The following is a 57,671-nucleotide window of genomic DNA, read 5'->3' as shown; positions in this document are numbered from 1 at the left end:
TCACGGTGGCGCGGTCGGGCCAGGGGGCCTGGGGGCGCAGGAAGGGGCGGGTCGGGTCGAGCGCCCCGGTGGGGGCTCCGGAGCCGCGGTGGGGCAGCAGCGGCACGAGGGCCGCGTACACCTCCTGCGCGGAACCGGGCCGGTCCTGCGGGTCCTTGGCCAGGAGCCGCAGGAGGAGCGCCTCCAGCGGCTGCGGGATGTCGGGGCGGGACGGGCGGACCGGGAGCGGGGGCTCGTAGAGGTGGCGGTGGAGGACGCCGAGGGCGGTGGACCCGGCGAAGGGCACGTTGCCGGAGAGTAGTTCGTAGAGCACCACGCCGAGCGCGTAGAGGTCGGTGTGCGGGCCGACGGCGCCGCCCATGGCCTGCTCGGGGGCCATGTACGCGGGACTGCCGATCGGGGTACCGGTGCTGGTGAGGCGGGTGGTGTCGGTGTCCATCACCGAGGCGACGCCGAGGTCCAGGACCAGTACGGTCCCGTCGGGGCGGACCATCACGTTGCGCGGCTTGAGGTCCCGGTGCACGATCGGCACCGCGTGCACGGCCGACAGCACCGAGCACAGCTGCGCGATCACCGAGACCGCCCAGGTCCACGGGTAGGGATCGTGGCGCGCGAGGTGGTCGGCGAGGTCGGTGCCCTCGACGTACTGCATGACGAGGTACAGCTCGTCGCCGTCGTTGCCCGCATCGTGCACGGTGACCAGCCCGGGGTGGTCCACCTGGGCCGTGACCCGGCATTCGCGCACGAAGCGGCGGCGCAGTTCGTCGGCCACGGAGCCCGGTCCGGCCACCTTGTCGGGGCGCAGCAGCTTGACCGCGACACGGCGGTCCAGGCGCTGGTCGTACGCCGTCCAGACCTGGCCCATGCCGCCCTGGCCGAGGACGGCCGCGAGCCGGTAGCGGTCTCCGATGAGCCGGTCCGTCACTGGCGGGGGCCCTCGTGGTGGGGAGGCTGCTGCTTGCGCAGGAGCTCGCTGAGCTCGTCGAGCTCGGCGCGGACCTGCCCGATGCGCGGCGGCTGCGGCGGGGCGGGCGTGGGCTCGGGGGTCCGCGGGGGCGCCGGCTGCGGGCCGGTCTGCGGGTAGCCGTAGGAGGGGCGCGTCTCACGGCTCGGCTGCTGGGGCGGCAGGTAGGGGGAGGCGGGCTGCGGGTACCACCCTGCGACGGCCGCGGCCCTGCGCGCCTCGTGGTGGCGGATGTCGGCGACGAGGTAGTACACGCACACCCCGAGGCCGGTCAGGATCGTGCCGATCGCGCCGGTGTTGGCCTGCCAGCCGGAGTTGTCGGGGGTCGTGTCGGCCGCGGACAGCGTCGTCCAGAGCACCGCGCCCGCGCCGGACGCCGCCGTCAGCCACCAGTCCCGGGGTGTGCGGGTGACCAGCGCGAGCCGCAGCATCGTTCCCCAGGCGAGCAGGCCGCAGCTCAGGACGGGCAGCAGCGTGAACAGCACACGAAGCGCCATCACGCCCCCGGAATCGGGCTGGTGACCGTGGGGCGGCGGGGTGCCGGGGCCGTGCATCGCTGCTCCTGACGGGCCGTGCGGAGGAAGTTCTCGGGTCTGAGCGTATACAGCGTTTCCGGCCGGGAGTGAGGGGATGCGCTCAACCGTTGTACGGTCGCGGCCCGGTCGTACGCAAGGCCCGGGGAGCTCCGGTGAGCGAATGCCGCGAAAGGCGCGGAGCGCCGTAAACGGATCGCGGAACGAGCCGGCCCGACGGGACGGTCCCGGCGGACACGCGAAGGGCCGCGGCCGGGGACCGGACGGGTCCCCGGCCGCGGCCGTCGCCGTGTCCGGCGGGACCGGGCCGGCCGCGGCCGTGTCCCGCGGACCTACGAGCCGAGGATGGTGGCGAGGAACTCCCCCGTCCACCCCAGCAGTTCCCGTCCGACCAGCGGCTTCCCGCCCACCCGGGCCGTCTTCGGCCGGGGGACGAGCACCTGCGAGGCGGCCGGCTTGAGCACCGAGCCCGGGTAGAGCCGCTTCAGGCGCAGCTCCTGCGACTCACGCAACTCCACCGGACCGAAACGGATGTTGGGCCCCTGGAGGGTGATGTCGCCGACCCCGCAGGCACGGGCGAGCATCCGCAGTCCGGCCACCAGCAGCAGGTTCTCCACCGGCTCCGGCAGCTTGCCGTAGCGGTCGGTGAGTTCCTCGCGCACCGCCTTGACGTCGTCCTCGGAGTTGGCCGCGGCGATGGACCGGTACGCCTGCAGGCGCAGCCTCTCGCCCGGCGCGTAGTCGTGCGGGACGTGCGCGTCGACCGGCAGCTCGATCTTCACCTCCAGCGGCGGCTCCTCCTCCGGGCCGCCCTCGATCGCCGCCCGGTAGTCGGCCACGGCCTCGCCGACCATGCGGATGTACAGGTCGAAGCCGACACCCGCGATGTGGCCGGACTGCTCGCCGCCGAGCAGGTTGCCCGCGCCGCGGATCTCCAGGTCCTTCATCGCCACGTACATGCCGGCGCCCATCTCGGTGTGCTGGGCGATCGTCGCGAGCCGCTCGTGCGCGGTCTCGGTCAGCGGCTTCTCCGGCGGGTAGAGGAAGTACGCGTACCCGCGCTCGCGGCCCCGGCCCACGCGGCCGCGCAGCTGGTGGAGCTGGGAGAGCCCGAAGTTGTCGCCGCGCTCGACGATGAGGGTGTTGGCGTTGGAGATGTCGATGCCGGACTCGACGATCGTCGTGGAGACCAGGACGTCGAACTTCTTCTCCCAGAAGTCCACCACGACCTGTTCCAGGGCCTGCTCGGACATCTGGCCGTGCGCGGTCGCGATGCGTGCCTCCGGCACGATCTCGCGCAGCCTGGCGGCCGCCCGGTCGATGGACTCGACGCGGTTGTGGATGTAGAAGCACTGGCCCTCGCGGAGCAGTTCGCGGCGCACGGCAGCGCCGATCTGCTTCTCCTCGTACGGGCCGACGAAGGTCAGGACCGGGTGGCGCTCCTCGGGCGGGGTCGTGATCGTGGACATCTCGCGGATGCCGGTGACCGCCATCTCCAGGGTGCGCGGGATCGGGGTCGCGGACATCGTCAGCACGTCGACGTTGGCGCGCAGCTTCTTCAGCTGCTCCTTGTGCTCGACGCCGAACCGCTGCTCCTCGTCGACGATGACCAGGCCCAGGTCCTTGAACCTGGTCTCCTGCGAGAAGAGCCGGTGCGTGCCGATCACGATGTCCACGGAGCCCTCGCGCAGGCCCTCCAGCGTGGCCTTGGACTCGCTTTCGCTCTGGAACCGGGACAGCGCCCTGACCTTGACGGGGAATTGCGCGTACCGCTCGGAGAAGGTCCCGAAGTGCTGCTGCACGAGCAGGGTGGTCGGGACGAGGACGGCGACCTGCTTGCCGTCCTGGACCGCCTTGAAGGCGGCGCGCACCGCGATCTCGGTCTTTCCGTAGCCGACGTCTCCGCAGATCAGGCGGTCCATGGGGACCGATTTCTCCATGTCCTCCTTGACCTCGGCGATGGTGGTGAGCTGGTCGGGCGTCTCCGCGTACGGGAAGGCGTCCTCGAGCTCGCGCTGCCAGGGGGTGTCCGGGCCGAAGGTGTGGCCGGGGGCGGCCATCCGGGCGCTGTAGAGCTTGATCAGGTCGGCGGCGATCTCCTTGACGGCCTTCTTCGCGCGCGCCTTGGTCTTGGTCCAGTCGGCGCCGCCGAGCCGGTGCAGGGTCGGGGCCTCGCCGCCGACGTACTTGGTGACCTGCTCGAGCTGGTCGGTGGGGATGTAGAGCCGGTCGCCGGGCTGCCCGCGCTTGGCGGGCGCGTACTCGACGAGGAGGTACTCGCGCGTGGCGCCCTGCACGGTGCGCTGCACCATCTCCACGTAGCGGCCGACGCCGTGCTGCTCGTGCACGATGTAGTCGCCGACCCCCAGGGTGAGCGGGTCGATCGCCTTGCGCCGCCGGGTGGGCATCCGGCCCAGGTCCTTGCTGGCGGTGCGCTGCCCGGTCAGGTCGGTCTCCGTGAGGACGGCGAGCTTGAGGGCCGGGTCCACGAAGCCGTTGCCGAGGGAGCCGCACGTGACGTGGACGAGGGAGGGCTCCAGAGCGGCGAGGTCCGCGTCCAGGCGGGCCGCGATGCCCTCGCCGCCGAGCACCTCCACGGTGCGGGCGGCCGGGCCGTGGCCCTCGGTGAGGTAGACGGTGTGCCAGCCGTCGGCGATCCACGCCTTGGTGTCGGCGAGCGCCCGGGCGGTGTCGCCGCGGTAGGCCTCGGGGGCGTGCATGCCCAGGGTGAGGCTGTCGCTGCCGGCCGCCGCGTCCTCGTCGGCGGCGAACGGGGACACCGACCACCACATCATGCCGAGCTCGCGCGCGTGCTCGCGGACGTCCGCGATCCCCCGCAGCGAGGCCGCGCCCACGTCGATGGGGGCCTCGCCGCCGCCGGCGGTGGCCGCCCAGGAGGCCATCAGGAACTCCTGGGAGGTCGCCACGAGGTCGGAGGCGCGCGTGCGGACCCGCTCCGGATCACAGACGACGGCCATGGAGCCCGCGGGCATGACGTCGATCAGCAGCTCCATGTCGTCGACCAGGACCGGGGCGAGGGACTCCATGCCCTCCACCGCGATCCCCTCGGCGATCTTGTGCAGGAGTTCGCCGAGCTCGGGGTGCAGTTCGGCGAGGGCCGCGGCGCGCTCCCGCACCTGGTCGGTGAGGAGCAGTTCCCGGCAGGGCGGGGCCCACAGGCCGTGCTCGGCGATCTCCAGCGACCGCTGGTCGGCGACCTTGAAGTAGCGGATCTCCTCGACCTCGTCACCCCAGAACTCCACGCGCAGCGGGTGTTCCTCGGTGGGCGGGAACACGTCGAGGATGCCGCCGCGCACGGCGAACTCCCCGCGCTTCTCGACGAGCTCGACGCGCGCGTACGCGGCGGCCGCGAGCGCCTCGGTGACCTCGCCCAGATCGACGCTCTCTCCGTGCCGCAGATTCACCGGTACCAGGTCCCCGAGCCCCTTGACCTGCGGCTGGAGCACGGAGCGGATGGGGGCGACCACGATGGAGACGGGGCCCGCGGCGGGATCGTCCTTGCTCGGGTGGGCGAGTCGGCGCAGCACGGCGATCCGCCGGCCCACGGTGTCGCTGCGCGGCGAGAGCCGCTCGTGCGGCAGCGTCTCCCAGGACGGGAACTCGGCCACCTCGTCCTCGCGCCCCGGGGGCATCATCGACCGCAGCGCGGCGGCCAGGTCCTCGGCCTCCCGGCCGGTGGCCGTGACCGCGAGCACCGTCCGCTCGGTGCGGGTGGCCAGCGCGGCGATGGCGAAGGGCCGCGCGGCGGCCGGGCCGACCAGGTCCACGTGCATGCGGTTGCCGTCCCCGGCCGCGGTGACCGCCTCGGCGAGAGCGGGGTCCCGGGTGACGGCGTCGAGCAGTCCGTGCAGGCTCATGAAGCGGCTTTCCGTCCGGTGAGGTGCCGTGGGGCGGCAACGCGAAGGACCCGACACGTCGAACGGGCCGGGGGTTCCCACCCTACGACGCGGGACCGTCAGTCGCGCGAGGATCGTCGCCGCGCCCGGGCCCGGACCGCGGAACCGGCGCTCCCCGCGCGGGACGCGTTGCGTCACGCTCCGCGCCGCCGTCGTCCGGGGCGTGGGGACGACCGCAGCCCCGCCCCACCCGTTCGGGTGGAGCGGGGCCGGGTCTTCCCCCGTACGACCGCGCTGGCGACTACTCGCTGGCGATCGCGTTCAGGATGTTCATCCGGCCCGCCCGGAAGGCCGGGAAGAGCGCGGCGAGCAGGCCGACCAGGGCGGAGCCGGCGAAGACTCCGAGGATCGTCGGCCACGGGATCTCCAGCACCTTCATGCCGGCCAGGGCCAGGAGCTGGTGGGTGGTGGCGCCCCACACCATGCCCAGACCGAGGCCCAGCAGGGCTCCGAAGAGGGCGATGACCACCGACTCCAGGCGGATCATGCGGCGCAGCTGGCGGCGGGAGAGGCCGATGGCGCGCATCAGGCCGATCTCGCGGGTCCGCTCGACCACCGAGAGGGCCAGGGTGTTCACGACGCCCAGGATCGCGACGATGATCGCGAGCGCGAGGAGTGCGTAGACCACGTTCAGCAGCTGGCCGACCTGGTCCTTCAGGGCCTGCTTGTAGTCGGTCTGGTTGAGCACCTGGTACTGCGGGTACTCCGCCAGCGCCGCCTTGACCGCCTTGTACGCGGTGGTCTCCTGGCCGTCCTTCGCCGAGGCCAGCAGCATGAAGGGCCTGGGCAGCTTGTCGGCCGGCACGTTCGCCTCGGCGACGGCGGTGCTGGTGTACTTCATGCCCCGGTCGAGGCCGCCCCCGTCGCTGGTGATCGCCGCGACCTTGAGCTTGACGGTGTTGCCGCCGGTGAAGGCGACCGTCAGTTCGTCACCCAGCTTCACGTGGTGCTTGTCCGCGTACTCCGAGCCGACCGACATCGCGTTCGGGCCGTAGGCCGCCGCGTGCTCGCCGGCGGTCATCTTGCGCCGGACGTCCTTGGCGTACGTGGGGTCCTGGGCGCCGAGGCCGTCCTTCTCGGTGGTGCCGTCGGGGGCGGTGATCTTGACGTCCAGTTCCCGGTACGCCGTGACGTGGTCCAGGCCCTGGGTCTTGCGCAGCGCCTCTTCGGCCTGCGGTACGACCGGCTGGGTCTGGGACTGAACGATGTAGTCCGCGCCGACCGTCTTGTCGAGCTCGTCGGTGGCGGAGGCCACCATCGAGGAGCCGACCACCGACAGACAGGCGACCAGCGCGAGGCCGATCATCAGCGCGGCGGCGGTGGCGCCGGTGCGGCGCGGGTTGCGCAGCGCGTTGCGCTCGGCGAGCCGGCCGACGGACCCGAAGGGCCGGAGCACCGGGGCGGACAGCGCCTTCACCACGACTCCGGCGAGCATGGGGCCGATCACGATGAAGCCGATCAAGGTGAACAGGACGCCCATGGCCAGCCACAGGGATCCGGTGCCCGCCTTGTCGGCCGTCGCGGCGAGGTAGAGGCCCGCGCCGCCGATGCCCGTGAGGACCAGGCCGACGGCGGCACGGATCCGCCCGGCCTTCTTGTCGCCGGGGGTACCGACCTCGCGCAGGGCCGCCATCGGCGAGACCTTGCCGGCCCGACGGGCCGGTATGTAGGCGGAGACGACCGTGACGACGACGCCGAGGACGATGCCGGCGACCGGGGTGGTCCAGGCGATCGTCAGATCGTCCGTGGACAGGCTCATGCCCATCTGGCCCATGAGCTTCATCAGGCCGACGGCCAGTCCGATCCCCGCGCCGACCCCGAGGGCCGATCCGACGGCACCGAGCAGGAAGGCCTCGACCACGACGGACTTGAGCACCTGGCCGCTCTCGGCCCCGATGGCGCGCATCAGGCCGATCTCACGGGTGCGCTGGGCGACCAGCATCGAGAAGGTGTTGAAGATCAGGAAGATGCCCACGAGGAAGGCGATCGCGGCGAAGCCGAGCATCACCCACTTCATGATGTCCAGGAAGGACATGTCCTTGCGGTTGGCGTCCGCGGCTTCCTTCGCGGTCTGCAGCTTGTAGGTGTCCGCGCCGACGGCGGAGGCGACGTTCTGCTTGAGCTGCGCGTCGCTCACCCCGTCCTTGGCGGTGACGTTGAGGTGCGTGAAGACGTCCGGGGCGCCGAGCAGCTTCTGCTGCGCGGTGGCCGTGTCGAAGTAGACGACGGTGGCGCCCGGGTTGGTGACGGTGAAGGCGGCGATACCGGTGATCTTGGAGCGGATGTCACCGGTGACCGCGATGGTGCGCAGGTCGTCGCCGAGCTTGAGGTGGTGCTTCTTCGCGGTGTCGCCGTCGATCATCACCTCGGTGGGGCCGCGTGGGGCCTGACCCTCGATGATCTTCATCGACTTCAGTTCGTTCTCGGTCCAGTTGCCGGCGAAGGTCGGTGCGCCGGTGGTCGATCCGAGGTTCTCGTTCTTGGAGTTGACGACCGTCACGGCCATCGAGGCGACGCCGCCCTCGACGGCCTTGACGCCCTCGGCCTTCTTCACCTGCTCGACGACCGAACCGGCCAGCGACTCGGGCTTGCCGGTGTCGGAGCCCTCCTCGCCGCCCTCGGCCTTCTTCGGGCTGAGCGTCACATCGGAGTTCGTGACCGCGAACAGCTTGTCGAACGTCGTGTTCATGGTGTCGGTGAACACCAGGGTGCCGCAGACGAACGCGACGGACAGCATGACGGCGACGGCGGACAGCGCCATCCGCCCCTTGTGCGCGACGAAGTTGCGCCGCGCGGTCTTCATGACGGTCATGAGGTCCGCCCGCGCGCGTCGAAGTCCTTCATGCGGTCGAGCACGCCGTCCGCGGTCGGGTTCAGCATCTCGTCGACGATGCGGCCGTCGGCCAGGAAGATGACGCGGTCCGCGTAGGAGGCGGCGACCGGGTCGTGGGTGACCATGACGATGGTCTGGCCGAGGTCGTCCACCGAGCGGCGCAGGAAGCCCAGTACCTCGGCGCCGGCCCGGGAATCGAGGTTTCCGGTCGGCTCGTCACCGAAGATGATCTGCGGGCGGGAGGCCAGGGCGCGGGCGACGGCCACGCGCTGCTGCTGACCGCCCGAGAGCTCCGTCGGCCGGTGCTTGAGGCGGCCCGCCAGGCCCACCGTCTCCACGACCTGGTTCAGCCACTGCGTATCGGGCTTGCGGCCCGCGATGTCCATGGGGAGCGTGATGTTCTCCAGGGCGTTGAGCGTCGGCAGCAGGTTGAAGGCCTGGAAGATGAAGCCGATCCGGTCCCGGCGCAGCTGCGTCAGCTTCTTGTCCTTCAGGCCGGTGATCTCCGTCTCGTCCAGGAAGATCTGGCCGCTGGTCACCGTGTCCAGTCCGGCCAGGCAGTGCATCAGCGTGGACTTGCCGGAGCCGGAGGGCCCCATGATCGCGGTGAACTGGCCTCGCTGGATGTCCACGTCCACCGAGTCGAGGGCGGTGACGCGCGTCTCGCCGGAGCCGTAGGCCTTGACGACCTGCCGCGCCCGCGCCGCGACGGCTGCATGCCCTCCAGTGCCCCCGTGCCTGGTTTCGGTCATAGCCGTTGTCACGGTGTTTCCCCTCGTTCGTTCCGTACGGGCCGCGTGGTCCGCAGGGTGTGCTTCTCGAAGTCTTCCGGCCGGGGGGCTCTGGCGCGCTGGTGCCAGGCGCCGTATCCATAAGGGTGCTAGCCCTACCCCCGAACTCCCCGTCCTGTAGTAACCAGTTAAGGACCCCGGGCGCCGGACTTCCTCCTCCGCCGGGACGAAGCGTCCCTGGATCCTTGTGAGGAGCAACCCCTAGGGGATCTCAGCCGTGGGGACGAGGCGCTCTGGGGGGACACCACCCCGGCGCGCACCGGTGAGAAGGTGTCCGCGCAGGTACGCAGGGGTGGAAGGGACATTTCATGAGCTCAGGGGAAAGCACGGGCGCGAGTACCGAAGGCGAGGCCGGAGGCACACCCTCCGCCGCAGCGGGGACCGGAGCCGAGGCCGGGACGGGAGCCGGGGCCAGGACGGGAGCCGGGGCCAGGGCGGGAGCCGGGGCGAAGGGCCCCGGCGCCCGGACGCCCGCGCGGCCCCGTACCGCCGTCGTCGCCGCGCTCATGCTGACGATGGGACTCGTCGCCCTCGACGGCGCCATCGTCTCCACGGCGGTCCCGCAGATCGTCGGCGACCTCGGCGGCTTCGCCGTCTTCTCCTGGATCTTCTCCGGCTACATCCTCGCCGGAACCGTCACCCTGCCCGTCTACGGCAAGCTCTCCGACACCTACGGCCGCAAGCCCGTCCTGCTCCTCGGCATCAGCCTCTTCCTCCTCGGCTCCCTGCTCTGCGCGGCCGCCTGGAACATGGCCGCCCTCGTCGCCTTCCGGATCCTCCAGGGCCTGGGCGGCGGCGCACTGCAAGGCACCGTCCAGACGCTGGCCGCCGACCTCTACCCGCTGGGTGAACGCCCCCGCATCCAGGCCCGGATGTCCGCGGTGTGGGCCACCTCCGCACTGGCGGGCCCCGCGCTCGGCGGCCTGATCGCCTCGTACACCGACTGGCGCTGGATCTTCCTGCTCAACCTGCCGCTGGCCGCCGCCGCCCTGTGGATCATCACGCGCCACCTGGTCGAGCCCGTCCGGCCGCCGGCCCGCCGCCGGGGCCCCGTCGACTGGGCGGGCGCGCTCGGCGTCTTCGCCTGCGGCGGGCTGCTGCTCTTCGCGCTCGTCCAGGGCGGGGTCGCCTGGCCCTGGCTGTCCGCGCCCTCGCTCGGGCTGCTGGGCGCGAGCGCCGCGCTCGGGGCCCTGGTCGTCCGCATCGAACGCCGGGCGGCGGACCCGATCCTCCCGGGCTGGGTGTGGCGCCGGCGCACCATCGCCGCCGTCAACCTCGCCATGGCCGGGCTCGGCCTGCTGATGGTCGCCCCGATGGTCTTCATGCCGACGTACGCCCAGACCGTGCTCGGCCTCGGCCCCACCAGCGCCGGGCTGGTCACCTCCGCGATGACCCTGAGCTGGCCCGTCAGCGCCGCCCTCGCCCAGCACGTCTACCGGCGCGTCGGCTTCCGCAACACCGCCGCCACCGGGGTCGCGCTGGCCGCCGTGATCCTCTTCTCCTTCACCCTGCTCCCCTACCCCGCCTCCCCCTGGCAGCCCGCACTGATCATGTTCCTGCTCGGCGGGGCCCTCGGCCTCTTCCAGCTCCCGCTGATCGTCGGCGTCCAGTCCACGGTGGGATGGGCGGAGCGCGGGACCACGACGGCCTCGGTCCTGTTCTGCCGCCAGGTCGGCCAGAGCATCGGAGCGGCGCTGCTGGGGGCCGTCGCCAACGCCACCCTCGCCGGACGGCTGGCCGACGCCCCCGTGCCGGGGCTCCCGGAGCACCTGGGGGACGTGTCCGAGGCCCTGGCCGCGCCGGGGCTCCTCCCGGCCGCCGCCGCCGAGTACCTGCGGCGCGCGGTGGCCGCTGCCGGGGACCACATCTTCCTCGGCGCGACGGTCGCGGCGGCCGCCTCGGCGCTGGTGCTGCTCCTGATGGCCCCCCGGAGGTTCCCGGTGCTGCCGGAGCAGCGCGGGGAGTAGGGACGACGGGACGACGGGACGACGGGAGCACGAAGACGGTTGTCATGATCCGGCTGGGTGCGTCACGCTCTACGGAGACCGACTTCCCGGGGGACCCATGCTTTCCGCGCTCTTCGCACTCGCCTTACTCGCCGCCCTGGCCGGCCCGATCGTCCTGCGGCTCGTCCGCCATCCCGGCTTCGTCACCGGCCGCGACGGCCGCCTGTCCACCTCCATCACCCTGGCCCTGGCCTGGACCGTGATCCTGCTCTGGCTCCTCTGCGCCACGCTCGTCTACGGGCTCACCGCGGGCGGCGGAGCCGACTGGTTCCAGCGCTCCGACGGCCCGCTGTCCTCCCTGACGACCGTCTACCTGCCCCTGCTCGGCGGCCCGTACGCCGCCCTCATCGCCGCGAAGGCGGTGGTCGGCCTGCGGGTGGAGCACGGTTCCATGGCCAAACCCGCGCCGAAGGGCACGCGTCGGCGTCCGCTGCACGACCTGATCTCCAACGACAGCGGGCGCACCGACCTGGTCGACCTCCAGTACGTCGCCCTCAGCGCGGTCACCATGCTGTACGTGGTGGCGTTCTTCGTCTCCGACGTGGGCGGCGGACTCCCCAGGCTGCCCTCGGAGATGTGGGCGCTGACAGGGGCCCCGGCGGGCGCGTACCTCGTGAACAAGATGGCGACGCGGGCGAATCCCGTGATCACGCAGGTGTCCGCGACGGCGGACGGCGTACTGACGGTGGAGGGCGGGGGGTTCGGGGACGATCCCCGGATCGAGGTGGACGGGACGGTGCTGCCGACCGAGGCCACGGTGGCGGGGACGCTCGTGGCCGCGCTCCCGGCTCCGCGGGCGGCCGCGGTGCCCCCGGTACCCGCGGCGGCCCCGGCGAAGCCCGCGACGGCCGGGTTCACCGTGGTCGTCACCAACCGGGGGCTGCGCAGCGACCCGTCCCGGTGCGCGCCCCCGTCCTGACCCACCGCTGCGCGGGGCGGGTCAGCCCTCCGCGGGGGCGCGGCCCGTCAGGGACGCCAGGCTGGAGCGGACGTGGTTCATGTGCGCCCGCATCTCTTCCTGCGCCTCCTCGTGCTCCCGCAGGATCCGCTCCGTCTCCCGGCCGACCCGCTCCTCCAGCACCCGCGCCTGCGCGATCAGCTCCCCGCCCCTGGCCTCCGCGTCCTCCTGCCCGTGGCGCGCGGCCTCCTCCGCCTCCGCGAGCCCCCGCTTCGCCTCGGCCAGGCGCGAAGCCGCGTGCCGCTCCTGTTCCGCGTGCCAGGTCTCCAGCTCCGCCTCCCGCGCCGCCAGCTCCCGCTCGGACGCGTCCCAGCGCTCCGCGTGTTCCTGCTCGCGCTCCGCGAGCAGCGCGTCCGCCCGGCGCCGCGTCTCCGCCAGCACCGCCTGCGCGTCCGCCCGCCACGCCGCGGCGTCGTCCCGTGCCTCCGCCCGCGCCTCGTCCGCCTCGCGGGCCGCCCGCGCCAGGCCCTGCCGGGCCCGCACCTCGGTCTGGTCGCGGACCGCGTCCGCGTCCGTGCGCGCCAGGTCCGCCACCCGTTCGGCGTGCGCCTCGGCCGCGCCCGCCGCCGCCAGCGCGTCCGCGTGCGCGTCGAGCGCCACGCTCCGTGCTTCCTCCTCGGCGAGCCGCAGGATCCGCCGGGCCCGCTCGCCGAGGTCCTCGTACGTCTGCGGCACCAGCCCGGAGACCGCCACCCGCAGCCGCTCCGCCTCCGCGTCCATCTGCTTGGCCAGCACGGTCAGCCTGGCCACCCGCTCCCAGGCCTCGTCCCGGCTCCCCGACAGCCGGGCGAGGTACCGGTCCACCTCTTCCATCCGGTAGCCGCGGCCGCGCACGGTCGTAAAGGGTGCACTCATCCTGAAGCGCCTCTCTCGCGGGGATTCCCGTCAAGGATGCGTCATTTGCTCCCAGAAGCCCGAATGGCCGGGCCGTGACCCTGTTCGAGGGTCACGACCCGGCCATCCATATCCGCCGGGAACCGGTCGGGCCGGTTCACGGAACGGTCAGAGCAGACCGTCCCACATCTGCTCGAGCAGCACCGACCACCAGTTCTCCGCGGACGCGAGCGCCGCGCTGTCCAGCCCCGCCAGATTCGTCTGGAAATCGGTGGTCCAGCGGCCCGCCTGTTCCGGCGTCAGGTGCTGGCGCAGCCGCCACATGTGACCCAGCATCGCCAGCGACCGCACGAACTGCGGCAGCGAGGAGTTCACGAACTGCGGCGGCACCGGCCCGCCGTCCGGACCGGCCTCCACCGGCACCGCCACTATGTGCGCGGTCCCGTACTGCACGCACAGCGCCTTGCCGAAGTCGCTGCCCACCACCAGGTAGGAACCCGCGTCCGACGCCGGCTGCACCTGCCGCTGAGCCGCCAGCTCGGCGAGCGTCGGCAGCGGGGCACCCGGTACGGCCTGCGCCCAGAAGAACGGCCCGAAGTCGACCGGGAGGCCCGACCACATCAGCGTCTGCGCCACGATCTCCGGCACGCCCTGCCGGGACACCGCGCGCTGGTCGAAGCGGAACACGCCCTGCGGCCCGAACGCCCCCGCCAGTTCCTGCGCGATCGCGTCCAGCGGGATCGCCGGCTGCAACGGCACCTGCGGCAGCGGCGCGCGGACCGGCGCGGGGCGCGCCGGGCCGTCCGCCACCTGGTGCAGCTCGCCCTGATGGGTCAGCAGGTGTCGCATGCCCTGCTGCCGGCCCGCGTGGTCCGTCCCGTACGGAGCCACGCTCGTGATCCGGACCTGGGGCCAGGTCTCCCGGATCATGCGGGCGCAGTAGCCGCCGGGCAGCTCGCAGGAGGCCAGTTCGGTGTGCAGCTCCAGCACCTGCTGCGGAGGCACGTTCATCGCGCGCAGCTCGTACAGGATCTGCCACTCCGGGTGCGGGGTGCCGGGCGCGGAGCGGCGGATGAGCTGCTGCTCGGAACCGTCGGGCGCGCGGTAGCGCAGCACGGCCTGGTAGCCGGGGCCGACCGTGGGCAGCCCCGACGGGGGCGCGGCCTGCTGCGGCGCGGGCGGCATCGGGGCCTGCGGCGCGGGACCGGGAGGGCCGGGGGGCTGGGGTACGCCGGGACCCGCGAGCATCGTCGCGGCATGGTGCGCACCGGCTCCGGGTACACCAGGAGCGCCAGGAGCCCCGGGCGGGCCGGGGGCGGCGGGCGGCTGACCGGTCACGGCCGGACCCGCCAGCATCGTCGCGGCATGGTCCAGCCCACCGCCGGGCACCCCGGGAGCACGAGGAGCACCGGGAGCACCGGGAGGGCCGGGAGGCTGGGGTACGCCGGGACTCGCCAGCATCGTCGCGGCATGGTGCGCACCGGCTCCGGGTACACCAGGAGCGCCGGGAGCGCCGGGAGCGCCGGGAGCGCCGGGAGCCCCGGGAGCCCCGGGAGCGCCAGGAGCCCCGGGCGGGCCGGGAGCCGCGGGCGGCTGACCGGTCACGGCCGGACCCGCCAGCATCGTCGCGGCATGGTCCAGCCCACCGCCGGGCACCCCGGGAGCGCCCGGCGCACCAGGAGCACCGGGAGGACCCGGAGGCGCCGGCTGCTGCGGGCCACCGGGGCTCGCCAGCATCGTCGCGGCGTACGAGGGCTGCTCGGCCCCGCCGCCGGGCGCACCGGGCGGCCCCGGAGGCGTCACGGGCGCGGCGGCCCGGTTGATCCGGGCCTTGCTCGTGGGTGCGTCGGCGATGTCACCGGAAGCAGGGGCCCCACCGGGAACCGAAGCGGAAGGGGAAGGGGAAGGGGAAGGGGAAGGGGAAGGGGAAGCAGCCCCCGCCGCAGGCCGCGGTCCGGGCCCGCCCGGCCCCGCGTTCACGTCCAGTGCGGGCGCGACGGCCGTCTTCGGCAGCTCGCTGCCCCTCGGCATCAGCGTCGTCCTGGCCTCCGGGCCCGTCCCGGAGGACGACGGGGCGTCCTCCGCGTCCGAGCCGGACAGCGGCGGCGCGAACACCGTCGCCGGCAGCGGCACGGACACGGAGTCCGCACCGTTCACGTCCGTCCCGGCCCAGGGCGTGGCGCCGGCCGGCACCCCGTCGTTGGCGGTCGGTTCGTACGGAACCTCGCCCCCGCGCCGCAGCGGCACCGGCACGGGCTCCGCCTCCGCAGCGGCCGGCGCGCCGGAGGCGGCCGGCACCGCCGGAGCGGCGGGAGCCGCGGGAGGAGCGGGAGCAGCGGAAGCGGCCGGGGCCGGCGGGATCCCCGCCCGGTCCGCCGCCTCCTGCAGCCACTCCGGCGGGCTGAGCATGAAAGAGGTCTGCTCCGAGTCGATCCTCGGCACCGGAACCGAGGCCTCGGCCTGCGCGGCCGACGCCCCGTACTCCTCCTCGTAGCGGCGGATCACCTCACCCACCGGCAGACCGGGCCAGAGCGTCACCTCCCCGCTGTCCCGCGCGATGACCAGCCGCTGCCGGCCGCCGCCCGACACGGGTCCCGCCGGGCGGTCCTCCGCCCACAGCACGAAGCCGAGCCCGAACTCCCGTACGCGCACCTCGCGGTGCTGGTACCCGGGCACGTCCCCGTTGATCCATTCCTCGGCGCGCTCCTGCGCCTGCGCAAACGTCACCATCGTGCCGTCACCCCTCCACCGGCGCGGAGGAATCCGCCGCCGAAGCCGGACCCGCCACGGGAACCGAGCGTGCGAATCCGCCGTCCACCATCAGACCGGCAACCGTTTCCAACTCCGGGGGATTGCCCGCCAGTCGCTCCAGGAAGGCGTCGAAATCCGTACCGCACGGCAGCAGCAACCGCTCCACCCGCTCCTGCACCGACCAGCCGTCGCGGTCGCGCGCATCGTCGTAGGGGGAGAACCACACCGAACCGGCCGCCTCGCCCCGCACCTTCACCGCGAGGAGCCCGCCCTGCACGAAGGCCACGCACAGGTAGTCCTTCGTCAGGTGGTCCCGCAGGCACTTGTTGGCGTAGACGAGGTCGTTGACCGCCGCCTCCTCGCGCACGGTGAAGAACGGCTGGTCCACCAGCAGGCCGAGCTCGACGTCCAGCCCGGCGCCGATGGGCGCGCAGCCGCCCGCCGCCTTCAGGAACGAGCGGTACGCCTCCGGAAGCCGGTAGCCGAGGTCCTCCTCGACGCCCTGCACCTGCTGCTCGGACACCGAGACCAGCGTCTTGGGCAGCCCCAGGTGTACCGGGCGCACCTCCTGCAGGGGCCTGGTCCCGCGCTTCTCGTGGTCCACCGCCACCGTCGTCAGCCCCGCGTGGTGCCGGAGCAGCGCCTTCACCTCGACCGGAACCAGCTCCATCCGGCGCGAACCGGACACGTGGTGCCAGGTCCAGCCGTGCGGCGTCGCCACCGGGCCGACCGTGTCCCACAGTTCGTGGCCGGTCGCCCGCATCGCGGCGTTGGCGGACACGAAGTCCGTCAGACGCAGCTCGTCCACGCCGAAGCCCTCCGGGGGCTCGGCGATGTCCACCGCAGCGCGCGCGTACGGAGCGAAGTCGGGATGCCCGTTCGCGCCGATGCGGACCCCGTGGGGATGGCGCGCGGCCCGGACGGGGTCCGGGAAATGCACGACCTGCCCCGAGTAAGCGGCGTTGGGTGGCGCGGCCTGCTGCCCGAGCCGACCTGTCGTCATGGCGGTAGCCCCCTGCTGGATCTGGCTGGTTCACCACAGCCTAAGTGCTGCGGCAAGGGCCTCACCCGCACGCGGGCGGGCCGCCCGCACGACAGCCGGGAAGATCCGAATTGATACGAATATTCGACCCCGCTTCCACATCGCAGAGGACATTTGACAGGCTGTCCCCACAGCACGGGGGCGTGCGCGACAGCGGTCACCGCCGCGGCCACGGGAGGGAAAGCGCAACCATGCAGAACACGGCAACACGCACGGAACCGGCGGACGCCGGCTCAGAACGCCCGGGATTCCCGGGGCCCCCGGGGCCTCCGGGGCCCCCGGTACTCCCGCGAACCGACGCCGCGGCGGCCACGGCCGCCCACCCGGGAACCGCCGCGCACCCCGGAACCGGCGCCCCGGCGCAAGCGGGCGACCCGCAGACCGTCCCGGGCCAGAGCCACGCCGCGGGACCCGGCGACCCCCGCCTGCGCTGGAGCAGCGACGACGGCCGTCCCGCCGTCCCCACGCTCCGCTTCCGCCGCGACGGCATCCTCCCCACCGTGGCCGCCGCCCTCTCCGTCCGCGGCGAGACCCTCACCGGCACCGCGGGCAAGGCCGACCTGCCCCCCGTCCTGCACGCCCTCGTCCAGGACTTCCTGGACACCCTCACCAGCGGCCAGCGCGAACGCTTCACCGGGCGTTGTCCCGAGGCGATCCTGCTCTCCCGCCACCTGACCACCGTCGAGGGGGCCCGCAGCAAGCGCGCCTCGCGCAAACCGCTCACGCCGAGCGAGGCCCGCCGCTCCCTCAAGCACGCCAAGATCACCGCCCGTCGCATCCGCGAGGACGGCGACCCGCTCCACGGCAGCTACGCACCCCCCTGCCGCTCCTGCGAGGCCCTCCTCGCCCACTTCGGCGTACGCCCCGTCGACCTCACCCACCCCGAGTAGTCACCATGACCGCCACCTCCGCTTCCTACGACCGCTCCTCGGCCACCCGGTTCCCCGTCGCCGTGGACTCCGCGCTGCGCACCGCCGGCTGGGAACCGGGCCGCTGGGACATCAAGCAGGCCGAGTACTGGGCCGACGCCCTGCGCGACCACACCACTCCGGCCGGACACCGCCACACCGTCTTCCCCGCCGCCGTCGAGGCCTGGGCCGAATTCGGCAACCTCACCGTCACCGCCCCGGGCCCCGGCCGCCAGATCGCCCCCACCCCCGTACGGCTGGACCCCCTGACCGGGCTCCACCTCGCGCGGACCTTCGCCGACCTCGGCCGCGCCCTCTCCACCCAGCTCTGCCCCCTCGGCATCGAGGCCGACGGGACCTCCCACCTCGCCCTGGACCGCGAAGGCCGCGTCTATTGCGTGGACCACACCGGCGACTGGTACCTCGGTGCCACCCTCGACGAGGCCCTCACCCTCCTGCTGACCGGCCTCCAGCCCACCCGCCTGACGACGGCTTAGGAGCCGTCCCCGGCAACGGGCGCCCGGGGTGGCGCCCCGGGCGTCAGTGGTCCGTCATCCCCGTGCAGAACGGCCCGGGGACGTTCAGCCACAACCGCGCGGCGCCCGCCCCGCCCCGTCCCCGCCGCGCGAAGCTCTTCCGCTCCTCGTCCGTCAGCTCCGCCGCCGGGTCCCGGCCGTCCCGCTACCGACGCCCGCCACCCGGCAGCACCGCCGAGACCTTGAAACCGCCGTCGTCCGTCGGCCCCGACACGAACACCCCGCCCAGGCCGAGCACCCGCTCCCGCATGCCGATGAGCCCGTTCCCCCCGCTCGGCAGCCCCGGCTCGGCGGCCTCTTTGTCCGACGGCCCGTTCTCCACCTGCATCGCCACCTCCCCGTCCCGGTGCGCCATCCGTACGACGACCCGCGCGCCCGGGGCGTGCTTGTGGCAGTTGGTCAGCGCCTCCTGCACCACCCGGTACGCCGTCTGCTCCACCTCCGCCCCGTACGTCGGGTACGCCCCCCGGACATCGAGCTCCACGACCATCCCGGCCGCCCGCGACTGCCCGACGAGATCCTCCAGCTCCCCCAGCGACGGCCCGTCCTCGAAGCTCCCCACGAGGGCCACCGCGGCCACCGGGGCCGTCGGGGCCACCGGTTTCGGGGCCTCCGCCCGCAGCACGCCGAGCATCTCCCGCAGCTCCGTCAGCGCCTGGCGCCCCATGTCCCCCACCAGAGCGGCGTTCCTCACGGCCTTCGCGGGATCCTTCATCGCGATCGCCTGGAGCGCCGCCGCGTGCACCACCATCAGGGAGACCCGGTGCGCCACGACGTCGTGCATCTCCCGCGCGATCCGCGTCCGTTCCTCCGTACGGGCCCATTCGGCCCGCTCCTCCGCCCGGTCCGCGAGCAGCGACAGCTCCCGCTCCAGCGAGGCCGCGCGTTCCTGGAGGCTCTCCATGAGCCGCCTGCGGGCCGCCGTGTACAGGCCGAGCAGCACCGGCGGCACGGTCAGCGCCACCGCCACGAACACGGACAGCACGATGACGAGGGTGCCGTCGGCCTCCACGTCCCCGCGGGTCCGCATGTACATCGTGACGAAGGTCGCGGCCAGCGACATCGACGTCAGCGTCGCCGTGATCCGCCGGGGCACCTCGGAGGTGGCGAGCGTGTACAGCCCCACCACGCCGAGCAGGAAGCCGATCGCGGCCGGCGACACGGCGATCCCGACCAGCACCACGGCGATCGGCCAGCGCCGCCGCAGCACGAGTACGGATCCGGTCACGAGTCCGAACAGCACTCCGGCGAAGACCGGGATCCCCGCCTCGTGGGCGAAGTCGACGCCCTCCACCCCGCACTCGACGGCGGACACCCCGGCGAGCCCCACGTCCAGCAGCGCCGACCTGCGGCGGTCCCACCACAACGGCCCGTCCCGGCCGGCCCCGGCAATTTCCCGCTGTTCCCCCGTGCTGGTCATGCCGTCCAGCCTACGCAGGGGCCCCAGCACACCGGCGAGCGATATTCCTGCACACCAGCAGTAATCACCGGCGACAGCCATCACGGCCGCCTCGCGGTGCGTGTGCTCCAAGGCGCCGGTCCGTACCGTCGCATCGAAGGCTGGTGGTGCGGCATAGTAGGGGCTGCATCGCAGTTCGATCAGCCAAATCGGACATAAATGGCGAACCATCCCGGATCGTCTAAGGGCAGGACAAATGGTTTTGGTCCATTGAATGAGGGTTCGAATCCTTCTCCGGGAGCTCACACCGCACGAACGCTGAACTTCGGGTCCTGACCGTTCCGGTCGGGACCCGGCCTCGTTTCCGGACCATGACCCCCCGGTATCCTTCACGGGTCCACCACCCGAAGCCGAAGGGCACACCCGTGAGCGCCAACCGCCCGGCAGCCGTCGTCGTACTCGCAGCGGGTGAAGGCACCCGCATGAAGTCGGCCACCCCCAAGGTCCTGCACGAGATCAGCGGGCGTTCGCTCGTCGGTCACGTGGTCGCCGCTTCCCGCGAGCTGGACCCCGCACACCTCGTCGTAGTCGTCGGACACGCGCGCGAGCAGGTCACCGCGCACCTCGCCGCGATCGACGCCGGCGTCCGCACCGCGGTCCAGTACGAGCAGAACGGCACGGGCCACGCGGTCCGGATGGCCCTCGAAGAGCTCGGCGCCGCGCCGTCCGGCACCGTGGTCGTCGTCTGCGGCGACACCCCGCTGCTGACCGGCGAGACCCTGGCCGCACTGACGGCCGCGCACGAGGCCGACGGCAACGCCGTCACCGTGCTGACCGCCGAGGTGCCGGACTCCACCGGGTACGGGCGCATCGTCCGCGGCGCGGACGGGGCGGTCACCGCCATCGTCGAACACAAGGACGCCACCGACGCCCAGCGTGCGATCCGCGAGATCAACTCCGGGGTCTTCGCCTTCGACGGCACCCTCCTCGCGGACGCCCTCGGCAAGGTCCGTACCGACAACAGTCAGGGCGAGGAGTACCTCACCGACGTGCTCGGCATCCTGCGCGAGGCCGGCCACCGCGTCGGCGCGGCCGTGGGCGCGGACCACCGTCAGATCCTCGGGATCAACAACCGGGTCCAGCTCGCCGAGGCCCGCGCGCTGCTCAACGCCCGCCTGCTGGAGCGCGCGATGCTCGCCGGCGTGACGGTCGTGGACCCCGCCAGCACGCTCATCGACGTGAACGTGACCTTCGGCCGGGACGCGATCGTCCACCCGGGCACCCAGCTCCTCGGCACCACCCACATCGCCGAAGAGGCGGAGGTCGGCCCGAACAGCCGCCTGACGGACACGCACGTCGGTCCGCGCGCCCGCGTGGACAACACGGTGGCGGACACCGCCGTCGTCGGCGAGGCGGCGACCGTCGGCCCGTTCGCGTACCTGCGTCCGGGGACGAACCTGGGTGCGAAGGCGAAGGCCGGCACGTACGTGGAGATGAAGAACGCCACGATCGGCGAGGGCACCAAGGTCCCGCACCTCTCCTACGTCGGCGACGCGACGATCGGCGAGTACACGAACATCGGCGCCGCCAGCGTGTTCGTGAACTACGACGGTGAGCACAAGCACCACACCACCGTCGGCTCACACTGCAAGACGGGCTCCGACAACATGTTTGTGGCTCCCGTCACCATCGGGGACGGCGCCTACACGGCCGCCGGCTCCGTGATCACCAAGGATGTGCCGCCCGGCGCACTGGCCGTGGCCCGTGGCCAGCAGCGGAATATCGAGGGCTGGGTGGCCCGCAAGCGTCCGGGAAGTGCCGCCGCGACAGCGGCTCAGTCGGTGGTCCGCGAGGACTCCGGCGAACGCTGAGGTGAACTGACCGGAAACGGGTGCGTCGGTTACGGCGTACCGTGATAGTGCACGCAATCGGCTGGCTCACCGTGTGCGGGACGGACGCACATGGGGGCGAGCAGCTTTCCCACGTCTGAGGAGACAGTGCTGTGACCGGGATCAAGACGACCGGCGAGAAGAAGCTGATGCTCTTCTCCGGCCGCGCCCACCCCGAGCTGGCCGAGGAGGTCGCGCACCAGCTGGGTGTCGGCCTCGTGCCGACCAAGGCTTTCGACTTCGCGAACGGTGAGATCTACGTCCGCTTCCAGGAGTCGGCGCGTGGCGCGGACTGCTTCCTGATCCAGAGCCACACGGCTCCGATCAACAAGTGGATCATGGAGCAGCTCATCATGATCGACGCGCTCAAGCGCGCGTCGGCCCGCTCCATCACCGTGATCGTCCCGTCCTACGGGTACGCCCGCCAGGACAAGAAGCACAAGGGCCGCGAGCCGATCTCGGCCCGCCTGGTCGCGGACCTGCTGAAGACGGCGGGAGCGGACCGCATCCTGACGGTCGATCTGCACACGGACCAGATCCAGGGCTTCTTCGACGGCCCGGTCGACCACCTTTCGGCCCTGTCGGTCCTCGCGGACTACGTCGGCGCCAAGGTGGACCGTTCCAAGCTGACGATCGTCTCCCCCGACGCCGGCCGCGTGCGCGTCGCCGACCGCTGGTGCGACCGCCTGGACGCGCCGCTGGCGATCGTCCACAAGCGCCGCGACAAGGACGTCGCCAACCAGGTGACCGTCCACGAGGTCGTGGGTGAGGTCAAGGGCCGCGTCTGCGTCCTGGTCGACGACATGATCGACACGGGTGGCACCATCTGCGCCGCGGCCGACGCGCTCTTCGCGCACGGCGCGGAGGACGTCATCGTGACGGCCACGCACGGCATCCTGTCGGGCCCGGCCGCCGACCGCCTGAAGAACTCCAAGGTCAGCGAGTTCGTGTTCACGAACACCCTGCCGGACCCGTCCGACCTGGAGCTCGACAAGATCACGGTGCTCTCCATCGCCCCGATGATCGCGCGCGCGGTGCGCGAGGTCTTCGAGGACGGCTCGGTCACCAGCCTGTTCGAAGAGCAGCAGTAGCACGTCCGCCGTGCGCTAGATCCTTTTTGGGTACGGCCTCCCCGCCGGGTACACTCCTCGAGTTGCTCGGCGAGGGAGGCCGTACCTGTTTCGACAGGTAGGGACGCTCCGTTATCGACGCGCTCTTCGTAGCAGGCCGTGTTCCGGCCGGGTGACTGTCGTCCATTTCCGTCACCCCACGAGGAGTGAGCATGTCCGAGATCAAGCTTGCCGCGAAGGTCCGCGAAAACTTCGGCAAGGGCTCTGCCCGCCAGGCCCGTCGTGACGCCCTGACCCCCGCGGTCATCTACGGCCACGGCACCGACCCGAAGCACGTCAACGTCGACGCCCACGCCCTGCAGCTGGCGCTCCGCACCCCGAACGTCCTGCTCTCCCTGGAGATCGAGGGCGCCGGCACCGAGCTGGTCATCCCGAAGGCCGTGCAGAAGCACCCCCTGAAGCGCTCGGTCTCCCACGTCGACTTCCTGATCGTCAAGAAGGGCGAGAAGGTCACCGTCGACGTCGCGATCGTCACCGAGGGCGACCTGGCCGCCGGCGGCAACATGCTGGAGACCCTCCAGAACACCATCTCCGTCGAGGCCGAGGCCACGCACATCCCGACCGAGGTCACCGTCTCGATCGCGGGCCTCGAGGCCGGTGCCACCATCCACGCGAAGGACCTGGTCCTCCCGAAGGGCACCACCCTGGCCGTCGACGGCGACATCGCCGTCCTGCAGGTCATCGGCGCGCAGGCCGAGGAGCCGGCCGCCGAGGGTGCGGGCACCGAGGCCTGAGCCTCACCTTCCCCCAGCACTTGCTGAACGACCGCCGTCCGGCTCCACTGGAGCGGGACGGCGGTCGTCTTCGTATAAGGAGCTCTTGATGTCGGACGACGCGGCCCCCTGGCTGATCGTGGGCCTGGGGAACCCGGGTGAGGAGTACGCGGGCAACCGCCACAACATCGGCTTCATGGTGGCCGATCTGCTGGCGGAGCGGATGCGCGCCAAGTTCAAGGCGCACAAGGCCCGCGCGCAGGTCGTCGAGGGCCGCATGGGCCCGCCGGGACCCGCGAACCGGCGCGTGGTGCTGGCCAAGCCCATGTCGTTCATGAACCTGTCCGGCGGCCCGGTGACGGCGCTGCGGGACTTCTACAAGGTGCCGCTGGAGCGGATCGTCGCGGTCCACGACGAGCTGGACATCGACTACCCGACGCTGCGGCTGAAGCTGGGCGGCGGGGACAACGGGCACAACGGCCTGAAGTCGATGACCAAGTCGATGGGGCCCGACTACCACCGGGTCCGCTGCGGCATCGGCCGGCCGCCGGGCCGCATGCAGGTCGCGGACTTCGTGCTGAAGGACTTCTCCTCCACGGAGCGCAAGGAGCTGGACTGGTTCGTGGACCGGTCGGCCGATGCCGTGGAGTGCCTGATCCAGGAGGGCCTGGAGCGGGCGCAGTCCACGTACAACAGCTGACCCGGCCCGGCCGGCCGTACGAAGGAGCCCCCGCCACCGGAACGTTCCGGTGGCGGGGGCTCCTTCGTACGCGCTGTGCCGTGCGGGAGCCGTCAGCCGGTGTTGCGCAGGCCCGCCGCGACGCCGTTCACGGTGAGGAGCAGGGCCCGCGAGAGGATCGGGTCGGCTTCCTCGCCGCGTTCGGCGGCGGCGCGCTGGCGGGCCAGCAGGGAGACCTGGAGGTAGGAGATCGGGTCCAGGTAGGCGTCGCGGACCGCGAAGGTCTGCTGGAGGACCGGGTGGGAGTCGAGGAGCTTCTCGCCGCCGGTGATCCGCAGGACCTCGCGGACGGTGAGCTCGTGCTCGGCCTCGATGCGGGCGAAGACGTGCTTGAGCTCGTCGGGCACGAGGGTGTCGACGTAGTGGCGGGCGATCCGCAGGTCGGTCTTGGCCAGCGTCATCTCGACGTTGGACAGGAAGTTGCGGAAGAAGTGCCAGCGCTCGCCCATCTCGGCGAGGGCGCCGTCCTGGCCCGCCTCGCGCAGCGCCTTGAGGCCCGAGCCGACCCCGTACCAGCCGGGAACGATCTGGCGGGACTGGGTCCAGCCGAAGACCCACGGGATGGCGCGCAGGCCGTCGAGGCCCGCGCCCGAGTCGGGGCGGCGCGAGGGCCGGGAGCCGAGGTGCAGGTCGGCGAGCTGGTCGACGGGGGTGGCCGCGAAGAAGTACGCGGGCAGGTCCGGGTCCTCGACGAGCGCGCGGTACGCGTCGTGCGCGGCGTCGGAGACGGTGTCCATGGCCTCGTCCCAGCGGGCGAGGTCCTCGTCGGACTGGCGGGGGGCGGTGTGCAGGGCGGAGGCCTGGAGGGTGGCCGCGACGGTCAGCTCCAGGTTCTCGCGGGCCAGGGAGGGGACGAGGTACTTGTCGGAGATGACCTCGCCCTGCTCGGTGACCTTGATCTCGCCCTCGAGGGTGCCCCAGGGCTGCGCGAGGATCGCGTCGTGCGAGGGGCCGCCGCCGCGGCCGACGGTGCCGCCGCGGCCGTGGAAGAGGCGCAGGCGCACGCCGTAGCGGTGGGCGACGTCGCGCAGCCGGCGCTGGGCGCGGTGGATCTCCCACTGGGAGGTGGTGATGCCGCCGAACTTGGAGGAGTCGGAGTAGCCGAGCATGACCTCCTGGACGTCGCCGCGCAGGGAGACGAGGCGCCGGTAGGAAGGGTCGGCGAGCATCGCGTCGAGGATGACGTCGGCGGCCTTGAGCTCGTCCGTGGTCTCCAGGAGCGGGACGATGCCGATCTTGGCCCAGCCCGCGTGGAGGTCGATGAGGCCGGCCTCGCGGGCGAGGACGGCGGCCGCGAAGACGTCGTCGGCGCCCTGGCACATCGAGATGATGTAGGACTCGATGACTTCGGGGCCGAACTTCTCGAAGGCGTCCTTGATGGCGCCGAAGACGCCGAGGGTCTTCTGTCCGGCGGCGTCCAGGGGTGCCGGGGTGGGCGCCAGCGGGCGCCGCGAGCGCAGTTCCTTGGCGAGCAGCTTGCCGCGGTAGTCGCGGGGCATGTCGGCGTAGCGCCAGGACTCCTCGCCGAGCCGGTCGAAGAGCTGGCCCAGCGCGTGGTGGTGGGCGTCCGCGTGTTCGCGTACGTCCATGGTGGCGAGCTGGAGGCCGAAGGCGGCCAGGGTGCGGATGGTGCGGTCCATGCGGCCGTCGGCGAAGAGCGCGCCGCGGTGCTCGCGCAGGGACGTCTGGATGAGGGTGAGGTCGGTGAGGAGCTCGGCGGTGCCGAGGTAGTCGCGGCCTTCCTCGTGGGGGGTGCCCTTGGCGAGGCGCTCGCGGGTGTTGACGAGCTTCTGGCGGACGCAGGTGGCCTTGAGGCGGTACGGCTCCTCCGCGTTCAGCCGCTTGTAGCGGGGGCTGATCTCGGGGAGGCGCTCGAGGTCGGCCTGGAGGGAGGTGAGGAGTTCCTCGGTGGCGCCCGTGTAGCGGATGGAGTTCGACAGCAGTCCGCGCAGGAAGTCGATCAGTTCCAGGGCGTCGGTGATGCCGTGCTCGTGCTGGAGGATCAGCACGTCGCGGGTGACGTCCGGGGTGACGTTCGGGTTGCCGTCGCGGTCGCCGCCGATCCAGGTGCCGAAGGTGAGCGGGCGGGTGCCGGCGGGGATCTCGATGCCGACGCGCTGGAGCTCGGCGGCGAGGTCCTCGAGCACGTCGCCGACGGCGCCGGCGTGCAGCTCGTCGAGGTAGTAGATGGCGTTGCGGGCCTCGTCGGCGGGCTCGGGGCGGACCACGCGCAGTTCGTCGGTCTGCCAGACGAGGTCGATGTTCTCGGCGAGGCGCAGGTCGTGGCGGCGGCGTTCGCCGGCGCCCGAGACGGGCTCCTCGAGGAGGGCGGCGATCCGGCGGAGCTTGTTGAGGACGCTGCGGCGGGCCGCTTCCGTGGGGTGCGCCGTGAAGACGGGGCGGACGTTGAGGTTCTTGACCGTCTCGCGCAGGTGTTCGGGGTCGGCGTCCTTGAGCATGTCGGCCGTGCGGGCCAGGAGGCCGCCCTCGGCGGCACGGTGGGCGCGCAGTTCCTTGCCGCGGTGCACCTGTTCGGTGACGTTGGCGAGGTGGAAGTAGGTGGAGAAGGCCCGCACGAGCTTGGCGGCGGTCTCCAGGTCGGTGTCGCCGAGCAGCTCGGCTGCCGCGACGCCGTCGGTACGGGTGAGTGCCCGGACGCGTTCGACGAGGTCGAGGAGGTCTTGGCCCTCCTGGCGGACGAGGGTCTCACCGAGGAGGTCTCCGAGGCGGCGGATGTCCGCGCGCAGTTCGGCGTTGGCCGTGGCGACGGCGGTGGTCGAGGGGGCCTGGTCGGCACTGCTCACAGGTGCGGCTCCTTGCAGTGTTTCGAGCGCTACGGGGAGGTGGGCCCCGGGGTGCGCGCGGCGGGTCGCCTCCCCCGGACTCCGTCCGGGGGACCCCGCTGATGCGCAGCTCGGGCTGCCCGTGCGGACCGCGCTGTCCGACGACACCAGGATAGGTGTCCCGTCCTCGTGTCCTGCCCGGTGTGTCACCAGGCGGACGGCCGAGGGGGCAGGGCGGGGCACGGGGCGGGGGCTCGGGAGCGGGCCGGGCGGACCGTCGGGCTCCTTCGCGCGGGGCCCGGGGCGGGGCGGCGGGCGCGCTCCCCTTGCCGCCGGCAGGTCCTTTGCCATACTTACGTTGCCGTAGGTTACGCGTCCGTAGGAAGCGTGGCCGGGTGGCGCGCCTGCCGACTCTCTCCTCACCCCCAGGGGACACCCATGACCCTCAGTCCCGACGTGATCGAGGGCGCCTCGCCGTCCGGCGACGCGTCCGTGCCGTCCGCGACCCTGGGCGGTGAGAACAAGCGGTCCGTCGAGCAGCTGGCGCTCCTGCTGTTCATCACGGTCCCCTTCCTCGCCCTGCTGGCCGCGCTTCCGCTGGCGTGGGGCTGGGGGGTGAGCTGGCTGGACGTGGGCCTGATGGTCTTCATGTACTTCCTGGCCTGCCACGGGATCACGATCGGTTTCCACCGCTACTTCACGCACGGTTCCTTCAAGGCGAAGCGGCCGCTGCGCATCGCGCTGGCGGTCATGGGGTCGATGGCGGTGGAGGGGCCGCTGGTGCGCTGGGTGGCGGACCACCGCAAGCACCACAAGTACTCCGACCACGAGGGTGACCCGCATTCGCCGTGGCGGTTCGGCGAGACGCTCCCGGCGCTGATGAAGGGCCTGTGGTGGGCGCACATCGGCTGGCTGTTCGACGAGGAGCAGACCGATCAGCAGAAGTACGCCCCGGACCTGATCAAGGATCCGGCGATCCGGCGGATCTCGCGCGACTTCATCTTCTGGACGATGTTCTCGCTGGCGATCCCGCCGCTGGTGGGCGGTCTGGTGACGATGTCCTGGTGGGGCGCGTTCACGGCCTTCTTCTGGGGCTCCCTGGTGCGGGTCGCGCTGCTGCACCACGTGACGTGGTCGATCAATTCGATCTGCCACGCGGTCGGCAAGCGTCCGTTCAAGTCGCGGGACCGCTCCGGCAACGTGTGGTGGCTCGCGGTGCTCTCGTGCGGGGAGTCCTGGCACAACCTGCACCACGCCGACCCGACGTCGGCGCGGCACGGTGTGCTGCGCGGCCAGGTCGACTCCAGCGCGCGGCTGATCCGCTGGTTCGAACAGCTGGGATGGGCGTCGGACGTGCGGTGGCCTTCCGCGGACCGGGTCGACGCCCGACGCAAGGAAGCGGCGTCGAACGCGGCATGATGGGGGGCGTGGCGATCGACGGCAGCAGTTCCAGCAGCGAAAAGCCCAGGCGTGGCCGCCGGGTCCGGATGACGGGCGCCGAGCGGCGCCAGCAACTGCTGGACATCGGCCGCATCCTGTTCGCCGAGAAGGGCTTCGAGGGCACGTCGGTGGAGGAGATCGCGGCGAAGGCCGGGGTGTCCAAGCCGGTGGTGTACGAGCACTTCGGCGGCAAGGAGGGCCTCTACGCGGTCGTCGTGGACCGTGAGATGCGGCAGTTGCTGGACGGGGTGACGGGCGCGCTGACGGCCGGGCATCCGCGGGAGCTGCTGGAGCAGGCGGCGTTCGCGCTGCTGGACTACATCGAGAACTACACGGACGGTTTCCGGATCCTGGTCCGTGATTCCCCGGTGGCCCAGTCGACGGGCACGTTCGCCTCGCTGATCAGCGACATCGCCACGCAGGTCGAGGACATCCTGGGGCTGGAGTTCAAGGCCCGCGGCTTCGATCCGAAACTGGCCCCGCTGTACGCGCAGGCCCTGGTGGGCATGGTGGCGCTGACCGGCCAGTGGTGGCTGGAGACGCGCCGGCCGAAGAAGGCGGAGGTGGCGGCGCACCTGGTGAACCTGGCCTGGCACGGTCTGGAGAACCTGGAGGCCAAGCCCCGGCTGGTGGGCCACCGCAGGAGCTGAGGCAGGTGGAGGCGTGGACGCGTGACCGCGTCCGCCGCCGCGGCGCCCCGTCACCGGAGTTCCGGTGACGGGGCGCCGCCGTGTGTGCGCGGCCTCAGCCGGTGAGCGGCTCCCCGCGGTGCGGCTCCAGGAACTCCAGCCGGTTCCCGACCGGGTCCTCGGCGTAGAAGCGGCGGTGTCCCGGCAGGTTGTCGTCCCAGACGACCTCGGTTCCGCGCTCCCGCAGCCGGCGCGCGTAGGCCTCGATACCGGTGACCCTGAGCCCCGGGTGCGCCTTGCGGGCGGGCCGGAAGTCCAGCTCCACCCCCAGGTGGAGCTGGACGGGTCCGGCGGCGAACCAGCAGCCCCCGCGCGCGGCGAGCACCGGCGGCTTGGGGATCTCGGTCATGCCGAGGACTTCCGTGTAGAAGGCGCGGAGCCGGTCCTCCGAGCCGGGCGGCGCCGCGAGCTGTACGTGGTCGACTGCGGTGAGCACGGTCAGGCCTCCTTGCGGGCCACGGCGAAGATGCGCCGGAACGGGAAGACGGTGCCGCGGGGCCCCGGCGGATAGGCCTCGCGCAGTTGGGCGCGGTACGCCCCCACGAAGGCGGCCACCGCGTCCTCGTCGTCCCCCAGGGCCGTGAGGACGGGGCGCAGGGCGGTGCCCTTGACCCAGTCGAGTACGGGGTCGGGTCCTTCGAGCAGCTGGTGGTAGGTGGTCTCCCAGACGTCGGCCCCGCAGCCGAGCTCGGTGAGCCGCTCCAGGTATCCGCCGGGTTCGAGGATGTGGACGTAGCGGGCCCCGTGGCCGGCGAGCCGGGCCCGCCAGCGCGGGGTGTCGCACAGGGCGGCGAGGATCCGGTGGCTGGGGGCGTCGAAGTTCCCGGGGATCTGGAAGGCGAAGGTTCCTCCGGGCCGCAGTCCGTTGATCCAGGCGGCGAAGGAGCCGGCATGGCCAGGGACCCACTGGAGGGCGGCGTTGGAGACGATCAGGTCGTAGGGCTCTTCGGGGAGCCAGTCGGCGAGGTCCGCGCGGTGGAAGTCGAGGAGTCCGCCGCCGGCGGTGGGGCCGGCGTGCTCGGCGTCCGCGCGGTGGAGCATCTCCGGGGAGAGGTCGTATCCGGTGATGTGGGCCTCGGGCCAGCGGTCGGCGATGAGCGCGGTGACGTTGCCGGGGCCGCAGCCGAGGTCGGCGATGCGCGCGGGCCGGGTGGGGAGCTCGGTTATGCGGGTCAGCAGGTCGAGGAAGGGGCGGGCCCGGTGGCCGGCGTGCCGGAGGTACTGCTGCGGGTCCCAGGCGGGGGTGGGGGGCGCGGTGTGCACGGGGGGCACGGCGGACTCGGAATGCATGTTCGATCCTCCTGGCTGGCATGGCGATCAGAAGCGGAAGGCCGCTCCGGACCCCTCCATGCCCCATGCTCACCCCGGCTATATCTTGATGTCAAGATACATGAGATCGAGATACTCGACCTGAAGAGACTTCATGTCGACAGACCCCCTACAATGATCGGCATGGAGGACGAGGTCGACCGACTGGTCGCGGCATGGCGGCGGGAACGCCCTGACCTCGACGTGGAACCACTCGAGGTGCTCAGCCGCGTCAGCAGGCTCGCGCGCCACCTCGACCGCGCCCGCAGACTGGCCTTCTCCGAGCACGGCCTGGAGCCGTGGGAGTTCGACGTCCTGACCTCGCTGCGCCGCGCGGGAGCGCCGTACCAGCTGTCCCCGGGCCAGCTGTTGACGCAGACGCTGGTCACGTCCGGCACCATGACCAACCGCATCGACCGGCTCGCCAAGAAGGGCCTCGTCGAGCGGCTGCCCGACCCGAACGACCGGCGCGGGGTCCTGGTCCGCCTGACGCCGGAGGGCCGCGACCGCGCCGACCAGGCGCTCGCCGGACTGCTTGCCCAGGAGCGGGCGATCCTGGGCAAGCTCTCGCGTACTCAGCGCGGCGATCTCGCCGCGCTGCTACGCCAGTTGACCGCTCCGTTCGACAACCTCCCCGGCTAGGCCGGCCCCCGGCAGCCCGGGCAGGTCCGCGGGGCGGACACCCGCCCGCCGGGCCAGGGCGACCGCCGCGAGCGTGGAGTGCACGCCGAGTTTGCCCAGCACGTTCTGCATGTGGGTACGGACGGTGTGCGGGGAGAGGAACAGCCGCGCGGCCACGTCCTTGCGGCCCAGCCCCGCCACCATGCAGCGCAGCACCTCGTGCTCCCGGGGCGTCAGCGACTCCACGAGCCGCTCGCTGTCCGTGCGGTGCTTGCGCGCGGCGGTCAGTTCACGGAGCACTCCGGTGAGCAGCGCGGGCGGAAGGTGCGTCTCCTCGCGCAGGACGCCCCGGATGACGGCGAGGAGCCGCGAGAGCGAGCAGTCCTTCGCCACCCACCCGCAGGCCCCCGCCTGGAGCGCCAGGGCGGCCCGGCGGGGGTCGTCGCGCTCGGCGAGGACGATGGTGCGGACTCCCGGATGGGACACCCGTACGCCCGCCACCAGGGCGATCCCGTCGGTGCCGGGCGGGGGGCCGGAGCCGTACTCGCGCTGGGCGGGTACGGCGGCGCCCGCGGCGGCGAGGTCGGCGTCGACGAGGAGCACGTCGAAGCGGCGGCCCTCGGCGACGGCGCGTTCGAGGCAGCGCAGTGCTGCCGGGCCGCTGCCGGCCGCGGACACGTCCACGTCGGGTTCGGCCGCGAGTGCGGCGGCGAGAGATTCGGCGAAGATGCGGTGATCGTCGACCACGAGTACCCGGATACGGACCACGAAACCCCCAAGGGTCGGGGAACGGACGGCTGCGGGTACGGCGCCCGGACCGGGTGATCCGCAGTCGCCTCGGCCGCCGCCGTGACATCTCTGCACTACCCCGGACCGGACGTCGTACCCGACTTGTCTCGACCCCTGAATCAACACCGGCCCCCACCGGTGTCACGCATCAGCGTAGGCCCGGGGGCGGCTCGTGGTTGGCCGAATTCCAGAAGTTTTCCCAGCGATTTTCCGGCGGGAAGCGCGCGGGGGGCCTTTGCGGTGGCTTGAAATCGACTGCCCCTAAGGCCCGGAAGGACCGTTACGGCCCGGCGTGTGCCGCGGGCAGTTGCACGGGGTCGTTTTCACCCGGCGTGTGCACGCCGGGCGCCCGCGCAAAGCGCCCCCAGACGGCGCACTCCGGACAGGTGCACGCCCCTGATGCGGGCGGGCGGGGAAAACCGAAGGCCCCCGCACCACCAGGGGTGCGGGGGCCCGTGGTCGCGAACGGGTCAGCCGGTAGCGGCGCGCAGCGCGCGCGTGAAGTTCCAGGCGTCCGTGACGATGCCCGTGAGGTCCGAGCGGGTCGGGGTCCAGCCGAGGCGGTCGTGGGCCCTGCGGGCGGAGGCGACGAGCACCGCGGGGTCGCCGGCCCGGCGCGGGGCGAGGGTCTCGGGAATCTGCCGGCCCGTGACCTTGCGGACGGTCTCGATGACCTCGCGGACCGAGAACCCGTTGCCGTTGCCGAGGTTGCATACGAGGTGCTCGCCCGCGGCGGCTTCCCGCAGCGCGTCCAGGTGGGCCTGCGCCAGATCGGCGACGTGGATGTAGTCGCGCACGCAGGTGCCGTCGGGGGTCGGGTAGTCGTCGCCGAACACCGAGATGGCCTCCCGCTCACCCAGGGCCACTTGCAGGACCAGCGGGATCAGGTGCGTCTCGGGGTCGTGACGCTCGCCGAACGTCCCGTACGCACCCGCGACGTTGAAGTACCGCAGCGACACCGCCGCGAGGCCGTGCGCCGCGCACTCCCCCGCGATCATGTGGTCGACGGCCAGCTTCGTGGCCCCGTAGGGGTTGGTCGGCGCGGTCGCCGAGGTCTCGGTCAGCGGTCCGTCGCCCGGCTCCCCGTAGGTGGCGGCGGTGGAGGAGAACACCAGCGTGCCCACGCCCGCCTCGCGCATCGCGGCCAGCAGGGCCATGGTGCCGCCGACGTTGTTGGCCCAGTACTTGCCCGGGTTCGCCACCGACTCGCCGACCTGCGAGGAGGCCGCGAAGTGCAGCACCGCGTCGTAGGAGGGGTCGAGGTACTCGGCGGCGTCCTGGATGCGGCCCTCGATGAACGCGGCCCCGGCCGGCACCCCGTCGCGGAAGCCGGTGGAGAGGTCGTCGAGGACCGTGACCTCGTGGCCCGCTTCCAGCAGGTGCGCCGCGACGACACCGCCCACGTATCCCGCGCCGCCGGTGACCAGGTATTTGGAAGACGCCGTCTCGCTCACGTGCCTACTGCCTCTCGCGTGGGAACGCACGCGCAATCCACGTGCTGGGCACCGGCTTACCCGATTCCGCGCCGTCGGGGAAATCAGCGGCCGGAATCAGAACGCGGCGGGTCCGGACGGCGGCGGCCCGGCCCGCTCCAGCAGCCCGGTGCGGGCGGCCAGCGCGGCCGCCTCCAGCCGCGAGCCCACGCCCAGTTTCATCAGCACCCGCTGTACGTGCGTGCGCGCGGTGCTCGGTGCGATGGCCATGCCGGCGGCGATGAGCCGGGTGTCCTCGCCGTCGGCGACGCGGACCAGTACCTCCACCTCGCGCGGCGTGAGCAGCCGCAGCAGCCGGCCGCCCTCGTCGTCGGGCTGCGCGGCGGGATTGAGGAGCTCCGCGAAGGCCCCCTGCAGCAGCTGCGGCGCGATCGCGACCTCACCGGACCGCGCCTTGGCGAGGGCCCGCTCCACGCCCTCGATGCGCTCGTCGTGCCGTACGTAGCCCGAGGCGCCGGCGGCGAAGGCCGCCGCGATGCCGCGCGGGCTCGGCACCGGCCCGAGGACGACCACGGCGATCTGCGGGCGCTCCCGCTTGATCCGGACGATCGGCTCGAAGACCCCCGGCTCGGCCGGCGTCGCGGTGCCGAGCAGGCAGACCTCCGGAGCCCGGCTGATGACCAGTTCGGCGGCGCCCGCGGCCGGTGCGGCGGCGGCGAGGACCCGGTGGCCACGCAGTTTCAGGGCCGAGGCGAGCGCCTCGGCCAGCAGCCGGTGCTCGTCGACCACCATGACCCGTACGCCCATTGCGGCACCCCACCCCCGACCCTTCTGACCCGGCAAGCTACACGCTTGTTCGACGGCGCGGTGCGGTTACGGCGCAGAAGCCCCCGGAAGGACGGACCTTCCGGGGGCTCGCGGCGCTTCTTCGGGGGTGCGGACCGGAGGTCAGCTCACCGTGAAGGAGACGAAGAGGTAGTACGGGTCGGTCGACGAGGTGGACTTGCTCATCACGGCCGTACGGGCGATGAAGAGCTTGCCGTTGCCGAAGCGGTACTCGGCGCTGTCCGGGACGTACTGGGTCTCGGCGCGCTGCGACTCCTTGGTCGCCGGGTTCTCCATGAGGAGGGTCTCCTTCATCGACTTGGGGTCGATGGAGACGATCTGGCCGCCGCCGTCGTAGGGCGGGATCTTGTAGGCGATGAGGTTCGAGCCGTCCATGCGCAGCGGGATCGTCGTGAAGCGCTCGCCGGCGTCGGCGCGGTCGGCGGTCTGCTTGCCCGTCTCCAGGTCGAAGGAGACGATCTCGTTGGTGCGGCCGTAGTCGGCCTTGCCCTTGTGCTCCTCGGTCGGCATGTAGAGCTTGCCGTTGCCGACGATCATGTGGGTGCAGGTCTCGACCTCGGTGGCGCCGCACCGGGGCGCGTAGTTGCCCGAGGTGAGCGGGATGTGCGCCTTGAGCTGGGCCGCGTCGTCGAGGACGAAGAGGTCGCTGACGCCCGTGGCGTTCTTTGCGGTGCGGTTGATGTTCGCCGCGACGATCAGCGGCTTCGTGGAGACGATCTGGGCGAAGTCGATGCCCGCGGAGAGCTTGTACGAGCCCTTCGGCGCGCCCGTGGTCGCGTCGAGGGGCTGGGCGTAGATGACGTAGTTCGGGCTCTGGCCGCACCTGCGGATCACGGCGAGCGCCGGTCCGCCGGCGTAGCCGATGTCCTCGCAGTTGTCGGTGTCGGTCTTGGGCGCCCACAGCGACTTGCCGTCGGCGAGGTTCCAGGCGGCGCCGCCGTCGAGGCCGCCCGCGGCGACGGTCTGGCCGCTGACGGTGATCTCGCTGAAGGTGACGGGCTTGTCGCCGCCGGTCTGGGACTTGGCGGAGGCGGACCACAGGAGCTTGCCGGTGTTCAGGTCGATGACGCCGACCTGGTTGCACGGCTGGTACTTCTTCTCGGCCGTCGGCAGGGCCGCGTCGAAGAGGATGGCGGTCTTGTTGTCCGAGACCCAGCGGCTCGCGCCGCAGACGTTGGCGTTGAGCGGGATCTCCCACTTCTTGGAGCCGTCGGTGAGGTTGTAGCCGACGACCTTGCCCATGTCGGACTTGGCGTAGGTGGTGTCGGTGAGCCAGGAGCCGTCGGTCTGGACGATCTCGTCGGAGACCGGCATCGGGACGTTGACGAGGGTCTTCGACTTCGTCTTGCCGGGCGCCTTCTCGGTGCCGCCCCCGCCCGCCTCGCCCTTGTCGCCGCCGGGGCTCGCGCTGCCTCCGGCGACGGGCTTGTCGTCCGTGCCCTTGTCGTCGCCGGAGACGTACCAGAAGCCGCCGCCGATGATGAGGACGATGGCCAGGAGGGCCGCGCCGACGATCATCAGCTGGGTGCGCACGTCGCTGCCGCCGCCCGGGCCGGCGCCGGCCGGCGCCTGGGCCGCGTACAGGGGAGTGGTGGCGGGCTGCTGCGGGTAGCCGTAGCCGCCGTCCTGCGGGTATCCGTACGCGGGCTGGGCGGCGGGCGCCGGTGCGGGCGCGGCGGGCGCCGGGGCGGCGGGCTGACCGGTCGGAACCGTCGGCGGCTGGGCGGGCTGCGCCGGGGGCGCGGACGGCATGGCCGGCGCTGCGGGCGGCACCGGCGGAGGTCCGCCGAAGCCGCCCGGCGGGGGGTCCTGCGGCGCGCCGAAGCCGCCGGACGGCGGCTGACTGGGGGGCGGCGGGGTACTCATCTGTGCTGACTGCCTCTCGGTGGGCTGCTCGGCGGACTCGTTCACGACGGACTCGTTCGGGGGATCGTTCACGGCGGGGTCGCCGGCACCGCTCACTTGCCGAAGACCATCAGGAACTTCTCGTCCTTGTTCTGGGCGAGCAGGTGCGAGGCCGAGACGAAGAGCCGGCCGTCCGCGTAGTCGACGGTCGGGGAGTAGAAGGAGCTCTCGACGGGGGCCGCCGGGCCGGACGGGTTGCGCAGGACCGCCGTGGGCGTGCCGCCGCCGGCCGGGATCGTGAGGACCTCGCCGCCCTTGTCGTACTCCGCCTTGCGGTAGACGACGACCTGGCCGCCGGCCGCCTTGAGCGGGGTGAGGGTACGGCCCTCGCCCGCCGGGGTGCGCCACTTCTCCTTGCCGGTGGTCAGGTCGAAGGCGACGATCTCGTTGGCCTTGCCCGCGTCGGCCACGGTGGGCAGGTAGAGGGTGTTCGCGTCCACGTACGAGGTCCCGCAGCTCTGCAGGGACCGGTCGAAGGTGCCTCCGCAGCCGACCCGGAAGCTGCCGTTGCCGGCGACGGTGGCGCGCTGCTGGCCGTCGGGGCCGAGGACCACGATGGAGCGTTCCTTGCTCTCGGAGTTGCCGAGGTCGAGGACGATCGGGTCCAGCGAGTAGACGGTCTTCACCGCGAAGCCCTTGGGGAGCTTGTACGTCCAGGTGTTCTTGCCGGTGGCCGGGTCGGCGTCCATGACCTGGACGGTGCGGTCGGCGTCCTGGCAGGTGGCGATGGCGAGCATCTTGCCGTTGCCGGCGGCGAAGTCGCCGGGCTGGCAGCCCTCGGTCCGCTTGTTGTCGAAGAGCTTGTCGCCGGTGCTGACCTTGAAGGCGCTGGTCGTGCCCATCCGGTTCACGACGAGGGCGTCGCCGGTGAGGGCGAGGTCGGGGGTGCTGAAGATGTCGAAGAGTCCTTCCTTCGGCACCTCGTGCGACCACCCCTCCTTGCCGTTCTTGAGGTCGATCATCCGCATCTGGTTGCAGTTGGCGCTGTCGGACTCGCCGTCCTTGTACATGACGACGGTCTTGCCGTCCGCGCTCTGGTCGGTGACCCCGCAGATCACGGTGGGGAGGGTGAGGGTCCACTTCTCCTTGCCGTCCGCGACCGCGTAGCCGGTGACCGACTTCCAGAGGGTCTTGACGACGGTGTCGCCGACGATCCACTGGCCCTTGGAGTCGACTCCGGAGCCGGGACCGTCGACCTTGCTGGTCTTGAACCAGAGGACCTTGTCCTCACCCTGCGCGCGCCCGGCGTTGAGGTCTTCCTTGTCGCCGCTGCCGTTGCCGCTGCCGTCGCCCTTGTCCACGGACGCGGACGGGGAGGCCTTGTCGTCGGTCGGGGCCGTGGAGTCCTGCGCGACGGGGACGTCGTCACCCTTGCCCCCGTCCTTGACGAACAGGAAGTAGCCGCCGGTGCCGAGCAGGAGCACGCCGGCGACGGCGGCCGCGATCACCACGGCCGCCTTCTTCTTCGGCGGGGCGGGCGGGCCGGACTGCGGCATCGGCGGCATGCCGGGGGGCGGCGGCGGGAAGCCGTAGCCGCCGGGCGGCTGCTGGCCGTACGGCCCCTGCGGGGGCTGCTGCGGGTACGGGCCCTGCGGCTGGGGCGCGCCCTGGGGCTGCTGGGCGTACGGGTTCTCGCCCTGCGGCGGATTTCCGTACCCGGACGGCGGAGGGCCGGGCAGGTGGCCGTAACCGGAAGGTGTCGGCGGCTGGTTCGGCGGCTGGGGCGGCTCGGTCATCAGCGCATACCTTCGGCTTCGGGGTGGTGGGAGGATGCCCTTTCTATCACTGCCCACGCCCGTGCGCCGGGCCGGTCCTCCCCCTGTTCCCAAGGGAGGACCGGCCCGTGATGCCGCCGTTATCCAGCCAGTTGGGGCCTGGGGCCCGCGGAACTCACGCCTCCTCGGCGAGCTCCAGCCAGCGCATCTCCAACTCGTCCCGGTTCGAGATGAGTTCCCGCAGCTCCGCGTCGAGCTTGGCGACCTTGTCGAAGTCGGTGGAGTGTTCGGCGATCTGCGCGTGCAGGCTGCCCTCGCGGTCCGACATCTTGTTGAGCTGCCGCTCGATCTTCTGGAGCTCCTTCTTCGCGGCGCGCGCGTCCCCGGAGGCCGAGGACTTCGCGGCGGACGGGGCGGGCGCCGGAGCGGCCGCGTCGATCATCTTCCGCCGGCGCTCGAGGTACTCGTCGAGGCCGCGCGGCAGCATCCGCAGGCTCGCGTCGCCGAGCAGCGCCATCACCGTGTCGGTGGTGCGCTCGATGAAGAACCGGTCGTGCGAGATCACGATCAGCGAGCCGGGCCAGCCGTCGAGGAGGTCCTCCAGCTGGGTCAGGGTCTCGATGTCGAGGTCGTTGGTGGGCTCGTCGAGGAACAGGACGTTGGGCTCGTCCATCAGCAGGCGCAGGATCTGCAGCCGGCGCCGCTCACCGCCGGAGAGGTCGCCGACGGGCGTCCACTGCTTCTCCTTGGTGAAGCCGAACTGCTCGCACAGCTGGCCCGCCGTCATCTCGCGGCCCTGACCGAGGTCGACCCGGTCGCGCACGCGCTGCACGGCCTCCAGGACCCGCAGGGACGGGTCGAGTTCGCCGACCTCCTGCGAGAGGTAGGCCAGCTTGACGGTCTTGCCGACGGTCACGGACCCGGCGGCCGGCTGGACCTCGCCCTGGGTGCGGGCGGCCTCGGCGAGGGAGCGCAGCAGGGAGGTCTTGCCGGCGCCGTTGACGCCGACGAGACCGACGCGGTCACCGGGGCCCAGGTGCCAGGTGAGGTGCTTGAGGAGGGTCTTGGGGCCTGCCTGGACGGTGACGTCCTCGAGGTCGAAGACCGTCTTGCCGAGCCGGGCGTTGGCGAACTTCATCAGCGCGGACTTGTCGCGCGGCGGCGGCACGTCGGCGATCAGCTCGTTGGCGGCCTCGATGCGGTAGCGCGGCTTGGAGGTCCGGGCGGGAGCGCCGCGGCGCAGCCAGGCCAGCTCCTTGCGCATCAGGTTCTGCCGCTTGGACTCCTCCGTCGCGGCGATGCGGTCGCGCTCGGCGCGGGCGAAGACGTAGTCGCTGTAGCCGCCCTCGTACTCGTGGACGTCACCGCGCTGGACGTCCCACATGCGGGTGCAGACCTGGTCGAGGAACCACCGGTCGTGGGTGACGCAGACGAGCGCGGAGCGGCGCTCCTGGAGGTGCCCGGCCAGCCAGGAGATGCCCTCGACGTCGAGGTGGTTGGTGGGCTCGTCGAGTACGAGGAGTTCGTGGTCGGCGATGAGGAGCTGGGCGAGCGCGATGCGGCGGCGCTCGCCGCCGGAGAGCGGGCCGATGACGGTGTCGAGGCCCTGCCCGAAGCCGGGCAGGTCGAGGCCGCCGAAGAGTCCGGTGAGGACGTCGCGGATCTTGGCGTTGCCGGCCCACTCGTGGTCGGCCATGTCCCCGATGATCTCGTGGCGGACGGTGGCCTTGGGGTCGAGCGAGTCGTGCTGGGTGAGCACGCCCATGCGCAGGCCGCTGTTCTGGGTGACCCGGCCGGTGTCGGGTTCCTCCAGTTTCGCGAGCATCCGGATGAGGGTGGTCTTGCCGTCGCCGTTGCGGCCGACGACACCGATCCGGTCCCCCTCGGACACGCCGAGGGAAATGCCGTCGAGCAGGGTACGGGTTCCGTACACCTTGCTGACTGCCTCGACATTGACCAGATTGACGGCCATCAGGAGCGCTCCAGGGAAGGGGTGTGGATCAGCCCCCCAGCCTAACCCTCCGCGGAGTGCCGAACCGTTCCACCGGCAGCCGCCCGGCGAGCGCCCGCCGGGACCCGCCCGTCCCGGCCCGCTCGGCCGGGGTGCGCCCGCCGCGGCCCGCCCGTCGGGTCCCCTCGGCCCGGAACCCGGGTCAGGCCCCGGGAAGGACCGTCGCGCCGGGGGCCGGACTCGTGGCCGTGTGGGTGCTGCGGCACGTCCCCGAGGCTTCGAGGGCGGCCGCCACCTTCGCCGCGGATTCCGCGTCGCGGACCAGGAAGGCCGTCGTCGGACCCGAGCCGGAGACCAGGGCGGCCAGGGCTCCGGCGTCCGTGCCCGCGGCGAGGGTGCCCGCCAGCGAGGGCCGCAGCGACAGGGCCGCGGGCTGGAGGTCGTTGGCCAGGTGCGCGGCGAGGGCGTCCGGGTCGCCGGAGGCGAGGGCCGCCAGGAGGTCCGGGGAGGCCTGCGGGACGGGGATCTCGCGCCCCTCGGCGAGGCGGTCGAACTCGCGGAACACCGCCGGGGTCGACAGCCCGCCGTCGGCGACCGCGAACACCCAGTGGAAGGAACCCGCCGCCACCGGGGTCAGGATCTCCCCGCGGCCGGTGCCGAGCGCGGCCCCGCCGACCAGGCTGAACGGAACGTCGCTGCCCAGCTCGGCGCAGAGGGCGAGGAGGCCCTCCCGCGGGGTGTCCAGACCCCACAGCCTGTCGCAGGCCAGGAGGGCGGCCGCGCCGTCCGCGCTGCCGCCCGCCATGCCGCCGGCCACGGGGATGTTCTTCGCGATGTGGAGGTGGACGGCGGGGGTCAGCCCGGCTCGGTCCGCCAGCATCTGCGCCGCCCGCGCGGCCAGGTTCGTACGGTCCAGCGGGACCTGGTCCGCGCCCCGGCCCTCGCAGGTCACCGTCAGGGAGGCGGAGGGCGTCGCGGTGACCTCGTCGTGGAGCGAGACGGCCAGGAAGACGTTGGCCAGGTCGTGGAAGCCGTCCGGCCGGGCCGCGCCCACCCCCAGCTGCACGTTGACCTTCGCGGGGACCCGTACCGTCACGCCCGCCGCGGAACGCTCCGGCGCGCTCACAGGGCGGGCCTCTGCGGCGCCGGCTTGTGCTCGGCGATCGCCGCGAACTCCTCGACGGTCAGGGACTCGCCGCGGGCCTGCGGGGAGACGCCGGCCGCGACCAGCGCCGCTTCGGCGCCCGGCGCCGAACCGGCCCAGCCCGACAGCGCCGCGCGCAGCGTCTTGCGGCGCTGCGCGAAGGCCGCGTCGACGACGGCGAAGACCTCGGACTTGGTGGCGGTGGTCTTGACCGGCTCCGCCCGGCGCACCAGCGAGACGAGACCGGAGTCGACGTTCGGCGCGGGCCAGAAGACGTTGCGGCCGATGGAGCCGGCCCGCTTGACGTCCGTGTACCAGTTGGCCTTGACGGAGGGCACTCCGTAGACCTTGTTGCCGGGCTTGGCGGCGAGCCGGTCCGCGACCTCGGCCTGCACCATCACCAGGGTCCGCTCGATGCTCGGGAAGCGGTCGAGCATGGTCAGCAGCACCGGCACGGCCACGTTGTACGGGAGGTTCGCGACGAGCGCGGTCGGCGGCGGGCCGGGCAGTTCCTCGACCAGCATCGCGTCGGAGTGGACCAGCGCGAAGCGGTCCTTGCGTCCGGGCATCCGCGCCTCGATGGTCGCGGGCAGCGCGGCGGCCAGGATGTCGTCGATCTCCACGGCGACGACCCGGTCGGCGGCCTCCAGCAGCGCGAGCGTCAGCGAGCCCAGGCCGGGACCGACCTCGACGACCACGTCGTCCGGCCGGACCCCGGCGGTGCGCACGATGCGGCGCACCGTGTTGGCGTCGATGACGAAGTTCTGGCCCTTCTGCTTCGTCGGCCGGACGCCCAGGACGGCGGCCAGCTCCCGGATGTCGGCCGCGCCGAGGAGGGCGGAGGTCTCGGGCGCTGCCGCGGGCGCGGTCTCGGACGAGTGATCGGGCTGCTGCTCTGCTGTGCTCACCGATAAAGGGTACGGCCGCAGTGCGGCCACGGACTCGCCCCCCGCTGCACGTAGAGCTTCTTCGCGCGGTAGGTCTGCTCCGGGCTGGGCGCGTTCTGCGGCCGGCCGCTGCCGCCGAGGGAGTGCCAGGTCTGGACGTCGAACTGGTACAGCCCGCCGTACGTCCCCGACGGGTCGGTGGCGCCGGGCCTGCCGCCGGACTCGCACCGGGCGAGCGCGGCCCAGTCGAGGCCGTCCGCGCCCGTCACCGAGCTCGGCAGCGGCCTCGTGCCGACCTTGACGAGCTGGGTGACGGGTTCGCGGACGGTCTCCTCGGCGATCCGGCGGGGCTTCTGGCGGACGCCGTTGACGCTGCGCAGGCCGTACGTGACCCTGCGCGCGCCGGGCCGCCCGGAGCGTTCGACGACTTCGGTGCCGGCGAAGAGCATGGGGTCCTCGACCTTCTCGGTCGCGTACGGGATGCGCTCCTCGCGGACTTCGCGGGTGCCGGTGATGCGCAGCACGGTGACGGTCATGCCGTCGCGGGGGAAGGCGCCGGGGGGAACGGTGGTGGTGTCCTGGCCGTGGAGGGTGATCCCCGCCTGGTCGAGGGCCTCTTGGACGGTGGCGGCGTTGGTGCGGATGGCGCTCTCGCGGCCGTCGGCCATGAAGGTGACGCCGCGTTCGGTGCGGACGGCGAGGTCCAGGCCGGCGCGGGGGACGGGGGTGGTGCGGGCGGCGGAGAGGTAGGCGCCTTCGGCGCGGATCCCGAGCTGGCGCAGGGCGCCGTCCACCGTGCGGCTGGTGGTCCACACCTCCCGCCGCTGTCCGTCGAGGGTGAGGCGCAGGGGACGGCCGTAGCGGACGACGACCTCGTCACCGTCCTCCAGGTCCTCGCTCCTGGCCGGGGCGACGAGGTCGTGGGGTCCGACGCCGAGCCTTTCGGCGGCGAGCAGCCCGCCGATGTCGTCGGCGAAGGTGTGCAGCGTCCGCGGGACTCCGTCGACGGTGAGGCGCACCGCCTTGTCGGCCGCGACGAAGGCGGTCGTGCCGCCGGCCAGGAATGCGACGACCAGGGCCTGCGGGACGATCCGCCGCCAGCCGGCGTGGGCCGAGCGGGTTCCCGCCGGGCGGCGCCGCCGGTCGGGGGGCCCCGAGCCGCCGGGGCGGGCGGCGGCGACCGTGGGGGCCGGAACCGGAACGGGGGCGAATGTCTCGGCGGGCGGCTGCGGAGCGCCTCTGCGGCGGCCCGGTCCGGGTGGGGCCAGGTCTGCGGGCGCGTCCGGGGCCGGAGCGGTGGCGGGGCCGGGGAGCGGGCCGGGCTCGGCGCGCCGGCGGCGGCCGGTGGCCGGTGGTTCCTGCGCCGGTGCGGCGGTCCGGCCCCCGGCCCGGCGACCCGGCCCGGCGCCGTCGGATGCCGACGTGGCCCCGGCTCCGGACCCCGGTCCGGCCGCCCCGGCTCCGGTTCCCGGTCCGGACGTCTTGCGCCGCCGGGCACCGCCGCGGGGGGCCGGGACCCCGGGCTGCGGCTCCCGCCGTCCGGGGTAGGGGTCCGGGGGCACGCCGTGGCCCCGTCCCCGTCCCGGGCTCAGATCCGGGCTCGGGGCCGGGTACGGAGCGACACCCGGGCCCACGCTCATGCCCGGGCCCGGCTCCGGGCCCGGGTCCGGGTCGGCCAGGCCCACCGGTGCGGGCGGGCCGGCCTGAGTGGTCATCGCGTCCGTCCCGCCGCCGGCCCCGTCGTCGGGAGCGCGGCCCTGGTCGAGCACGGGGTCCCGGTCCCACGGATCCCGGGGACCGGGGCCTCCGGGATCACCGCCGTCGGCCGGCCAGGACATATCGCTCACGACGCTCGCTCCACTGGTCCGTCCCGCTGCTTCGGGCACGGCACCCTAGCGGAGCGGCCGTCACGCTACAAAGCGGTACGGCTACGCACCGTGGCGAACGGGTGATGCGGGGCGCCCCGGGGCGCTCGGCAGCCGGCTCGGCCGTGCGACTCGGCCGTGCGACTCGTCGGTGCGGCTCAGTAGTCGAAGGCGCGGGCCGTGTTGGCGGCCAGCGCCGTCGCCATGGCGTCCTCGTCGAGGCCGCGGACCGCGGCCATCGCCCGTACCGTCAGCGGAATGAGGTACGGGGCGTTCGGCCGTCCGCGATAGGGCGCCGGGGTCAGGTACGGGGCGTCCGTCTCCACGAGCACCAGTTCCAGCGGGGCCACCGCCAGGGCGTCCCGCAGCGGCTGGGCGTTCTTGAAGGTGACCGTTCCGGCGAAGGACATGTAGTAGCCGGCGGCCGCGCACTCCCGGGCCATCTCGGCGTCGCCGGAGTAGCAGTGGAAGACGGTCCGCTCGGGTGCGCCCTCCTCGCGCAGGACGCGCAGGACGTCCGCGTGGGCCTCACGGTCGTGGATGACCAGGGCCTTGCCCTGCCGCTTGGCGATCTCGATGTGGGCGCGGAAGGAACGCTCCTGCGCTGCCGTTCCCTGCGGCCCGGTCCGGAAGAAGTCGAGCCCGGTCTCGCCGACCGCCTTCACGTGCGCCAGCGCGGCCAGGGCCTCGATCTCGGCGAGCGCGTCGTCGAGCGCGCTCTCCCCGCCGCCCTCGCGGGCGCCCTGCCGCGACCAGCCGTCGGGGTCCCCGTGCACGATCCGGGGGGCCTCGTTGGGGTGCAGGGCCACGGCCGCGTGGACGTTGTCGCGGGCGGCCGCGGTCTCGGCCGCCCAGCGGGAGCCCTTCACGTCGCAGCCGACCTGGACGACCGTGGTCACGCCCACGGAGGCGGCCTTGGCCAGGCCTTCCTCGACGGTCCCGGACTGCATGTCCAGATGGGTGTGGGAGTCGGCGACCGCCACCCGGAGCGGTTCGGGCAGCGGGGGCGGCGCGTCGTTCGGCGTACTACGGCTCATACGGCCGATCTTATGACCGGCGGAAGAGCCCGAGCAGCCGGGCCAGCGGCCCGGGCCGCTCCACCGCGACCGGCCCGGGGCCGTCGTGCGGCACCTTGCGCTGCTTCGGCGCCCGCGGGGGCTGCTCCTCGTACGACGCCGGGACCGGACCGGCGATGCCGGGGGCGGCCCGGTGGTGGTAGAGCTGGTCGATCATGCCGAGCACCGACTTGACCTGGCCCTCCCGCATGATCCGCACCACGTGCCCGCCGCAGTTCATGCACGTCGGGTTCGACAGCGGCGAAGGGACCCGCTCGCCCTGCACCGTGTAGACGATGAAGGGGTGTCCCGTGCCGTCGACGCGGTGCTCTATCTCGTACCCCTGCTCCCAGCCGTAGCCGCACTTCATGCAGGCGAAGGCGTACGCCTCGTGCACGGTCGGCACGCCGGACGCGGCCGCGGTCGCGGCCGCCGCGGATGTGGATGTGAACGTGGTGGACGCGGCGGGTACGGCGACGGGTACCTGGGGGTCAGCGATCTCACTCATGCCAGCTCCTCTTGTTCCACTGGTGCAATGCCAGTGGACGCCTCTTCGGGCGGGAGCGCATCAGGCCCTGTCTAGTGTTGGACGGTCTTTGGGCGAGTCATGCCCAAAGCGCCCGGTGCGCGGTCTGAGCTTTGCTTTTCAGGTTAGCTCTTTACCGACCGGCGGCACCTTTTGTGCCGCGTTCTTTGCCGCCACGACGGCGTCGAAGACCTCGCGCTTGGGTACGCCCACCTCGGCCGCGACCGCCGCGATGGCCTCCTTGCGCCGCTCTCCCGCCTCCTCGCGCACCCGTACCCGGTTCACCAGTTCCTGCGCGTCCACGTCGCCGGGGGCCGCGGCCGGGGCGCCCTCGACGACCACGGTGATCTCCCCGCGCACGCCCTCGGAGGCCCAGGCGGCCAGCTCGCCGAGGCCGCCGCGCTTGACCTCCTCGTAGGTCTTGGTCAGCTCGCGGCAGACGGCGGCGCGCCGCTCGGCGCCGAACACCTCGGCCATGGCGGCCAGGGTGTCGTCGAGCCGGTGCGGGGCCTCGAAGTAGACGAGGGTGCGGCGTTCGCCCTGGACCTCGCGGAGCTTGCCGAGGCGTTCGCCGGCCTTGCGCGGCAGGAAGCCCTCGAAGCAGAAGCGGTCGACGGGCAGCCCGGACAGGGCGAGCGCGGTGAGGACGGCGGACGGGCCGGGCACGGCCGTGACCTTGATGTCCTTCTCCACGGCCGCGGCGACCAGCCGGTAGCCGGGGTCCGAGACCGAGGGCATGCCGGCGTCCGTCACCAGCACGACGCGCTTGCCGGCCACGAGGGCCTCGACCAGTTCGGGCGTGCGCGCGGACTCGTTGCCCTCGAAGTACGACAGGACGCGCCCGGTGGTGTGGACGCCCAGGCCCTGGGTGAGCCGGCGCAGGCGCCGGGTGTCCTCGGCGGCGATCACGTCGGCCCGTTCCAGCTCGGACGCGAGCCTCGGCGGGGCGTCGGCGAGGTCGCCGATGGGGGTCCCGGCGAGCACGAGCACGCCCGCGCCCGGCCCCCCGGAGCGGGCCTCCGAACGGACCTCGGAGCGGACCTCGGAGCGGGCCTCGGAGCGGGCCTCGGCGGACGCTCCGGAGACGGCTTCGAGCGCGCCCGCGGGCGCGTTCTCGGTCGGGGCTTCGGCGGGGGCCTCGGAGGGGCGGGGCTGGTCAGTGGTCACCGCCCCATCCTCTCAGCCGTCCCGCCCCGCTCGTCCCGGCGCTCCCGTCCCCCGGGTTTCGGCGCAGCCGCGGGTCACCCGGACCCCCTCGACACAGCCTCGTTCCCTACGATGACCCGGTGACCAGTACCGCGACGCCGCCGCCCAGCCCCGCGGGGGCCCTGCCCGCCTCATCGGCGGGGCCCGACCTCGGCCCCGGATCCGGACCCGCCGACCAGCCGTCCGCCTGGCTGCGCCGCCTGCGCGGCTTCGGGTACACGGCCCGGACGGGCGCCCGGAAGCAGTCGGACGTCCGCACCCGCCTGGTGCCCCCGTACGCACGGCCGTCCGCGCAGCTGTGGGCGACCCTGGGCATCCGGGCCGAGACGGCCGCGGTCTGGGAGCGGGTGCTGGCCTGGGCCGGACCGCTGCTGGTGGCGCTGGTCGCCGGGGTGCTGCGGTTCGCCCATCTGGGCAGCCCCAAGGCGGTGATATTCGACGAGACGTACTACGCCAAGGACGCGTGGGCCACGATCTGGCAGGGCTACGAGGCGTCCTGGCCCAAGGACATCGACAAGTCGATCCTCGCCAACCCCGACGGGGTCGGCCTCCCCCTGGACCCGGGCTACGTCGTGCACCCGCCGGTCGGCAAATGGGTGATCGGCCTCGGCGAATGGATGTTCGGCTTCGACCCCTTCGGCTGGCGGTTCATGACCGCTCTGCTCGGCACCCTGTCCGTGCTGATGCTGTGCCGGATCGGGCGGCGGCTGTTCCGCTCGACGTTCCTCGGCTGCCTGGCCGGCCTGCTCATGGCGGTGGACGGCCTGCACCTGGTGATGAGCCGCACCGCGCTGCTCGACCTGGTGCTGATGTTCTTCGTGCTGGCGGCCTTCGGATCGCTGGTCATCGACCGGGACAAGGCGCGGGCCCGGCTCGTGGCGGCCCTCCCGGTGGACGGTGAGGGACGCACCCGCCCGGACGCCCGGATCGCCGAGACGCTGGGCCTGGGCTGGCGCCCGTACCGGATCCTGGCCGGCGTCTGCCTGGGCCTGGCCTTCGGCACGAAGTGGAACGGCCTGATCGTGCTGGCCTTCTTCGGGGTCATGACCGTGCTCTGGGACGCGGCCGCGCGCCGCACCGCGGGCGCGGGCTCCCCGTACGCGGCGATGCTGCGCCGGGACGCCCTGCCCGGTTTCCTCTCCACCGTCCCCGTGGCGATCGCGGTCTACCTGGCCTCGTGGCTCGGCTGGATCCTCTCCCCCGACAACGGCAAGGGCGGCTACTTCCGCGACTGGGCCGTCAAGAACGACCAGCACAGCTCGCTGTCGTTCCTGCCGGAGTGGCTGCGGAGCCTGTGGCACTACGAGACGACGGTCTACGACTTCCACGTGGGCCTGACCTCGGGCCACACCTACGAGTCGAACCCGTGGAGCTGGCTGGTCCTGGGCCGTCCCGTCTCCTACTTCTACGAGTCCCCCGCGCCGGGCACCGACGGCTGCCCGGCCACGGAGACGGTCAAGTGCGCCCGCGAGGTGCTGGCGCTCGGCACCCCGCTGCTGTGGTGGACGGGCTGCTTCGCGCTGCTGTACGTGCTGTGGCGCTGGTTCTTCCGCCGCGACTGGCGGGCCGGCGCGATCGTGTGCGCGGTCGGCGCGGGCCTGCTGCCCTGGTTCAACTACCAGGAGCGGACCATCTTCTTCTTCTACGCCGTGGTCTTCGTCCCCTACCTGTGCCTGGCGGTGGCCATGATGACCGGCGCCCTCCTGGGCCCGGCCGGCTCCTCGGAACGCCGGCGCGCCCTGGGCGCGGTGGCGGCGGGCGTCCTCGTCCTCCTGATCGTCTGGAACTTCATCTATTTCTGGCCGATCTATACCGGCCAGTCCCTCCCGATGGACTCCTGGCGGGGCCGGATGTGGCTGGACACCTGGGTCTAGGGGGCGCCCGGGCCCAGGTTCCGGTCCTGTAACAACGCCCCTGACCGTCCGTCCGTTCGACGTATGGTCTGCACCACGGGCTCCCTGAACGCGTTCAGCGTTCACCGAGCGGGGGCCGTGGCACGGGGGACGGGGATCGTGGAATGAACGGGGCCGCAAAGGGCGCCATCGTGGGCGGGGTGTTCCTCGCCATGCTGGGCGGTGCGGGTTACGGGGTGTACGCGCTGGTCGGGGACGACAGCGGTGGGGGCGACGGCACGAGCACGAGCGCCGTCGGCCCCTCGGCGCCCGCCAAGGGCACGGGGCCGGTCGGCGACGAGGAGGCCGCGCGGACCGCCGCGGCCTTCTTCGCCGCCTGGTCGGCCGGAGACGCGGCGAAGGGCGCCGAGCTGACGAACAATCCGGGGGTGGCCCGGGACGCGCTGGGCGACTTCACGACCGCGGCCCACGTGTCGAAGGTCGCGATCACCCCCGGCGTGCAGAGCGGCACCACCGTGGCGTACTCCGTCGCGGCGGAGGTCACCTACGAGGGGATCACCAAGCCCCTCGCCTACGAGTCCAAGCTCTCCGTGGTCCGCGGCAACACCACCGGGCTGCCGCTCGTCGACTGGGACCCCTCGGTGCTCCACCCGCAGCTCCAGAAGGGCGAACGGCTGCGCGGGGGCGCCCCGCCCAGCCCGCCCGTCAGGGCCGTGGACCGCAACGGCAAGGAGCTGACGGCCGAGAAGTACCCGTCCCTGCGCAAGGTGCTCGACGACCTGCGCCAGAAGTACGGGGCGAAGCTGGGCGGCGCCGGAGGCGCCGAGCTGTGGATCGAGCCGGCCACCCCGGACGCCCCCCGGCGCAGCCTGCTGACGCTGGTCGAGGGCACACCGGGGAAGATCGAGACCGTCCTGGACGCCGACGTGCAGGAGGCCGCCGAGAAGGCCGTACTGCGCTTCCCGCAGGCCTCGGTGGTCGCCGTCCAGCCCAGCACCGGGGACGTCCTGGCCATCGCCGACCACCGTTCGGACGGGTTCCCCGCCTCCCTCAGCGGCGGGCGCGCGCCCGGCTCCACGATGAAGATCGTGACCGCCGCGATGCTGCTGGACCGGGGCCTGGTGGCGGCGGACAAGGTCGCCGAGTGCCCGGCGGAGGTTTCCTGGGAGGGCCGGCGCTTCACGAACCTGAAGGGCTTCAAGCTCGACGACGAGACCTTCGCGACGAGCTTCGCCCAGTCCTGCAACACGGCCTTCATCAAGCAGATCAAGCCGGTCAACGACATCGGCGCGCTCCCGAAGGAGGCCCGGGAGGTCTTCGGCATCGGCGCCCAGTGGAACGTCGGCGTGCCGACCGTCGACGGCAAGGTCCCGGAGGCCACCGGCCCGGCGGCCGCGGCCGCGTACATCGGGCAGGGCCAGATCCAGATGAACCCGCTGACCATGGCCTCGATCACGGCCACCGCCCGCACCGGGGTGTTCCGCCAGCCGGTGGTCGTCAAGGCCTCCCTGGACGGCCGCACGCTGGCGAAGGCCTCCCGGCCGATGAAACCCGCGGTGGCGGCGCAGCTGGTGCGGATGATGAAGCTGACGGCGACCGGCGGTACGGCGCGGGGCGCGATGGCCGCCGTCGGCGGCTCCGACAAGGGTGCGAAGACCGGCTCGGCGGAGGTCGACGGCGCGCAGAACCCGGACAGCTGGTTCACCGGCTTCAGCGGTGACGTGGCGGCCGCGGCGATGGTCGAGGGCGGCGGCCACGGGGCCGACGCGGCCGGCCCGATCGTGGCGGCCGTGCTGAACGCGGGCTGAGCGGCCGGGCCGGGACCGGGCCCGGACGGGCGGCCCCGCCGCCGGCCTCAGTGCTCCCGTACGTCGGCCAGAACGGCCCCCGCGTGGGCGATCAGTTCGCGCGGGGCCATCGGGAACACCGTGTGCGGGGTTCCGGCGGCGGCCCAGACCACGTCGTGGGTCAGCAGGGAGCGGTCCGCGAGGACCCGGGTGCGGGTGCGGTGCCCGAAGGGCGGGACGCCTCCGATGGCGTAGCCCGTGGTCTCGCGGACCAGGGCCGCGTCCGCCCGGGTCACGGCGTCCGCGCCGAGCTCCCGGCGCACCGCCTCCACGTCCACCCGCGAAGCCCCGTTCAGCAGGACCAGCACGGGCACCCCGTCGGCCGCGAAGATCAGCGACTTCACGATCTGGCCGAGCTCGCACCCGATCGCGGCGGCCGCGTCGGCGGCGGTCCGGGTGCCGTCGGGGAAGCTCCGTACGCCGGGCTCCAGGCCCAGGGCGGCGAGGGCTTCGGCGAACAGCGGATGTGTGGTGGTGGTCATGCGGCCACGCTAACGCGGCTCCGTGCCCGGAACACGGCGTTTTCCCCGGCCGCCGGACCCCACCGGGGTCACAGCGAGGACCGGACCGCCCGGACCAGCGCCTGTGCGCGCGGGTCGGCGGTGACCGACTTGGCCAGCGCGTTCGTGACGTAGCCGAAGCCGATGCCCGCCTCCGCGTCCGCGAAGGCCAGCGAGCCGCCGCGGCCCGGATGGCCGAACGAGGACGGGGACAGCAGCGGCGAGGCCGGGCCGTGCAGCATGTAGCCGGGCCCGAAGCGGGTGTTGACCACCAGGACCCGGTCCGGGCCGGAGGAGAGCTCCGTGCCCGCCAGCGCGGTGGTCTCGGGGGTGAAGAGCCGTGTGCCGTCCTGCGTGTCGGACAGCAGCGCGGCGTACAGGCCCGCCAGCGCCCGCGCCGTGCCGATGCCCGCCGACGCGGGGAGCTCGGCCGCCCGGTACTCGGGGGCGTTCTCGTCGGGCAGCGGGTCGATCGCCGCGAACGCCCGCCGGGTCAGGGACGCGGGGTCGGCGTAGGCCTCCGAGACGTTCCTGCGCGGCCGGATCTTCAACGCTCCCGCCGACTGCGGCGGTTCCACCGGCGCGACCCGGCCCACCCGCCCGGACCGTGCCGGGGCCTCGGGCAGACCGATCCAGAAGTCCAGCCCCAGCGGCCCGGTGACCTCACGGGCCAGCCACTGCCCCAGCGAGGTCCCGCCCGTCACCCGCGCCACCAGCTCCGACAGCAGCCAGCTGTACGTCTGGGCGTGGTAGCCGTGTGCCGTGCCCGGTTCCCACAGGGCCCGCTGCGCGGCGACCGCACGCGCGCCCGAGTGCCCGTCGACCGCCTGGGCGGGGGTCAGCCCCCGGTCCAGCGCCGGGACCCCGGCGCGGTGCGCGAGCAGGTCCCGTACGCGTGCGTGTTCCTTGCCGCCCGCCTTGAACTCGGGCCAGTACGAGGCGACGGGCGCGTCGAGGTCCAGCAGCCCCCGCTGGTGGAGCAGCAGCGGGACGACGGCCGCGACGCCCTTGGTCGCCGAGCGCACCACCTGCGCGGTGTCGGCGGTCCAGGACCCCCCGCCGACGCCCCCGGCCCCCGCGGCCGGGCCGGCGTCCTTCGTACCGGCCCACAGGTCCACGACCCGCCGCCCGTCGCGGTAGACGGCCACGGCCGCGCCCCGGTCGCCGAGCACCTCGAAGTTGCGTACGAAAGCCTCGCGGACGGCCTCGTAGCCCTCCGCCACCTCACCCTGGATCTCCACGAGCAGTCCAACAACCCGCCGTGCGCGGTTATGCCACCGGGGGCCTACGCCAGGGACACCGAGCGCGGGTCGAAGCCGAAGGGCAGCTCCAGCCGGTGCGCGCGCATCAGCTCCTCGTCGCACAGCACGTCCTGGGTCCGCCCGTCCGCCACGATGGTCCCCTCGCTGAGGATCACCGCGCGCGGACAGAGCTCCAGCGCGTACGGCAGGTCGTGCGTCACCATCAGCACGGTGACGTCCAGGGAGCGCAGGATGTCCGCGAGCTCCCGCCGCGACGCCGGGTCGAGGTTGGAGGACGGTTCGTCCAGCACCAGGATCTCGGGGCGCATCGCCAGTACGGTCGCCACCGCGACCCGGCGGCGCTGCCCGAAGGACAGGTGGTGCGGGGGCCGGTCCGCGTAGGCGGCCATGCCGACCTGGTCCAGGGCGTCGCGCACCCGGGCCGCCAGCTCGGGACCTCGCATTCCGGCGGCGGCCGGGCCGAAGGCCACGTCCTCCCGCACGGTCGGCATGAAGAGCTGGTCGTCGGGGTCCTGGAAGACGATGCCGACCCGGCGGCGGACCTCGGCGAGGTTCCGCTTCTCCACGGGCAGCCCGGCCACGGCCACGGTGCCGACGCCGCCGCTCAGGATGCCGTTGAGGTGCAGGACCAGGGTGGTCTTGCCGGCGCCGTTGGGGCCGAGCAGCGCCACCCGCTCGCCCTGCCCCACGGTCAGGTCGACCCCGAAGAGGGCCTGGTGGCCGTCGGGGTAGGCGTAGGCGAGGCCGGAGACTTCGAGAGAGGGTGCGTTCACAGCGTCCATCCCACCAGACAGACGGCGAGTGCCGTCACCGGGAGTGCGGCCGCGTACGCCCACTGGGCGCGGGTGGCCGCGACTTCGTCGATCACCGGCACGGAGCCGGCGTAGCCGCGGCTGACCATCGCGAGGTAGACCCGCTCGCCGCGTTCGTAGGAGCGGATGAACAGGGCGCCGGCCGTCTTGGCGAGGACGCCCCAGTGCCGGATCCCGCGCGCCTCGAAACCGCGTGAGCGGCGGGCGATCGACATGCGGCGCAGCTCGTCGGTGATCACGTCGCCGTACCGGACCATGAAGGAGGCGATCTGGACGAGCAGTGGCGGCAGCCCCAGCCGCTGCAGGCCGAGCAGCAGGGACCGCAGTTCGGTGGTCGAGGCGAGCAGGACGGACGCGGCCACGCCGAGGGTGCCCTTGGCCAGCACGTTCCAGGCGCCCCAGAGACCGGAGACGCTGAGCGACATGCCGAGGAAGTCGACCCGTTCGCCTTGGGCCACGAAGGGCATCAGGACGGCGAAGGCGACGAACGGCACCTCGATCAGCAGCCGGCGCAGCAGGAATCCGGCCGGGATCCGGGCGAAGGCGGCCGCCGCCGCGACGAGGACGGCGTACAGGCCGAAGGCCCACACCGCCTCGCGCGGTGTGGACACGACGACCACGACGAAGCCGAAGGTCGCGGCGAGCTTGCAGTGCGGCGGCAGGTCGTGGACCGGTGAGTGCCCGTGCCGGTAGAGCTTGTGGGCGTGGCCCGCGCCCATGTCAGGCGGCCGGCACGGCCGTGGACGCGGCCGTGAGGTCGGCGCCGCGGCGGCGGCGGACGGTCCAGAAGACGGCGGTGCCGAGCACGACGGTCCCGCCGACGCCGATGACTCCGGCGAGGCCGCCGGAGAGGCGCGCGTCGGAGACGTCCTTGACGCTGTAGTCGGCGAGCGGGGACCCGGCGGCGGCGTGCTCCGTCACCTTCTGGTCGATGCCCTTGTCGGCGGCGACCTTCTCCAGGCCGTCGGGGCTGGAGGAGGCGTAGAAGGACACGAAACCGGCGAGGGCGAGGGCGGCGACGAGGCCGGTGATCCACACGGGCTTGGTGGAGCGGGCGGCGAGGCCGGCCGGGGCGGCGGGGGTGGCGGCCGGGGCGTCGACCAGTTCACCGCCGACGCGCAGCTTCAGCGGGGCGGACAGTCCGAGGGCGCCGTGGACCAGGTCGGGGCGTACGGCGATCACGGCGCCGACGGTCGCGGCGGTGATGGCGGCCTCGCCGATGCCGATGAGGACGTGGACGCCGGCCATGGCACCGAAGACCTTGCCCAGCGGCACGTCGGTGGTGCCGCCGAGCGCGTAGAAGAGGGTGAACATGACGGCGGCGGCGGGCACCGAGAGCAGCGCTCCGGCGAAGGCGGCGACGGTGACCGAGCGGCGGCCGGCGGGCAGCAGTTTCACCAGCCCGCGGAAGACGGCGTAGGCGACGACCACCGTCACCACGGCCATGTTCACGACGTTGACGCCGAGGGCGGTGAGGCCGCCGTCGGCGAAGAGGACCCCCTGCATGAGCAGGACCACGGACACGCAGAGCACACCCGTGTAGGGGCCGACGAGGATCGCGGCGAGCGCGCCTCCCAGCAGGTGGCCGCTGGTGCCGGCGGCCACGGGGAAGTTCAGCATCTGGACCGCGAAGATGAAGGCGGCGACGAGGCCGGCGAGCGGGGCGGTCCGCTCGTCGAGCTCCCGGCGGGCGCCGCGGAGGCTGACCGCCACGGCTCCGGCGGCGGCGACACCTGCGGCAATGGAGACGGGGGCATCGATGAAGCCGTCGGGCACATGCATGGTTCTGCTCCGCTTCCTGCGGTCCGTTGATCCGGCAAAGTCTTTAACCGTTCAAGGATAGGGCCCAATTGCGAAGGGTTGGCAAGAGCGGTGGCGTGACAAATGGCCTCGTGCGGATTCCTGGGAATGTGCGAGGCTGGGGGCAATACGGACATATATGTTCCGATTCGAGGAGTCTTGTCGATGTCAGCCGCCGCCGAGAATCCACCTGCCGGCACCAGCGCGACAGCCACCGCGACCGCGCCCGATCCCGTCGTCGAGGAGCGCGTCCGCGCCCGCGTGATCACCGACGACCCGCTCTACCGCGCCATTCCGGTCGCCCTGCGCTTCGTCCCCGCCGAGCCGCTCGCCGTGCGGATCGTCTTCCCCGCGGACCTCTCGCCCGAGGGCACCGACAACGAGTGGGTCTTCCCGCGCGCCCTCCTGGAGGCCGGCCTGCAGGCCCCGACCGGGACCGGTGACGTACGCGTCTGGCCCTGCGGGCGCGTCCAGGCCGTCGTCGAGTTCCACTCCCCCGAGGGCGTCGCAGTGGTCCAGTTCGACATCGCCGCGCTGCGCCGCTTCCTGCGCCGCACGTACGCGCCCAGGACCGCCGCCACCCGTTAGGCCCCACGCGACCGGACCGTCCCGAAAGAACGAGAACCGGCCCCGCACCTGTCAGGCCTGTCAGGTGCGGGGCCGGTCGCGTCCGACGGTCCTCCGGGCGGCGGGCCTGCCGGACCGGAGGTGAGGGGTCAGACCTTGAGCAGTTCGCGGTCCTTGCCGTCGGAGCCGTCCGAGGACTCGCCGAGGTGCTTGCGCAGGCTCTCGCCCTCCACGTCCACGTTCGGCAGGATCCTGTCGAGCCACTTCGGCAGCCACCAGGCCTTGTGGCCGAGCAGCGCGAGGACGGCCGGGACGATGGTCATCCGGACGACGAACGCGTCGAAGAAGACGGCGACGGCCAGACCGAAGCCGATCATCTTGACCATCTGCTCGCTGGCTCCGATGAAGCCGGAGAACACCGCGATCATGATGACGGCCGCGGCCACGACCACCCGGGCGCTGTACTGGAACCCGGTGACGACGGCCTGGCCCGGCCGCTCGCCGTGGACGTACGCCTCACGCATGCGGGTGACGAGGAAGACCTCGTAGTCCATGGCCAGGCCGAAGACCACGCCCACCATGAAGATCGGCATCATCGACATGATCGGACCGGTCTGCTCCACCCCGAAGAGCGAGCCGAGCCAGCCCCACTGGAAGACCGCGACGACGGCGCCGAGGGCGGCGACCACCGAGAGCAGGAAGCCGAGGGCCGCCTTGAGCGGGACCAGGATCGAGCGGAAGACGAGCATCAGGAGCAGGAAGGCGAGGCCGACGACGAGTGCCAGGTAGGGCAGCAGCGCGTCGTTCATCTTCTGCGAGAAGTCGATGTTCATCGCGGTCGCGCCGGTGACGAGGACGTCGTCGCCGCTGCCGTCGCGGATCTCGTGGACCAGGTCCTCGGTCTCCACGGAGGACGGGCGGTCCTTCGGGACCACCGTGATGACCGCGGCGTCCTTGGCCTCGTTCTGGGTGGGCGGCATGACCGCGGCCACCCCGTCGAGGCCCTTGATCCGCTCGGCCGTCTTGTCCGCGAGCGCCTTGTCCCCGTCCACGACGATCATCAGCGGGCCGTTGAAGCCCGGGCCGAAGCCCTCGGAGAGCAGGTCGTACGCCTGGCGCTGGGTGGTGGACACCGGCTGGGCGCCGTCGTCCGGCAGGCCCATCTCCAGCTTGCTCGCGGGGATCGCGACGACGCCGAGACCGATCACACCGACCAGCAGCACCATGACGGGGCGGCGCAGGATGAAGCGGGCCCAGCGGGTACCGCCGTTGGGCTTCGGCCCGGCGCCTTCGACGGTGGCCCTGCCCTTGCCGAAGAGCTTGCTCTTGGCTCCCGCGGGCAGCACCTTCCGGCCGGCGAATCCGAGGATGGCCGGGACCAGCGTCAGGGCGACGAGGACGGCGATGACCACGGTGCCGGCGGCGGCGAGGCCCATCTTGGTCAGCATCGGGATGTTGACGACGGCCAGGCCCACCAGCGCGATGACCACGGTCAGGCCGGCGAAGACGACGGCCGAGCCGGCGGTTCCGGCGGCGCGGCCCGCGGCCTCCTCGCGCTCGCGGCCCTCGGCGAGCTCCGTGCGGTAGCGGGAGACGATGAAGAGGGCGTAGTCGATGCCGACCGCGAGGCCGATCATCATCGCGAGGGTGGAGGTGGTGGAGCCGAGGTCCAGCACGTTGGCGAGCGCGGTGATGGAGGAGATCCCGATGCCCACGCCGATGAGCGCGGTCAGCAGCGGCAGTCCGGCCGCGATGAGCGAGCCGAAGGTGATGACGAGGACGATCGCGGCGATCGCGATGCCGATGATCTCGCCGGAGCCCGTCTCGGGGGCCGCCATCAGGGCGTCGCCGCCGATCTGGACGTTCAGGCCGCCGGCCTGGGCCTGCGTGCCGGACTCCTTCAGGGCTTCGCGGGTGGCGTCCGTCAGCTCCATGCCGCTGACCTTGTACTTGACGCTCACGTACGCGGTGGAGCCGTCCTGGCTGACGGCCTGGGCCTCGTACGGGCTGGTGACCGTGGAGATCTGGTCCTTGCCCGAACCGTCCTTCAGGTCGGTGACGATCTTCTCGACCTGCGGCTTGACGGCCTCGGAGTCGACCTTCTCGCCCGCCGGGGCCTTGATGACGATGCGGGCGGTGGCGCCGTCGGCGGCCATCCCCGGGAAGCGCTGGTCCAGCAGGTCGAAGGCCTTCTGGGCCTCCGTGCCGGGTATGGAGAACGAGCCTGAGGTGGGTGCGGACGCCGAGGCCGCGCCGAAGCCGGCGACGAACAGCAGCGCCACCCAGACGAGGGCGACGAACCGGCGGCGCCGGAAGGCGCCCCTGCCGAGTCGGTAGAGGAAGGTGGCCACGTCGGTGGTTCTCCCGTTCGGGTCGTGGGATGGAACAGGGCATGGAATGCCGGTCCGACGACGAGAGCGGCGTGTCAGGAACAGCAGGGATCGAGCGCGAGCGCGGGGGACGACTCGCCGGAACAGTGGGGAGTGCGGGTCAGACACCGAGGGCGGGGAAGACCACGGCGTCGACGAAATCACCGAGGAAACGCCGGTCGACGGACCGGTCCTCGATCAGCGGAAGCGCGATGAACGCCCCGATGAGCATGTGCGGCACGAAGGCCAGGGCGGGACAGTCCGGGGCGATCTCGCCCCGGTCCACCGCCCGCTGCAGCATCACCTGCAGACCGGTGATCTCCGGGTCGACCAGTAGTTCCCGCAGCGCCTTGTGGAGCTCGGGGCTCTCGTGGACCGCATGGGTCAGGCCCCGCATCAGCGCGGTGTCCTTCGCCATCTGGGCGTCGTCGGAGTTCTCGACCATGACCGCGAAGTCCCCGCGGATGCTGCCCGTGTCGATCTCCCGCAGGGAGACCGGCTGGGTACACCGCAGGGCCTTGGCCACCAGCTCCGGCTTGCTCCCCCACTGGCGGT

At 72.7% G+C, this 57,671-nt stretch carries 45 protein-coding genes and 1 tRNA gene (2 of these 46 cut by a window edge); 15 read left to right on the top strand and 31 right to left on the bottom strand.

All coding sequences use genetic code 11. The features are described from left to right. From ABZY44_RS08315 to ABZY44_RS08295, 5 genes are all read right to left on the bottom strand, one after another. Positions 1-925: the 5' portion of a serine/threonine-protein kinase gene (locus ABZY44_RS08315; RefSeq protein WP_356651204.1), read on the bottom strand. The gene continues 581 nt to the left of window position 1, outside the view; the window shows 925 of its 1,506 coding nt (coding positions 1-925); its start codon is at positions 923-925; the stop codon falls past the left edge of the window. Continuing rightward, positions 922-1,518 (bottom strand): hypothetical protein, encoded by a 597-nt coding sequence (locus ABZY44_RS08310; protein WP_356651202.1) that lies wholly within the window; start codon positions 1,516-1,518, stop codon positions 922-924. The genes ABZY44_RS08315 and ABZY44_RS08310 overlap by 4 nt, the downstream gene beginning before the upstream one ends. Before the next feature lie 311 nt (positions 1,519-1,829). Further along, positions 1,830-5,375, bottom strand: coding sequence for a transcription-repair coupling factor (mfd, locus tag ABZY44_RS08305; protein ID WP_356651200.1), 3,546 nt, complete (start codon positions 5,373-5,375; stop codon positions 1,830-1,832). Positions 5,376-5,655: 280 nt separating this feature from the next. Continuing rightward, positions 5,656-8,226, bottom strand: a complete 2,571-nt coding sequence (locus ABZY44_RS08300) for an FtsX-like permease family protein (protein WP_356651198.1) — start codon at positions 8,224-8,226, stop codon at positions 5,656-5,658. Then, complete coding sequence (locus tag ABZY44_RS08295; protein WP_356651196.1) at positions 8,223-9,011, bottom strand: ABC transporter ATP-binding protein; 789 nt, start codon at positions 9,009-9,011, stop codon at positions 8,223-8,225. Before ABZY44_RS08295 ends, ABZY44_RS08300 begins: the two co-directional genes overlap by 4 nt. A 335-nt stretch (positions 9,012-9,346) precedes the next feature. Between ABZY44_RS08295 and ABZY44_RS08290 the strand changes: the two genes are divergently transcribed. Further along, complete coding sequence (locus tag ABZY44_RS08290) at positions 9,347-11,005, top strand: MFS transporter (protein ID WP_356651194.1); 1,659 nt, start codon at positions 9,347-9,349, stop codon at positions 11,003-11,005. A gap of 97 nt (positions 11,006-11,102) precedes the next feature. Then, positions 11,103-11,963, top strand: coding sequence for a hypothetical protein (locus tag ABZY44_RS08285; protein ID WP_356651192.1), 861 nt, complete (start codon positions 11,103-11,105; stop codon positions 11,961-11,963). 21 nt (positions 11,964-11,984) lie between these two features. Here the strand turns inward: ABZY44_RS08285 and ABZY44_RS08280 are convergent, their stop codons facing one another. From ABZY44_RS08280 to ABZY44_RS08270, 3 genes are all read right to left on the bottom strand, one after another. Beyond that, positions 11,985-12,857 carry a DivIVA domain-containing protein gene (locus ABZY44_RS08280; protein WP_356651190.1) on the bottom strand — a complete coding sequence of 291 codons (873 nt, stop codon included), beginning with the start codon at positions 12,855-12,857 and terminating at the stop codon, positions 11,985-11,987. Positions 12,858-13,004: 147 nt separating this feature from the next. Further along, a complete protein-coding gene (locus ABZY44_RS08275; RefSeq protein WP_356651188.1) occupies positions 13,005-15,566 on the bottom strand; it encodes an SUKH-4 family immunity protein in 2,562 nt (853 codons plus the stop codon). A 7-nt stretch (positions 15,567-15,573) separates the two neighbouring features. Beyond that, entirely contained in the window at positions 15,574-16,590 is a 1,017-nt protein-coding gene (locus tag ABZY44_RS08270) for an SMI1/KNR4 family protein (RefSeq protein ID WP_356651186.1), read from the bottom strand. A 464-nt stretch (positions 16,591-17,054) separates the two neighbouring features. On the opposite strand from ABZY44_RS08270, the gene ABZY44_RS08265 reads away from it, so the two are divergent. Beyond that, on the top strand, positions 17,055-17,519 hold the full coding sequence (locus ABZY44_RS08265; RefSeq protein WP_356651234.1) for a YwqJ-related putative deaminase: 465 nt from the start codon (positions 17,055-17,057) through the stop codon (positions 17,517-17,519). Positions 17,520-17,524: 5 nt separating this feature from the next. Then, positions 17,525-18,034, top strand: a complete 510-nt coding sequence (locus tag ABZY44_RS08260) for an SUKH-3 domain-containing protein (protein WP_356651184.1) — start codon at positions 17,525-17,527, stop codon at positions 18,032-18,034. A 184-nt stretch (positions 18,035-18,218) separates the two neighbouring features. Here the strand turns inward: ABZY44_RS08260 and ABZY44_RS08255 are convergent, their stop codons facing one another. Then, positions 18,219-19,493 carry a histidine kinase gene (locus ABZY44_RS08255; RefSeq protein ID WP_356651182.1) on the bottom strand — a complete coding sequence of 425 codons (1,275 nt, stop codon included), beginning with the start codon at positions 19,491-19,493 and terminating at the stop codon, positions 18,219-18,221. Between the two features lie 209 nt (positions 19,494-19,702). Here ABZY44_RS08255 and ABZY44_RS08250 point away from each other — a divergent pair. The 5 genes from ABZY44_RS08250 (at position 19,703) to pth (ending at position 23,904) form a co-directional block, all read left to right on the top strand. Beyond that, positions 19,703-19,773 (top strand) — tRNA-Gln (locus ABZY44_RS08250). Between the two features lie 124 nt (positions 19,774-19,897). Continuing rightward, on the top strand, positions 19,898-21,343 hold the full coding sequence (glmU, locus tag ABZY44_RS08245) for a bifunctional UDP-N-acetylglucosamine diphosphorylase/glucosamine-1-phosphate N-acetyltransferase GlmU (RefSeq protein WP_356651180.1): 1,446 nt from the start codon (positions 19,898-19,900) through the stop codon (positions 21,341-21,343). Positions 21,344-21,474: 131 nt separating this feature from the next. Continuing rightward, the gene (locus ABZY44_RS08240; protein ID WP_112451977.1) at positions 21,475-22,452 is read left to right on the top strand and encodes a ribose-phosphate diphosphokinase; all 978 of its coding nucleotides are present in this window, start codon (positions 21,475-21,477) and stop codon (positions 22,450-22,452) included. Between the two features lie 191 nt (positions 22,453-22,643). Beyond that, positions 22,644-23,225: a 50S ribosomal protein L25/general stress protein Ctc gene (locus ABZY44_RS08235; protein ID WP_356651178.1), complete on the top strand. Its 582-nt coding sequence runs from the start codon at positions 22,644-22,646 to the stop codon at positions 23,223-23,225. A gap of 88 nt (positions 23,226-23,313) precedes the next feature. After that, positions 23,314-23,904, top strand: a complete 591-nt coding sequence (pth, locus tag ABZY44_RS08230) for an aminoacyl-tRNA hydrolase (protein ID WP_356651176.1) — start codon at positions 23,314-23,316, stop codon at positions 23,902-23,904. Between the two features lie 92 nt (positions 23,905-23,996). On the opposite strand, the gene ppc is transcribed toward pth, so the two are convergent. Next, positions 23,997-26,747 (bottom strand): phosphoenolpyruvate carboxylase, encoded by a 2,751-nt coding sequence (gene ppc / locus ABZY44_RS08225; RefSeq protein ID WP_356651174.1) that lies wholly within the window; start codon positions 26,745-26,747, stop codon positions 23,997-23,999. A 417-nt stretch (positions 26,748-27,164) separates the two neighbouring features. Here ppc and ABZY44_RS08220 point away from each other — a divergent pair, with 417 nt between their 5' ends. Together ABZY44_RS08220 and ABZY44_RS08215 are read left to right on the top strand one after the other, a co-directional pair. Continuing rightward, positions 27,165-28,145 carry an acyl-CoA desaturase gene (locus ABZY44_RS08220; RefSeq protein WP_356651172.1) on the top strand — a complete coding sequence of 327 codons (981 nt, stop codon included), beginning with the start codon at positions 27,165-27,167 and terminating at the stop codon, positions 28,143-28,145. Next, the gene (locus ABZY44_RS08215; RefSeq protein ID WP_356651232.1) at positions 28,145-28,816 is read left to right on the top strand and encodes a TetR/AcrR family transcriptional regulator; all 672 of its coding nucleotides are present in this window, start codon (positions 28,145-28,147) and stop codon (positions 28,814-28,816) included. Before ABZY44_RS08220 ends, ABZY44_RS08215 begins: the two co-directional genes overlap by 1 nt. Before the next feature lie 94 nt (positions 28,817-28,910). On the opposite strand, the gene ABZY44_RS08210 is transcribed toward ABZY44_RS08215, so the two are convergent. Together ABZY44_RS08210 and ABZY44_RS08205 are read right to left on the bottom strand one after the other, a co-directional pair. After that, positions 28,911-29,291, bottom strand: a complete 381-nt coding sequence (locus tag ABZY44_RS08210) for a VOC family protein (RefSeq protein ID WP_356651170.1) — start codon at positions 29,289-29,291, stop codon at positions 28,911-28,913. Positions 29,292-29,293: 2 nt separating this feature from the next. Further along, positions 29,294-30,145, bottom strand: a complete 852-nt coding sequence (locus ABZY44_RS08205) for a trans-aconitate 2-methyltransferase (RefSeq protein ID WP_356651168.1) — start codon at positions 30,143-30,145, stop codon at positions 29,294-29,296. Between the two features lie 162 nt (positions 30,146-30,307). Here ABZY44_RS08205 and ABZY44_RS08200 point away from each other — a divergent pair, with 162 nt between their 5' ends. Beyond that, on the top strand, positions 30,308-30,805 hold the full coding sequence (locus ABZY44_RS08200; RefSeq protein WP_215025726.1) for a MarR family transcriptional regulator: 498 nt from the start codon (positions 30,308-30,310) through the stop codon (positions 30,803-30,805). Here the strand turns inward: ABZY44_RS08200 and ABZY44_RS08195 are convergent. The 12 genes from ABZY44_RS08195 to rsmI form a co-directional block, all read right to left on the bottom strand. Further along, a complete protein-coding gene (locus ABZY44_RS08195) occupies positions 30,764-31,552 on the bottom strand; it encodes a response regulator transcription factor (RefSeq protein ID WP_356651166.1) in 789 nt (262 codons plus the stop codon). The genes ABZY44_RS08200 and ABZY44_RS08195 overlap by 42 nt on opposite strands. Before the next feature lie 491 nt (positions 31,553-32,043). After that, complete coding sequence (galE, locus tag ABZY44_RS08190) at positions 32,044-33,027, bottom strand: UDP-glucose 4-epimerase GalE (protein WP_356651164.1); 984 nt, start codon at positions 33,025-33,027, stop codon at positions 32,044-32,046. Positions 33,028-33,123: 96 nt separating this feature from the next. After that, complete coding sequence (locus ABZY44_RS08185; protein WP_356651162.1) at positions 33,124-33,813, bottom strand: LuxR C-terminal-related transcriptional regulator; 690 nt, start codon at positions 33,811-33,813, stop codon at positions 33,124-33,126. Positions 33,814-33,954: 141 nt separating this feature from the next. Then, a complete protein-coding gene (locus tag ABZY44_RS08180; protein ID WP_356651160.1) occupies positions 33,955-35,763 on the bottom strand; it encodes a PQQ-binding-like beta-propeller repeat protein in 1,809 nt (602 codons plus the stop codon). Between the two features lie 47 nt (positions 35,764-35,810). Further along, complete coding sequence (locus tag ABZY44_RS08175) at positions 35,811-37,493, bottom strand: PQQ-binding-like beta-propeller repeat protein (RefSeq protein WP_356651158.1); 1,683 nt, start codon at positions 37,491-37,493, stop codon at positions 35,811-35,813. A 154-nt stretch (positions 37,494-37,647) separates the two neighbouring features. Next, positions 37,648-39,444, bottom strand: a complete 1,797-nt coding sequence (locus tag ABZY44_RS08170; RefSeq protein ID WP_356651156.1) for an ABC-F family ATP-binding cassette domain-containing protein — start codon at positions 39,442-39,444, stop codon at positions 37,648-37,650. Between the two features lie 181 nt (positions 39,445-39,625). Continuing rightward, positions 39,626-40,549, bottom strand: a complete 924-nt coding sequence (locus tag ABZY44_RS08165; RefSeq protein WP_356651154.1) for a 4-(cytidine 5'-diphospho)-2-C-methyl-D-erythritol kinase — start codon at positions 40,547-40,549, stop codon at positions 39,626-39,628. Further along, on the bottom strand, positions 40,546-41,385 hold the full coding sequence (gene rsmA / locus ABZY44_RS08160; protein WP_356651230.1) for a 16S rRNA (adenine(1518)-N(6)/adenine(1519)-N(6))-dimethyltransferase RsmA: 840 nt from the start codon (positions 41,383-41,385) through the stop codon (positions 40,546-40,548). The genes ABZY44_RS08165 and rsmA overlap by 4 nt, the downstream gene beginning before the upstream one ends. A gap of 86 nt (positions 41,386-41,471) precedes the next feature. Then, entirely contained in the window at positions 41,472-42,722 is a 1,251-nt protein-coding gene (locus ABZY44_RS08155; protein WP_356651228.1) for a ubiquitin-like domain-containing protein, read from the bottom strand. A 755-nt stretch (positions 42,723-43,477) separates the two neighbouring features. Beyond that, on the bottom strand, positions 43,478-44,356 hold the full coding sequence (locus tag ABZY44_RS08150; RefSeq protein ID WP_356651152.1) for a TatD family hydrolase: 879 nt from the start codon (positions 44,354-44,356) through the stop codon (positions 43,478-43,480). 10 nt (positions 44,357-44,366) lie between these two features. Then, entirely contained in the window at positions 44,367-44,744 is a 378-nt protein-coding gene (locus ABZY44_RS08145; RefSeq protein WP_356651226.1) for a hypothetical protein, read from the bottom strand. Between the two features lie 276 nt (positions 44,745-45,020). Further along, on the bottom strand, positions 45,021-45,890 hold the full coding sequence (rsmI, locus tag ABZY44_RS08140) for a 16S rRNA (cytidine(1402)-2'-O)-methyltransferase (RefSeq protein ID WP_356651224.1): 870 nt from the start codon (positions 45,888-45,890) through the stop codon (positions 45,021-45,023). A 296-nt stretch (positions 45,891-46,186) separates the two neighbouring features. On the opposite strand from rsmI, the gene ABZY44_RS08135 reads away from it, so the two are divergent. Continuing rightward, positions 46,187-47,980 (top strand): phospholipid carrier-dependent glycosyltransferase, encoded by a 1,794-nt coding sequence (locus ABZY44_RS08135; RefSeq protein WP_356651150.1) that lies wholly within the window; start codon positions 46,187-46,189, stop codon positions 47,978-47,980. A 143-nt stretch (positions 47,981-48,123) separates the two neighbouring features. Continuing rightward, positions 48,124-49,767 (top strand): penicillin-binding transpeptidase domain-containing protein, encoded by a 1,644-nt coding sequence (locus tag ABZY44_RS08130; RefSeq protein WP_356651148.1) that lies wholly within the window; start codon positions 48,124-48,126, stop codon positions 49,765-49,767. A gap of 47 nt (positions 49,768-49,814) precedes the next feature. On the opposite strand, the gene ABZY44_RS08125 is transcribed toward ABZY44_RS08130, so the two are convergent. From ABZY44_RS08125 to ABZY44_RS08105, 5 genes are all read right to left on the bottom strand, one after another. Next, entirely contained in the window at positions 49,815-50,288 is a 474-nt protein-coding gene (locus ABZY44_RS08125) for a YbaK/EbsC family protein (RefSeq protein WP_356651146.1), read from the bottom strand. A 68-nt stretch (positions 50,289-50,356) separates the two neighbouring features. Next, the gene (locus tag ABZY44_RS08120; RefSeq protein WP_356651143.1) at positions 50,357-51,547 is read right to left on the bottom strand and encodes a serine hydrolase domain-containing protein; all 1,191 of its coding nucleotides are present in this window, start codon (positions 51,545-51,547) and stop codon (positions 50,357-50,359) included. Positions 51,548-51,591: 44 nt separating this feature from the next. After that, complete coding sequence (locus ABZY44_RS08115) at positions 51,592-52,350, bottom strand: ABC transporter ATP-binding protein (protein ID WP_356651141.1); 759 nt, start codon at positions 52,348-52,350, stop codon at positions 51,592-51,594. Next, entirely contained in the window at positions 52,338-53,099 is a 762-nt protein-coding gene (gene cbiQ / locus ABZY44_RS08110) for a cobalt ECF transporter T component CbiQ (RefSeq protein WP_356651139.1), read from the bottom strand. Before cbiQ ends, ABZY44_RS08115 begins: the two co-directional genes overlap by 13 nt. Before the next feature lies 1 nt (position 53,100). After that, a complete protein-coding gene (locus ABZY44_RS08105) occupies positions 53,101-54,162 on the bottom strand; it encodes an energy-coupling factor ABC transporter permease (protein WP_356651137.1) in 1,062 nt (353 codons plus the stop codon). A gap of 183 nt (positions 54,163-54,345) precedes the next feature. Between ABZY44_RS08105 and ABZY44_RS08100 the strand changes: the two genes are divergently transcribed. Then, entirely contained in the window at positions 54,346-54,768 is a 423-nt protein-coding gene (locus tag ABZY44_RS08100; RefSeq protein WP_356651135.1) for an SsgA family sporulation/cell division regulator, read from the top strand. Positions 54,769-54,896: 128 nt separating this feature from the next. Here the strand turns inward: ABZY44_RS08100 and ABZY44_RS08095 are convergent, their stop codons facing one another. Together ABZY44_RS08095 and ABZY44_RS08090 are read right to left on the bottom strand one after the other, a co-directional pair. Beyond that, positions 54,897-57,098, bottom strand: a complete 2,202-nt coding sequence (locus ABZY44_RS08095) for an MMPL family transporter (protein ID WP_356651133.1) — start codon at positions 57,096-57,098, stop codon at positions 54,897-54,899. A 139-nt stretch (positions 57,099-57,237) separates the two neighbouring features. Then, positions 57,238-57,671, bottom strand: partial view of a TetR/AcrR family transcriptional regulator gene (locus ABZY44_RS08090; RefSeq protein WP_356651131.1) — the 3' portion only. The gene runs 157 nt beyond the window's last position; 434 of the gene's 591 nt are visible here — the last part of the coding sequence; its start codon lies off the right edge, out of view — the gene reads right to left on this strand; the stop codon is at positions 57,238-57,240.

Source organism: Streptomyces sp. NPDC006544 (assembly GCF_040611715.1).
In the GTDB taxonomy this organism is placed as follows: domain Bacteria; phylum Actinomycetota; class Actinomycetes; order Streptomycetales; family Streptomycetaceae; genus Streptomyces.
Note: the sequence above shows the minus strand (reverse complement) of the source record. Positions and strands in the feature narration are given on the sequence as shown.

Bases quoted from the DNA above. Each gene is read 5' to 3' on its own strand.
- ABZY44_RS08310 (WP_356651202.1), bottom strand. From the start codon at position 1,518: ATGCACGGCCCCGGCACCCCGCCGCCCCACGGTCACCAGCCCGATTCC.
- mfd (WP_356651200.1), bottom strand. From the start codon at position 5,375: ATGAGCCTGCACGGACTGCTCGACGCCGTCACCCGGGACCCCGCTCTC.
- ABZY44_RS08300 (WP_356651198.1), bottom strand. From the start codon at position 8,226: ATGACCGTCATGAAGACCGCGCGGCGCAACTTCGTCGCGCACAAGGGG.
- ABZY44_RS08290 (WP_356651194.1), top strand. From the start codon at position 9,347: ATGAGCTCAGGGGAAAGCACGGGCGCGAGTACCGAAGGCGAGGCCGGA.
- ABZY44_RS08285 (WP_356651192.1), top strand. From the start codon at position 11,103: ATGCTTTCCGCGCTCTTCGCACTCGCCTTACTCGCCGCCCTGGCCGGC.
- ABZY44_RS08280 (WP_356651190.1), bottom strand. From the start codon at position 12,857: ATGAGTGCACCCTTTACGACCGTGCGCGGCCGCGGCTACCGGATGGAA.
- ABZY44_RS08275 (WP_356651188.1), bottom strand. From the start codon at position 15,566: ATGGTGACGTTTGCGCAGGCGCAGGAGCGCGCCGAGGAATGGATCAAC.
- ABZY44_RS08270 (WP_356651186.1), bottom strand. From the start codon at position 16,590: ATGACGACAGGTCGGCTCGGGCAGCAGGCCGCGCCACCCAACGCCGCT.
- ABZY44_RS08260 (WP_356651184.1), top strand. From the start codon at position 17,525: ATGACCGCCACCTCCGCTTCCTACGACCGCTCCTCGGCCACCCGGTTC.
- ABZY44_RS08255 (WP_356651182.1), bottom strand. From the start codon at position 19,493: ATGACCAGCACGGGGGAACAGCGGGAAATTGCCGGGGCCGGCCGGGAC.
- ABZY44_RS08235 (WP_356651178.1), top strand. From the start codon at position 22,644: ATGTCCGAGATCAAGCTTGCCGCGAAGGTCCGCGAAAACTTCGGCAAG.
- pth (WP_356651176.1), top strand. From the start codon at position 23,314: ATGTCGGACGACGCGGCCCCCTGGCTGATCGTGGGCCTGGGGAACCCG.
- ABZY44_RS08220 (WP_356651172.1), top strand. From the start codon at position 27,165: ATGACCCTCAGTCCCGACGTGATCGAGGGCGCCTCGCCGTCCGGCGAC.
- ABZY44_RS08215 (WP_356651232.1), top strand. From the start codon at position 28,145: ATGGGGGGCGTGGCGATCGACGGCAGCAGTTCCAGCAGCGAAAAGCCC.
- ABZY44_RS08205 (WP_356651168.1), bottom strand. From the start codon at position 30,145: ATGCATTCCGAGTCCGCCGTGCCCCCCGTGCACACCGCGCCCCCCACC.
- ABZY44_RS08200 (WP_215025726.1), top strand. From the start codon at position 30,308: ATGGAGGACGAGGTCGACCGACTGGTCGCGGCATGGCGGCGGGAACGC.
- ABZY44_RS08185 (WP_356651162.1), bottom strand. From the start codon at position 33,813: ATGGGCGTACGGGTCATGGTGGTCGACGAGCACCGGCTGCTGGCCGAG.
- ABZY44_RS08175 (WP_356651158.1), bottom strand. From the start codon at position 37,493: ATGACCGAGCCGCCCCAGCCGCCGAACCAGCCGCCGACACCTTCCGGT.
- ABZY44_RS08170 (WP_356651156.1), bottom strand. From the start codon at position 39,444: ATGGCCGTCAATCTGGTCAATGTCGAGGCAGTCAGCAAGGTGTACGGA.
- ABZY44_RS08150 (WP_356651152.1), bottom strand. From the start codon at position 44,356: ATGAGCCGTAGTACGCCGAACGACGCGCCGCCCCCGCTGCCCGAACCG.
- ABZY44_RS08145 (WP_356651226.1), bottom strand. From the start codon at position 44,744: ATGAAGTGCGGCTACGGCTGGGAGCAGGGGTACGAGATAGAGCACCGC.
- ABZY44_RS08130 (WP_356651148.1), top strand. From the start codon at position 48,124: ATGAACGGGGCCGCAAAGGGCGCCATCGTGGGCGGGGTGTTCCTCGCC.
- ABZY44_RS08125 (WP_356651146.1), bottom strand. From the start codon at position 50,288: ATGACCACCACCACACATCCGCTGTTCGCCGAAGCCCTCGCCGCCCTG.
- ABZY44_RS08115 (WP_356651141.1), bottom strand. From the start codon at position 52,350: ATGGACGCTGTGAACGCACCCTCTCTCGAAGTCTCCGGCCTCGCCTAC.
- cbiQ (WP_356651139.1), bottom strand. From the start codon at position 53,099: ATGGGCGCGGGCCACGCCCACAAGCTCTACCGGCACGGGCACTCACCG.
- ABZY44_RS08105 (WP_356651137.1), bottom strand. From the start codon at position 54,162: ATGCATGTGCCCGACGGCTTCATCGATGCCCCCGTCTCCATTGCCGCA.
- ABZY44_RS08100 (WP_356651135.1), top strand. From the start codon at position 54,346: ATGTCAGCCGCCGCCGAGAATCCACCTGCCGGCACCAGCGCGACAGCC.